At 69.4% G+C, this 49,125-nt stretch carries 33 protein-coding genes, 1 tRNA gene and 1 pseudogene (1 of these 35 cut by a window edge); 11 read left to right on the top strand and 24 right to left on the bottom strand.

All coding sequences use genetic code 11. The features are described 5' to 3' along the window. Window positions 1-394 (bottom strand): annotated as a pseudogene (locus M6444_RS12715) (hypothetical protein); the annotation flags it as partial. Window positions 395-586: 192 nt separating this feature from the next. Between M6444_RS12715 and M6444_RS12710 the strand changes: the two are divergent. Further along, on the top strand, window positions 587-3,526 hold the full coding sequence (locus tag M6444_RS12710) for a LuxR family transcriptional regulator (RefSeq protein ID WP_298327779.1): 2,940 nt from the start codon (window positions 587-589) through the stop codon (window positions 3,524-3,526). On the opposite strand, the gene uvrA is transcribed toward M6444_RS12710, so the two are convergent. Continuing rightward, window positions 3,523-6,387 (bottom strand): excinuclease ABC subunit UvrA, encoded by a 2,865-nt coding sequence (gene uvrA, locus M6444_RS12705; RefSeq protein ID WP_298327776.1) that lies wholly within the window; start codon window positions 6,385-6,387, stop codon window positions 3,523-3,525. The genes M6444_RS12710 and uvrA overlap by 4 nt on opposite strands. A 187-nt stretch (window positions 6,388-6,574) precedes the next feature. Between uvrA and M6444_RS12700 the strand changes: the two genes are divergently transcribed. The 3 genes from M6444_RS12700 to M6444_RS12690 are packed head-to-tail and all read left to right on the top strand — an operon-like array spanning window position 6,575 to window position 8,763. Next, window positions 6,575-7,303: a maleylpyruvate isomerase family mycothiol-dependent enzyme gene (locus M6444_RS12700; protein ID WP_298327773.1), complete on the top strand. Its 729-nt coding sequence runs from the start codon at window positions 6,575-6,577 to the stop codon at window positions 7,301-7,303. Window positions 7,304-7,310: 7 nt separating this feature from the next. Continuing rightward, window positions 7,311-7,970, top strand: a complete 660-nt coding sequence (locus M6444_RS12695; protein WP_298327770.1) for an MBL fold metallo-hydrolase — start codon at window positions 7,311-7,313, stop codon at window positions 7,968-7,970. Between the two features lie 4 nt (window positions 7,971-7,974). After that, window positions 7,975-8,763 (top strand): type 1 glutamine amidotransferase, encoded by a 789-nt coding sequence (locus M6444_RS12690; protein ID WP_298327765.1) that lies wholly within the window; start codon window positions 7,975-7,977, stop codon window positions 8,761-8,763. Here M6444_RS12690 and M6444_RS12685 read toward each other — a convergent pair. The 13 genes from M6444_RS12685 to M6444_RS12625 all read right to left on the bottom strand — a co-directional run bounded on the left by M6444_RS12685 (window position 8,702) and on the right by M6444_RS12625 (window position 28,468). Further along, on the bottom strand, window positions 8,702-9,721 hold the full coding sequence (locus tag M6444_RS12685) for a TerC family protein (RefSeq protein ID WP_363326348.1): 1,020 nt from the start codon (window positions 9,719-9,721) through the stop codon (window positions 8,702-8,704). The two genes, M6444_RS12690 and M6444_RS12685, sit on opposite strands and share 62 nt — an antisense overlap. 297 nt (window positions 9,722-10,018) lie before the next feature. Next, the gene (gene uvrB, locus M6444_RS12680; RefSeq protein WP_298327759.1) at window positions 10,019-12,124 is read right to left on the bottom strand and encodes an excinuclease ABC subunit UvrB; all 2,106 of its coding nucleotides are present in this window, start codon (window positions 12,122-12,124) and stop codon (window positions 10,019-10,021) included. A gap of 36 nt (window positions 12,125-12,160) precedes the next feature. Further along, the gene (coaE, locus tag M6444_RS12675; protein ID WP_298327756.1) at window positions 12,161-13,342 is read right to left on the bottom strand and encodes a dephospho-CoA kinase; all 1,182 of its coding nucleotides are present in this window, start codon (window positions 13,340-13,342) and stop codon (window positions 12,161-12,163) included. Between the two features lie 9 nt (window positions 13,343-13,351). Further along, window positions 13,352-15,418, bottom strand: a complete 2,067-nt coding sequence (locus M6444_RS12670) for an endonuclease/exonuclease/phosphatase family protein (protein WP_298327753.1) — start codon at window positions 15,416-15,418, stop codon at window positions 13,352-13,354. A 56-nt stretch (window positions 15,419-15,474) separates the two neighbouring features. Beyond that, window positions 15,475-16,158 (bottom strand): hypothetical protein, encoded by a 684-nt coding sequence (locus tag M6444_RS12665; protein ID WP_298327750.1) that lies wholly within the window; start codon window positions 16,156-16,158, stop codon window positions 15,475-15,477. Window positions 16,159-16,308: 150 nt separating this feature from the next. Next, entirely contained in the window at window positions 16,309-17,793 is a 1,485-nt protein-coding gene (gene rpsA / locus M6444_RS12660) for a 30S ribosomal protein S1 (RefSeq protein WP_298327747.1), read from the bottom strand. A 380-nt stretch (window positions 17,794-18,173) separates the two neighbouring features. After that, on the bottom strand, window positions 18,174-19,565 hold the full coding sequence (locus M6444_RS12655; RefSeq protein WP_298327744.1) for a porin PorA family protein: 1,392 nt from the start codon (window positions 19,563-19,565) through the stop codon (window positions 18,174-18,176). Between the two features lie 120 nt (window positions 19,566-19,685). Continuing rightward, window positions 19,686-20,267 carry a type 1 glutamine amidotransferase domain-containing protein gene (locus M6444_RS12650; protein WP_298327742.1) on the bottom strand — a complete coding sequence of 194 codons (582 nt, stop codon included), beginning with the start codon at window positions 20,265-20,267 and terminating at the stop codon, window positions 19,686-19,688. A 34-nt stretch (window positions 20,268-20,301) separates the two neighbouring features. Continuing rightward, on the bottom strand, window positions 20,302-24,534 hold the full coding sequence (locus tag M6444_RS12645; protein ID WP_298327739.1) for an alpha-(1->3)-arabinofuranosyltransferase: 4,233 nt from the start codon (window positions 24,532-24,534) through the stop codon (window positions 20,302-20,304). After that, entirely contained in the window at window positions 24,531-25,292 is a 762-nt protein-coding gene (locus M6444_RS12640) for a class I SAM-dependent methyltransferase (protein WP_298327735.1), read from the bottom strand. Before M6444_RS12640 ends, M6444_RS12645 begins: the two co-directional genes overlap by 4 nt. A gap of 25 nt (window positions 25,293-25,317) precedes the next feature. After that, window positions 25,318-26,526: a glycosyltransferase family 4 protein gene (locus M6444_RS12635; protein ID WP_298327732.1), complete on the bottom strand. Its 1,209-nt coding sequence runs from the start codon at window positions 26,524-26,526 to the stop codon at window positions 25,318-25,320. A 4-nt stretch (window positions 26,527-26,530) separates the two neighbouring features. Further along, entirely contained in the window at window positions 26,531-26,683 is a 153-nt protein-coding gene (locus tag M6444_RS12630) for a hypothetical protein (RefSeq protein WP_298327729.1), read from the bottom strand. A 33-nt stretch (window positions 26,684-26,716) separates the two neighbouring features. Continuing rightward, window positions 26,717-28,468 carry a hypothetical protein gene (locus M6444_RS12625; protein WP_298327726.1) on the bottom strand — a complete coding sequence of 584 codons (1,752 nt, stop codon included), beginning with the start codon at window positions 28,466-28,468 and terminating at the stop codon, window positions 26,717-26,719. Window positions 28,469-28,558: 90 nt separating this feature from the next. Here M6444_RS12625 and M6444_RS12620 point away from each other — a divergent pair, with 90 nt between their 5' ends. Continuing rightward, window positions 28,559-29,767, top strand: coding sequence for a hypothetical protein (locus M6444_RS12620; RefSeq protein ID WP_298327724.1), 1,209 nt, complete (start codon window positions 28,559-28,561; stop codon window positions 29,765-29,767). Window positions 29,768-29,866: 99 nt separating this feature from the next. On the opposite strand, the gene M6444_RS12615 is transcribed toward M6444_RS12620, so the two are convergent. Beyond that, window positions 29,867-31,159, bottom strand: a complete 1,293-nt coding sequence (locus tag M6444_RS12615; protein WP_298327721.1) for a lytic murein transglycosylase — start codon at window positions 31,157-31,159, stop codon at window positions 29,867-29,869. Window positions 31,160-31,447: 288 nt separating this feature from the next. After that, window positions 31,448-34,135 (bottom strand): DNA polymerase I, encoded by a 2,688-nt coding sequence (polA, locus tag M6444_RS12610; protein ID WP_298327719.1) that lies wholly within the window; start codon window positions 34,133-34,135, stop codon window positions 31,448-31,450. Between the two features lie 155 nt (window positions 34,136-34,290). Between polA and M6444_RS12605 the strand changes: the two genes are divergently transcribed. The 5 genes from M6444_RS12605 to M6444_RS12585 all read left to right on the top strand — a co-directional run bounded on the left by M6444_RS12605 (window position 34,291) and on the right by M6444_RS12585 (window position 39,001). After that, the gene (locus tag M6444_RS12605) at window positions 34,291-34,689 is read left to right on the top strand and encodes a hotdog fold thioesterase (RefSeq protein WP_363326347.1); all 399 of its coding nucleotides are present in this window, start codon (window positions 34,291-34,293) and stop codon (window positions 34,687-34,689) included. Between the two features lie 12 nt (window positions 34,690-34,701). Beyond that, entirely contained in the window at window positions 34,702-35,451 is a 750-nt protein-coding gene (locus tag M6444_RS12600) for a DUF554 domain-containing protein (protein WP_298327715.1), read from the top strand. Window positions 35,452-35,685: 234 nt separating this feature from the next. Then, window positions 35,686-36,657, top strand: coding sequence for an ABC transporter ATP-binding protein (locus tag M6444_RS12595; RefSeq protein WP_298327713.1), 972 nt, complete (start codon window positions 35,686-35,688; stop codon window positions 36,655-36,657). Beyond that, window positions 36,654-37,427 (top strand): ABC transporter ATP-binding protein, encoded by a 774-nt coding sequence (locus M6444_RS12590; protein WP_298327710.1) that lies wholly within the window; start codon window positions 36,654-36,656, stop codon window positions 37,425-37,427. The genes M6444_RS12595 and M6444_RS12590 overlap by 4 nt, the downstream gene beginning before the upstream one ends. A gap of 248 nt (window positions 37,428-37,675) precedes the next feature. After that, complete coding sequence (locus M6444_RS12585) at window positions 37,676-39,001, top strand: ABC transporter substrate-binding protein (protein WP_298327708.1); 1,326 nt, start codon at window positions 37,676-37,678, stop codon at window positions 38,999-39,001. A 301-nt stretch (window positions 39,002-39,302) separates the two neighbouring features. Here the strand turns inward: M6444_RS12585 and M6444_RS12580 are convergent, their stop codons facing one another. The 4 genes from M6444_RS12580 to M6444_RS12565 all read right to left on the bottom strand — a co-directional run bounded on the left by M6444_RS12580 (window position 39,303) and on the right by M6444_RS12565 (window position 43,765). Beyond that, the gene (locus tag M6444_RS12580) at window positions 39,303-40,295 is read right to left on the bottom strand and encodes a branched-chain amino acid ABC transporter permease (RefSeq protein WP_298327705.1); all 993 of its coding nucleotides are present in this window, start codon (window positions 40,293-40,295) and stop codon (window positions 39,303-39,305) included. Between the two features lie 16 nt (window positions 40,296-40,311). Beyond that, a complete protein-coding gene (locus tag M6444_RS12575) occupies window positions 40,312-41,778 on the bottom strand; it encodes a branched-chain amino acid ABC transporter permease (protein WP_298327702.1) in 1,467 nt (488 codons plus the stop codon). 181 nt (window positions 41,779-41,959) lie between these two features. After that, window positions 41,960-43,141, bottom strand: a complete 1,182-nt coding sequence (locus M6444_RS12570; RefSeq protein WP_298327699.1) for an ABC transporter substrate-binding protein — start codon at window positions 43,139-43,141, stop codon at window positions 41,960-41,962. A 3-nt stretch (window positions 43,142-43,144) separates the two neighbouring features. Then, window positions 43,145-43,765, bottom strand: a complete 621-nt coding sequence (locus tag M6444_RS12565) for a response regulator (RefSeq protein WP_298327696.1) — start codon at window positions 43,763-43,765, stop codon at window positions 43,145-43,147. 80 nt (window positions 43,766-43,845) lie between these two features. On the opposite strand from M6444_RS12565, the gene M6444_RS12560 reads away from it, so the two are divergent. Further along, window positions 43,846-43,922 (top strand) — tRNA-Leu (locus M6444_RS12560). A 140-nt stretch (window positions 43,923-44,062) separates the two neighbouring features. Here the strand turns inward: M6444_RS12560 and pyk are convergent. The 3 genes in view from pyk to gltB are tightly spaced (at most 33 nt apart) and all read right to left on the bottom strand, a layout consistent with a single transcriptional unit that may run on beyond the window. Further along, entirely contained in the window at window positions 44,063-45,502 is a 1,440-nt protein-coding gene (gene pyk / locus M6444_RS12555; RefSeq protein ID WP_298327693.1) for a pyruvate kinase, read from the bottom strand. Between the two features lie 27 nt (window positions 45,503-45,529). Beyond that, complete coding sequence (locus M6444_RS12550) at window positions 45,530-46,999, bottom strand: glutamate synthase subunit beta (protein ID WP_298327691.1); 1,470 nt, start codon at window positions 46,997-46,999, stop codon at window positions 45,530-45,532. A 33-nt stretch (window positions 47,000-47,032) separates the two neighbouring features. Beyond that, window positions 47,033-49,125, bottom strand: partial view of a glutamate synthase large subunit gene (gene gltB / locus M6444_RS12545; protein WP_298327688.1) — the 3' portion only. 2,431 nt of this gene lie beyond the right edge of the window; only the last 2,093 of its 4,524 coding nucleotides appear in the window; its start codon lies beyond the right edge, outside the window; its stop codon occupies window positions 47,033-47,035.

Here is a 49,125-nt window from a genome sequence, read left to right as displayed (position 1 = left end):
TGCTGAAGGCGCGGAACTCCCCGGCGGCCGGCTGGACCACGACCACGCTGTGCGCGTCGACGACCACGCCGCCGCCCACCGGCACCTCGGACGTCGTCGCCACGGCCTCCCCGGCCGCGCCGTCGCTCGGCTCCCCTGGCTCGCTCGGCGTTTCCGGCTCGCTCGGCTGTTCCGGCGTGTTCGGCTGGCCGCGCTCAGTCGGTTCGTCAGCCGCCGACCGCGACGCCGCACCGTTCTGCGCACCCCCGCCGGAGTCGTCGTCACCGCAGCCGGCCAGAAGCCCTGCGACCCCGAGCGCGCTGAGTCCCATCAACGCGGTACGTCGATCCACGTCGATGCCCGCGCGGACGTCGTCCTGGCCGATCGCTTTCGATGCCGAATCATGGTGGTCCATCGTGCGCCCTCCCGGTCGCCTCCGAGGCGGCCACAGTGACGACGGACCTCGCCGCCGAATGCCGCCGGCCTCGTGATGACAACTACGCGCTGCGTACCCCGAATGGATTGCGCTACCGGCCTTGAACCGACCCGTTTGACCCGTTTCTCGCCGTGCCTTGTGCCGTCGACGCTGGTTGCGAGATCATCGGCCATGCTCTCCGCCTCCGAGGCCGACGAGAATCCGCTGGTCGTCGCGGTTCCGCAGCTGGTGGGCCGCGACCGGGAGGTCGCCGCGCTCACCGATGCGCTGGCTCGTCCACCCGCGTTGGTGTTGATCGAAGGCGAAGCCGGCATCGGCAAGAGCCGGCTGTTGCACGAAGTACTGGCAGCGTCAACGTCGGCTCGCCACGCCCTGCGGGCCGTCTGCCCGCCGCTGCGTGAATCCCTGACTCTCGGGCCGGTGGTCGATGCGCTGCATGCGGCCAGACCGAGTGTTGCCAGTATCGGGCTGACCGACCTGGCCGGCGCGCTGCGACCGTTGTTCCCCGAATGGTCCGACGACCTGCCGCCGTCACCGGACCCGCTGGACGACGCCAAAGCCGCCCGCCATCGGCTTTTCCGTGCGCTCGCGGAGCTGATCGACGCGATCGCCGTGGACGTGCTCGTCATCGAGGACGCGCACTGGGCCGATGAAGTGACGCTGGAGTTCCTGCTGTTCCTGGCCTCTCGGCAACACGCCCCCGCGATGAACGTCGTGGTGACCTACCGGCCCGATGAAGTCGACGACCAGTCGCTGCTGCTTCGCTTGTCGTCGCGCCCGCCGGCCCGCGGCACCCTGGTGCGGATCGCGTTGTCCCCGCTCGATCAGGACGACACGGCGACGCTGGCGTCGAGCATGTTGGACGGCAAGCCGATGTCGCTGGAGTTCGCCGAGTTCATGCACGAACGCACCGATGGTGTGCCGCTGGCCGTGGAGGAGTCGGTCCGGCTGCTGTGCGACCGCGCTGACGTGGTGTTCCGTGGCGGGGAATGGGTGCGGTTGAGCCTCAGCGAGCTGCAGGTCCCGCCCACGATGCGAGACTCCGCGCGGGAACGGGTCGGGCGCCTGGGGCCTGCCGCCCAGCGCGTCCTGGACGCCGCGGCGACGCTGGTCGAGCCGTCCAGCGAAACCGTCCTCGGTGCGACCACGGGGCTGGGGCCGCAGGCGTTCAAGGCCGGCCTGTCCGAGGCGGCCAACGCCGGCCTGCTCGACGCCGACGAGCGTGGCCGGTGGCGGTTCCGGCACGTGCTGACCGCTACCGCGGTCTATGAGGCGATCGCACCGCCGGAGCGGCAGGCCCTGCACCGTCGCGCCGGCCGAGCACTCGCCGGCACCGAACCGCCGCCGGTCGCCCAGCTCGCCCGGCACTTCCGCGAGGCCGGTGTCACCAAGCTGTGGGCACGATTCGGCGAGCAGGCTGCACAACGTGCCGTCGCCTCCGGCGATCACACCACCGCTGTCGTCGTGCTCGACGAGTTGCTGGCCGGCGTCGAGTTACCGGCAGCCGACCGGGCCCGGATCGCCCGAACCGCTGGGCTGGCGGCGCTGGGGCGTCGTGAGCCGGTGGACGAGCTGCAGCATCGCCTGGTCGCCACACTGCGCTCGGTGCTCGACTCGCCCGGGTTGACCGACCGGCAGCAGGCGGAGATCCGCAACCCCCTCGGCCGGTTGTTGATCAATGTCGGCGAAGCCGAGGCCGCCTTGAGCGAGCTGGAGCAGGCGGTGGCCCATCTGGACCATGACCCGGTGGAAGCAGCGCGGACCATGACCTACCTCGGCTGGGCATATGCGGGACCGTGGCCGGCCTCGACCCACTTGCGCTGGCTCCAGCGCGCCGCCGAGCTGACCCCTCGGATTCACTCCGCTGCGGACCGGCTGTCGCTGGAGGGCAACCGGGCGGCGGCCCTGCTGATGCTCGGCGAGGCCGACGCCTGGAACGTCGTCGCCGGCCTTCCGACCGACGGCGCGAGCGCGGCCGAACGCCTCGACGTGGCCCGCATCAACGCCAATATCGGTACCGGCGCCCTGTTGTGGGGCCGCTACGCCGACGCGCGACGGCATCTGGCGGCCGCCCGAAAACTCGCCGAAGCCGACCGGATGGTGCGGCTGCACCGCAACATCCTGCTCGAGCAGGCCAATCTGGACTGGTTCACCGGCCAGTGGGAGGGCCTGGAGCAACGGGCCAACGAGCTCGCGCAGGCCGATCGGGACCGCCCCAGCCTGTACCTGGCCAGCATCCGCCTCGCGGCTCGGCTCGCCGCGGCAGCCGGTCGGCGGCGGGCCGCAGACGAGCAGTTCAGCGTGGTCCTCGACGAGGCCGCGCGGTTGGGCGCGCTCGACACCACCATGGAGCCCGCGGCCGCGTTGGCGCGGCGCTGGCTCGCCGACGGACAGCCTGCTCGGGCCTTGCAGGTCACCGACCAACCCATGGCGACCGTCCACACCAAGGGCATCTGGATCTGGGCGAGCGACATCGCTCCGGTTCGGGTCGAGGCGTATCTCGCAGCCGGTGAGCCCGACCGGGCGGCGCGGGTGACCGACGAATTCGCGCAGGGGTTGCAGGGCCGCCACGCACCCGCCCCGCAGGCAGCACTGCTGGTGTGCCAGGCGCTCATGGTCGCCGCCGCCGGGGACCACGCCCGCGCGTCGCACGGATTCGACCGTGCCGCGACGGCGTGGGATGCCCTGCCTCGGCCCTATGATGCCCTGCTCGCCCGGGAGCGGCAGGCCGAAGCGCTGCTGGGCGACGGACAGAACGAGGCCGGCCAGAAGCTACTGGCCCAGGTGTACGAGCAACTCTTCCGGCTCGGCGCTCGCGGCGACGCCGACCGGATCGCGCAGCGACTTCGTGATCTCGGCTCGGATGTACCGCGGCTGTGGCGCGGCGGGCGCCGCGGCTACGGCGACCGGTTGTCGCCCCGAGAACTCGAGGTGGTTCGGCTCGTCGTCGCCGGGCAGACCAACCGCGAGATCGCCCGCGTCCTGGCCAAGTCACCGGCCACTGTGGACCAGCAGTTACGTTCGGCGATGCGCAAGCTCAACGTGTCTTCGCGCACCGCGCTGGCGGTGGCCGCCGTCGAAGCCGGCGTGTTCGCCGAAGAGGCGCCCTAGCCGCCGAGGATGCGTTTGAGGAACGTTCCGGTGTGCGAGCCCTCAACCTTGGCGACGTCCTCGGGCGTGCCCGTCGCCACGACCTGCCCACCGCCGGTGCCGCCTTCGGGACCCATGTCGATGAGCCAGTCGGCGGTCTTGACGACGTCGAGGTTGTGCTCGATGACCACCACGGTGTTGCCCTTGTCGACCAGGCCCTGGAGCACGCCGATCAGTTTGCGGATGTCTTCGAAGTGCAGCCCGGTGGTCGGTTCGTCGAGGACGTAGATCGTCTTACCGGTCGAGCGCTTCTGCAACTCCGCGGCGAGCTTGACCCGTTGCGCCTCGCCGCCGGACAGCGTCGGCGCCGGCTGACCCAGCCGGACGTACCCCAGGCCCACCTCAGCCAACGTCCGCAGGTGCCGCGCGATCCGCTCCACCGGCGCGAAGAACTCGACGGCTTCCTCGATCGGCATCTCCAACACCTCGGAGATGGTCTTGCCCTTGTAGTGCACCTCGAGGGTCTCGCGGTTGTAACGCGCCCCGTGGCAGACCTCGCACGGGACGTAGACGTCGGGCAGGAAGTTCATCTCGATCTTGATGGTGCCGTCACCGCTGCACGCCTCGCACCGCCCACCCTTGACGTTGAACGAGAACCGGCCGGGCAGGTAACCGCGGATCTTCGCTTCCTGGGTGTCGGCGAAGAGCTTGCGGACGTGGTCGAAAACCCCGGTGTAGGTGGCCGGGTTGCTGCGTGGGGTGCGGCCGATGGGCGACTGATCGACATGGACGACCTTGTCGACCAAGCCTGCGCCCTCGATCCGGCGGTGGCGGCCCGGCACGGCCCGAGCGCGATAGATGTGCCTGGCCAGCGCCGTGTAGAGGATGTCGTTGACCAGGGTCGACTTACCGGACCCACTGACACCGGTGACCGCGACGAAGCACCCCAACGGGAACTCCACCGTGATGTCGCGCAGGTTGTTCGCGCGGGCGCCGACCACGGTGATGGCCCGGTCAGGCGTCGGTGGGCGGCGCACGGCCGGCACGTCGATGCGGCGCTTGCCCGCCAGGTACTGGCCGGTGATGGAGTCCGGCTCGGCGATGAGATCGTCGACGGTGCCGCTGACGACGACCTGCCCGCCGTGCTCGCCGGCGCCGGGACCGATGTCGACGACCCAGTCGGCCGTGCGCACGGTGTCTTCGTCATGTTCGACGACGATCAGCGTGTTGCCGAGGTCGCGCAGGCGCACGAGCGTGTCGATCAACCGGTGGTTGTCGCGTTGGTGCAGCCCGATCGACGGTTCGTCGAGCACGTACAACACGCCGACCAGGCCCGAACCGATCTGGGTCGCCAACCGGATGCGCTGCGCCTCTCCCCCGGCCAATGTCGCGGAGGCACGATCCAGGCTGAGGTAGTCCAACCCGACGTCGACGAGGAACTGCAGCCGTTCGTTGACTTCCTTGAGCACCCGCGCGGCGATCTGTTCTTCCCGCTCGGACAACCGGAGATCGCGCAGGAACTCCGCGCATTCGCCGATGGGCATCGCGGCGACGTCAGCGATGCTGCGCCCGCCGACGGTCACGGCGAGCACGACCGGCTTGAGCCGAGTGCCGCGGCATGCCGGACACGGCACCTCGCGCATGAAGCCTTCGTGGCGTTCCCGGCTCGTGTCGGACTCGGCCTCGGCGTAGCGGCGCCGGACCCAGGGCATGACGCCTTCGAACGTCGTGTAGTACGCCCGTTCACGCCCGTACCGATTGCGGTACCGGACGTGAATCTGCTTGTCGTAGCCGTTCAACACGGCTTGACGGGCCTTCTTGGGCAACGACTCGAACGGGACGTCGGTACGGAACCCGATGGTGTCGGCCAAGGCGGCCACGAGCCGGTTGAAGTACTCCGACGTCGCGGCGTTGCCCCACGGCGCCAGCGCACCCTCGTCGATGCTGAGCGACGGGTCCGGTACGACGAGCTCGGGGTCGACCTCCATCTGATTTCCCAGGCCCGCACATTCCGGGCAGGCGCCGAACGGCGAGTTGAACGAGAACGAGCGCGGCTCGAGCTCCTCGAAGGACAACTCGTCGAACGGGCAGTAGAGATGCTCGGAGTACACCCGTTCGCGGTTCGGATCGTCCTCGGGCAGGTCGACGAAGTCGAGAGCGACCAGCCCGCCGGAGAGCCGAAGCGCCGTCTCGACCGAGTCGGTCAGCCGGCGCTTGGCGGAGTCCTTGACCGTGAGCCGGTCGACCACGACCTCGATCGTGTGCTTCTCCTGCTTCTTCAGCGCGGGCACATCGGTGAGCTGGTACACCGTGCCGTCGACCCGGGCCCGGGAGTATCCCTGCGTCTGCAGCGTCCGGAACAGGTCGACGTATTCGCCCTTGCGCGCGCGCACCACGGGGGCCAGCACCTGGAACCGTGCGCCCTCTTCGAGCTCGAGCACCTGGTCGACGATGGACTGCGGGGTCTGCCGGCCGATCGGCCGGCCGCATTCCGGGCAGTGCGGGTGCCCAGCGCGCGCATAGAGCAGGCGCAGGTAGTCGTAGACCTCGGTGATGGTGCCCACCGTCGAGCGGGGGTTGCGCGAGGTGGACTTCTGGTCGATGGAGACCGCCGGCGACAGCCCCTCGATGAAGTCGACGTCGGGCTTGTCCATCTGTCCCAGGAACTGACGCGCGTAGGCCGACAACGACTCGACGTAGCGCCGCTGCCCCTCGGCGAAGATCGTGTCGAACGCCAAGCTGGACTTGCCCGACCCGGACAAGCCGGTGAACACGATCAGCGAGTCTCGGGGCAGGTCGAGCGAGACGTCTTTGAGGTTGTGCTCTCGAGCCCCCCGGACGACCAGTCGGTCGCCGGCTGGAATGGCGGTTCTCTCGGTCATGAGGCCCCGTGGACTCCGGTCTGATCGATGGTGTGCAGGAAAAGACGTAACCGTTGGCATGGTAGGCGCAGGCACCGACAGAGTCGCCCCGATGGTCGTGCCAGGCGCCCGATTCACGGCGACGGAGTCGCCCTGTCGCACAAAGACGACTAGTTTCGGGTTCGTGCCTTCTGACAACGCTGAACCGATGCCCGAAGATTCCGAGGGCACCCGCGCCGCGGGACCCGTGACCGCTGCTACCGACCGGCTGAAGGCGACAGCGGCCTCGTTCGACGATTCCGCACTCGGCGAGCCCAGCCTCTGCCCGGGCTGGACTCGTGCGCACGTGCTCGCCCACGTCGCGCGCAACGCCGACGCGTTGACCAGGCTGCTGACGTGGGCGCGTACAGGTCACGAGCACCACATGTACCCGAGCGCGCAGGCACGCGCCGCCGACATCGAAGCGGGCGCACGCCAGCCGGCCGCCGAGCTCGTCCAAGACGTGCACGAGTCCGCCGAACGGTTCGCCAAGGCGATCATGGAGATGCCCGACCACGGTTGGGAGCAGGTCGTCCGGCCCGGCCTGGCCGGCCAGGGCGAGCCGATCCCCAGCCGGCGGGTGCTCTGGCTGCGGCTACGGGAGCTCGAGATCCACCATGCCGATCTCCGCGCCGATTACGGCCCGGCCGATTGGCCGGACGCGTTCGTCCGCCGCGCCCTGGACGAGACGATCCGCTCGTTCAGCCGTCGCGACGACGTCCCGGCGTTCGCCGTGTCCGTCGACGGCCGGCCCGCCGAACCGCTGGCTCAGGACGCGCGGGTGACCGTGTCCGGCTCGGCACCGGCGCTTCTCGCCTGGCTGTGCGGCCGCAGCACCGGCGCCGACCTGACGGTCGATCCGGCCGGCCACCTGCCGATCCTGCCGTCGTGGCTTTGAGGCTGCCGTGCGCACGTACACCGGCCACGTCACCCCGGGAGGAACTCCCGACGTCCGCGAACTCGCCCACCTGGTGATCACGAAGGTCTCCGTCGGAGGCTCGTGGGACAACAACGCCTACGTCTTGCGCTGCCGCGACACCGGACACGAGGTCGTGATCGACGCCGCGGCCGAGCCCGCTCGCGTTCTCGCCACGTGCGGCGACGGCCCGGTGGTCCGTATCGTCACCACGCACCGGCATGCCGATCACTGGCGCGCGCTCGCCGAGGTGTCCGCCGCCACCGGCGCGATCACGGTCGCCCATGTCGACGACGCGCCGGCCATCTCCGTCCCCACGCAGGAACCGGTCACCGATGGCGACGTCGTGAGCTTCGGCCGGTGCGAGCTCGAGGTGATCCATCTGGTGGGGCACACCCCCGGCAGCATCGCCCTGCTCTACGACGACCCGACCGGGCCACCGCACCTGTGGACCGGTGACTCGCTGTTCCCGGGTGGAGTCGGCAAGACCGGCTCCCCGGCGGACTTCACGTCGCTGATCAACGACGTCGAGACCAAACTTTTCGACCGACTGCCGGACGAGACCTGGGTCTACCCGGGCCACGGTGACGACACCACCCTCGGCGCGGAACGTCCCCACCTGGGCGAATGGCGCCGCCGGGGGTGGTGACGTCGTGACAGCCGCGGCCGGGGATCACCGCCGGCACCGCCCAGCACCGCGCGTGCTGGTCGTGCAGAACACCGAAACCAACCAGGTACGCCGCCTCGGCGACTGGTGGAGGGCCGACGGGCTCACCCTCGACGTCGTGCCGGCGTACACGGGCCGTGCGCTGCCCGAGCGACTGACCCACGACGCACTCGTGATCCTCGGCGGCGGCTTCATGCCCGACGACGACCACCAGGCGCCCTGGCTGCCCCGTACCCGCGACCTCGCCCGGCAGGCGCTACAGACCGACACGCCCGTGCTCGGAGTGTGCCTGGGGGGCCAACTGCTCGCCCACGTCGGCGGCGGCACCGTCCGAGCGGACGCAGGAGCCCCCGAGCGGGGCAGCACAGCGATCCGCATCCGGCCCGAAGCCGACACCGACCCGCTGTTCCACTCGCTGCCGGCGCACGTCACAGCCATCGAGAACCACGTCGACGCGGTCGAGGAGCTTCCGCGACAGGCGGTGTGGCTCGCGTCCTCACAAGCCTGCCCGTACCAGGCCTTTCGTATCGGCGACTCGGCGTGGGGCGTTCAGTTCCACCCCGAGGTGTCCGCCGACGATCTGGCGCGCTGGGACCGCAGCCGGATGCGGGCGCGTGGGGTCGATGTCGACGCTCTGGTGCCACCGGCCAGGGCCGACGAACCGGCGGCCGCCCGCGTGTGGCGGCAGGTGGCGAGCCGATTCGCCGAACAGGTCAGGTCGACGACTCCCCGGACTCGGCTGTCGGCACCGGCGGCGGGACACGGCGACTCTTGAGCAAACTCGCCACCGTGGTGACCAGCAGTGTTCCTACGATCACGACGAGGGAGAGCCAGATCGGGACCTCTGGGATGCCGTGCAGACCCTCGCCGTCGTTGATGAACGGCAAGGTGTTCTCGTGCAGCGCGTGCAAGATCAGTTTGACGCCGATGAACGCCAAGATCACCGCCAGCCCCGCGGAGAGGTAGACCAGGCGCTGCAGCAGGCCGCCGAGCAGGAAGTACAGCTGTCGCAGGCCCATCAGAGCGAAGATGTTGGCGGTGAAGACGATGAACGCCTCCTGCGTCAGGCCGAAGATCGCCGGGATCGAGTCCACCGCGAACAACAGATCCGCCGAGGCGATGGCCAGGAAGACGATCACCATCGGGGTGAAAACCTTCTTCCCGTTCACCCGCGTACGCAGCTTGACGCCCTCGTAGGTGTCCGTCATCGGCAGGATCCGCCGAGCGCGCCGGATGAAGGCGTTCTCGTACTCCTCGCCGTCCTCTTCGTCATGGTGAACCTGCTCGCGGGCCAGCTTGACCGCGGTGTACACGAGGAACAGGCCGAAGAGATAGAAGACCCAGGCGAATTCGTTGATGGCGGCGGCACCCACCAGGATGAAGATGCCGCGCAGCACGATGGCGGTGAGGATGCCGAACATCAGCACCGACTGCTGGTACTGCCTCGGGACCTTGAACTGCGCCAGGATGATGACGAAGACGAACAGGTTGTCGACGCTCAGGCTGTATTCCGTCAGCCAGCCGGCGTAGAACTCAGCGGAGGCCTGCCCGCCGGAGACCGCCAGCATCACCAGTCCGAACAGCGCTGCGAGGCCGACGTAGAACGTCACCCACGCGGTGGCCTCCTTCATGGAGGGGACGTGCGGGCGGCGTGTCACGATCAGCAGATCTACCGCCAGGAGCAGGGTCAGGACGACGAAGGTTCCGATTTCGAACCAGACGGGTAGGTCCAACACGAACGATGACAGTCCTCTCCGGTCGCTTGCCACGCGGCGGCTACCGCGCTACCGGAGGTCTCGTCCGCCCGCGTCATGCGGACCGGCGGCACCGGGCGCTCCCCGGTGTCAGGGAGCATCCGTGATGACGATGCCACCGCGTCGGGATTACTCCCCTCCACGTTCAGGTCACAGTATCCCACAGCATGCCCATCTTGGGCAGACGTCACGGTCGCCCGTCGGCGTCGGCCGACGATCAGTGCTGGTCAGGTGGCCTCACACCGCTCGACCGGACAGCTGCCGGACTCGGCCGGTTCAGCCGACGCCCGCCTCGTGCATGCCTCGTAGCTCCTTCTTCAGCTCGGAGATCTCGTCCCGCAATCGAGCGGCCAACTCGAACTGCAGCTCCGCGGCAGCAGTGTGCATCTGCTCGGTGAGTTGCTGGATGAGCTGAGCGAGATCGGCGGCAGGCATGCCGGCGAGCTCCGCAGCATGCTTGCCGACCTCGGAGGTGCTCTTCAGACCCGGTACCGGCGATTTTCCGCGACTCGCGGTGCGACCGGAGCCGCCGATCAGGTTCTCGGTGTCGGCGTCCTCACGGGCCAGCAACTCGGTGATGTCGCTGATGCGCTTGCGCAGCGGCGTGGGGTCGATTCCGTGGGCGGTGTTGTAGGCGATCTGCTTCTGGCGGCGCCGATTCGTCTCGTCGATCGCGTTCTGCATGGACGGGGTGACGGTGTCGGCATACATGTGGACCTGCCCCGACACGTTCCGAGCGGCCCGGCCGATGGTCTGGATGAGTGACGTACCCGAGCGCAGGAAGCCTTCCTTGTCCGCGTCGAGGATGCTCACCAAAGACACCTCGGGCAGGTCGAGGCCCTCGCGGAGCAGGTTGATGCCCACCAGGACGTCGTACTCCCCCATCCGCAGCTCGCGCAGCAACTCCACGCGACGCAGCGTGTCGACTTCGCTGTGCAGGTAACGCACCCGCACACCACGTTCGAGCAGGTAGTCGGTGAGATCTTCGGCCATCTTCTTCGTCAGCGTGGTCACGAGTACCCGCTCGTCGCGTTCGGTCCGGACGTTGATCTCGTGCAGCAGGTCGTCGATCTGGCCCTTGGTGGACTTGACCACGACTTCCGGGTCGATCAAGCCGGTCGGCCGGATGATCTGCTCGACGACGCCGTCGACCTTGGCCATCTCGTACGGTCCCGGGGTGGCCGACAGGTACACCGTCTGCCCGATGCGCTCGAGGAACTCCTCCCACCGCAACGGGCGGTTGTCCATGGCGCTGGGCAGCCGGAACCCGTGGTCGACCAGAGTGCGCTTGCGGCTCATGTCGCCTTCGTACATCCCGCCGATCTGCGGCACCGTGACGTGCGACTCGTCGATGACCAGCAGGAAGTCGTCGGGAAAGTAGTCGAGCAGACAGTTCGGTGCAGAACCCGCCGGGCGCCCGTCCAGATGGCGAGAGTAGTTCTCGATACCCGAGGTGAAGCCGACTTCGCGCATCATCTCGAGGTCATAAGTGGTGCGCATGCGCAACCGCTGCGCCTCGAGCAGCTTGCCCTGTCGTTCGAACTCGGCCAGTCGTTCGTCGAGCTCGGCCTCGATGTCTTTCAGGGCACGCTCCATCCGCTCCGGCCCCGCGACGTAGTGGGTGGCCGGCGCGACGTAGGCCTCCCCCTCCTCGCGCACGACCTCACCGGTCAGCGGGTGCATCGTGATGATGCGCTCGATCTCGTCACCGAAGAACTCCACTCGCACGGCCAGCTCGTCATACATCGGGATGATCTCGAGCGTGTCGCCGCGGACGCGGAAGGTTCCACGGGTGAGGTTCTGGTCGTTTCGCGTGTACTGGACCTCGACCAGCCGGCGCAGCAGGCTCTCGCGGTTCTGCTCGGACCCCACCTCCAGATGCACCATCCGGTCGAGATATTCATCGGCCGAGCCCAGGCCGTAGATGCACGACACGGTCGCCACCACGACGACATCGCGACGGGTCAGCAGCGACCAGGTGGCCGAGTGCCGCAGCCGCTCGACCTCCTCGTTGATCGAGGAGTCCTTCTCGATGTAGGTGTCGCTCTGCGGAACGTAGGCCTCGGGTTGGTAGTAGTCGTAGTACGACACGAAATACTCGACGGCGTTGTTGGGCAGCAGGCTCCGGAACTCGTTGGCCAGCTGTGCCGCCAGCGTCTTGTTGGGGGCCAGAACAAGCGTCGGCCGCTGCAGCCGTTCGATCATCCACGCCGTGGTGGCGCTCTTACCCGTACCGGTGGCGCCAAGCAGGACGACGTCCTTCTCGCCGGCTCGAATTCGCCGTTCCAGCTGGTCGATTGCCTCCGGCTGGTCGCCGGACGGTTCCCAGTCGCTGACGACCTTGAACGGTGCCACGAATCGGGTCAGCTCACTCGCGCGCATACAACCAACCGTATGCGCTGCTGCCGACAGAGTCCGTCAGATCGGGGTCCACCCGGTCTCGGCTGCCCACCTGTCGGCCCGCTCCAAGGCTGAGTTGATCCACGGCGTCTTGGCCTCGGCATAGTGATCGATGGACTCGTGCGGCTGGGCCGCCAGTCGCCGCTTGAGCGCGGCGTATTCGTCCACCGCCGCCGGGGTCGCGCGCAGCCAGTCGCGCAGCAGCAGCGCATCGCGCCACGTCGGGGACGTCTCAGGCCGGATATGGCAATTGACGGCGCGCGCGGGGTCGGCATTGCAGGCGAGCTGCTTGTCCCACTCGGTGCCGTCGCGCCAGACGTCCCACCAGCGCCCCGCGCGGCGCACCAGGCCCGCCTCGATCAACTGGTCGGCCACGGCGCCGGTCGTCGCCAGGTCAGGCACCAGCACCTGCAGGTCGATGACGTTCTTGGCCGCCAGCCCCGGCACCGAGGTCGAGCCGGTGTGAGCGATGCTGATCGCCCGTTCACCCACCACGCGGCGGATCTTCTCGATCAGCCGAGCGGCCTGCGCCGGCCACGTCGGGTCCGGATCCTCGATGACGGGGTGCGGCGGTCGGGGCGCGCACACGCCGGAACGCAGGTTGGTCTCGAACGGCACGAGCCGGTCGGCCCACAACGCGTCGACGGCGGCCAACGTGTCCTCGGGCGCGCCGGAGTTGTCTATTCGGGCGTCGGCCACGGCCGCGCGTTCCTCGTCGCTGGCCTGGGCCCGGATGCGCGCGCGGACGTCGTCCTCGCTCATGCCCCGATGAACGACGAGGCGGCGCACCCGCTCCGTCTCAGGAGCCTCGACGACGATCACCAGCTGATAGTGGGCCGCGAGGCGGTTCTCCACCAGCAACGGGATGTCCTCGACGACGATGGCATCAGCCGCGGCGGCCTCGACCAACTCGTGGCGGCGTTGATACACGAGCGGATGGATGATGGCGTTCAACGCCTGCCGGCGTGCCTCGTCGCCGAAGACGATCTTGGCCAGCCGCGGCCGGTTCAGCGCACCGTCGGCGTCGAGCACGTCCGGACCGAACTCGGCCACGACCGCGTCGAGACCAGGGGTGCCTGGAGCCACCACCTCACGAGCGATGACGTCGGCGTCCACGAGCACCGCACCCAGCTCGTCAAGACGCCCGGCCACCAGCGACTTTCCCGCACCGACCCCGCCGGTCAATCCCACACGCAGCACGGCACGACCCTACTCGGGCGCGACCACGACTGTCGCGAACACCGGCAGGTGATCACTGGCCAGCGTCGACGGGATGTCGACCGCAGAGAACGCCAGATCTTCAGTGCCGAGGATCCAGTCGATGCGGTGGTCAGGATCCGATGCCGGTGACGTGTTCAGGTCCGGGTCGCCGGCCACGTCCTGCGCGGACACCAAGCCGGTGCCGTCGAACCACGGCTCGATGTCGGCCGAGCCCGGTCGAGAGTTGAAGTCGCCGCCGATGAGCGCCGGCACGTCACGCCCGGACGACTCCCACGCGGTCAGGACCTGGCGAGCCTGGGCCTGCCGTGTCTCGGTCGTGTGGTCCTGGTGTTGCAGATGCGTGCTCCACACGTCCAGCTCCACGCCGTCACCCAGCACGACACTCGCCGCGACGTAACCGCGCTGCATCGTGCCCTGACCCCGGTCCATCACCCCGGACCAGTGCTCGGAGATCGGATGGACCGACAGCACGGCGTTACCGAACTGGTGATCAGCCGCGCCACCGTAGACGACCTCGGCGCCGAGCCGTCGCGACAACCAGGCGGCGGTGTCCAGGCCACCGGCCAGCGGCCAGCCGCGCGCCACCTCCTGCAACATCGTCACCTCGGCACCGCCGTCGTCGAGTACCTCGGCGATGCCCGCCGGGTCGAGGTCGCCGTGCCACGACACGGCACTGTGGATGTTGTAGGTCGCGACCCGGACCTGGTGCGTGCCGTCTGGAGCCGATGTCGTGGTCGATGCCGTGGCCGACGCCGTGCCCGATGCTGTCGGCGTCGCCGCCGGCCACGTCAGCGCCGACCACATCGGCACCCCCAGCGCGATGATCGGCGCCAGAACGGCGATCGGACGGGCGAGCCGACCAGACCGCACGGGACGGTCTTCCTTGCTGGTCGGGCCGGCCTCCGGCGTCGACGGTGCGGTCGACGCTGCCGCGGCCAAGGCGACGAGGAGCACGGCCCCGAGCGCGGGGAAGACGAACTGGGGCAAGCCGAGGGGCAACTCGTAGGAGATCTGATACGGCAGCAGGACGCCGACCAGGAGCAGGCACGCGCATCCGGCGCCGGCCCAGGTCCGGATCGATCGCTCGTCCGATTCAACCGCACGAGGGCGCGCGTACGCCGTCGCCAGGAGCAATCCGGTCGCTCCCTGCCCCACCAGAACGGCCACGCACGCTGCCACCCCGGTGAGCCCGGTGGGTCCGGTCGACACGGCGGCCACGACCACCACCGCGAGCCGTGCGCTCCACAGCGGCACGCCGCGGCTCACTGCAGGCATCGCCGCCGCGACAGCGAACCCGACCAGCACGATGGAGCCGGCCATCGGCAACGTCACCCCTCCGGACGAGGCGACGACGCCGGGATTGGCCAGGACCAGCGTCTGCAGCGCGAGGACTGGGCCGGGCAGAGCCGCCGACGCGACCGAATCCGTACCGTCCAGCGGTGATCTCTGATCAGCCTCCGCTCCGGAGACGACCGCCGTCGCGATGACGGACGCGGCCAGCAGGGCCGGGCCGGCCGTCCCGACGATCATGGCCAACGGCGTCGACTGCCATGCCGCATCCCAGGTCGTCAGGGCCAGGCGGACCGCGGTGTCCGCCGTGAGGCCCAGGTAGAGCCCCAGGGCTGCCGGCGGACCGTCAACCTCGGCGCGCGCCGCGCGAAGGCCGGCCGCGAGGGCGACCAGGCCCAGCAACGTCCCGGCCACGGCAACGGCGACCGTCGGGCGGTCCTGGAATTGGAGGATCACCCGGGCCACGGCCAGGCCGAGGCCCGAGACGAGCAGCAGCGTCCGCGGGCTCAGCCAGCGCCCGAGCGGGGCGACGGCAAGGGGCGCGGCGAACATCAACGGGACGACCCACGCTGCCGTCGTGAAGCCGATGCGGCCGGCCAGGTCGTACAGCAGCGGGAACGAGACCCGCATGACCTCCGCGACGACGGCGGTGATCAGCGCGACGGTCAGGGCGGGGCGCACCGAACCGCCGGAACCGCCGCTGCCGGTCACGGCCACCGCACGCCGCCGTGCGCCGCACCACGAGGCGAGCTGTCGCCCCACCATGCGTGCACGGGTGGTGGAGTTGGGAATTGCCAGCTGAACATGATCATTCGACGAGTTCAGGCGGTGGCGGTGGCGGCGGAGGTCGACGGCGGGATGCCGAGCAGGTGATGGGCCATGTCGAGCAGCACCACACGCTCGGCGGGTTTGGCGACCACGCCGTGGGACAAGGTGATGACATAGGTTCGCACGTCGTCAGCGACCACGAACGACACGTCCTGCTTGTCCGAGAGCAAGAACCCGTCGCGCCCGGCGACCGACTGCGCCTGCACCGTCGTACCGGCCGCCTGTGCATCGTCGACGGTCGAGCTGATGCGACCGGCCGCGACGTCGCCGTCGACATAGCCGCTGACGGCCACGGTGAGCGGGACCGGTGCAGGTGTCGGCGGCGCGTTGCGGCCCTCAGGCGTGGGACGCACCCCGTACTTGCAGGTCAGCCGTCCGGTGCGGCCCGAATCCCCGAGGTAATCGTCGTTGTAGACACGCTGGGTCTCGCCGCGCATCGGCACCTTGAGGATCTTCGCCACCTCACCGGCGGTGGCCAGGTCCTCGCACAGTTCGGGAACGCCGGTCGTGGACGTGGGCGACGGCGTCGCGGCCGCGTCGCCTGCGGAGCCGTCGTCACTGGGCGAGGCTCCCTGCGTGGGCACGACCGGAACCTCGGGCTCATCGGTGTTGGAGCAGGCGGTGACCGACAGCGCAACGGCCACAGCAACGGCTGCTGAACGGCTCAGTCGGCTCATCACGCCATCACCGTAACGGTCGCGCGCGCCTGGTACCGCGCTGAGGCACGCCGGCTGGCGTCATCGTGGCCGAGCCGTTGCCGACCAGTGACACGGCGACGGGCCCCGCGTCCGCGAGGACGCGGGGCCCGTCGAGCGGCCTACGCCGGGTCAGTTGCCGGTGAGCTTCTCACGCAGCGCCTGCAGCGCTTCGTCCGAAGCGAGGGTGCCGTTCTCGGGCTCCTCAGGCGTCGGGGCGCTGGAGTACGAGGACGGCGTGTCGGCCTTCGTCTCGGACTCGGCCTCCTGCGCGCTCTCGATCTGCGACTTGTGCGCTTCCCAGCGCGCGTGGGCCTCGGCGTACTGCCGCTCCCACTCCTCGCGCTGCTTCTCGTAGCCCGGCAGCCAGTCGTTGGTCTCCGGGTCGAAGCCCTCGGGGTACTTGTAGTTGCCCTGTTCGTCGTAGTCGGCGGCCATGCCGTACAGCGTCGGGTCGAAGTGCTCGCTGACGTGCGCGGCGGTGTCGCCCTCGTTGGCCTGCTTCAGCGACAACGAGATCCGGCGACGCTCGAGGTCGATGTCGATGACCTTGACCATGACGTCCTTGCCGACCGTGACGACCTGTTCGGGAACCTCGACGTGGCGCTCGGCCAGCTCCGAGATGTGCACCAGGCCCTCGATGCCGTCCTCGACGCGGACGAAGGCACCGAACGGCACCAACTTGGTGACCTTGCCCGGCACGATCTGCCCGATCTGGTGCATGCGGGCGAACTGCTGCCACGGGTCCTCGAGAGTGGCCTTGAGCGACAGCGACACCCGCTCGCGGTCCATGTCGACGTCGAGCACCTCGACGGTGACCTCCTGGCCGACCTCGACGACCTCGGACGGGTGGTCGATGTGCTTCCAGGACAGCTCGGAGACGTGCACCAGGCCGTCGACCCCGCCGAGGTCGACGAACGCGCCGAAGTTGACGATGGAGGACACCACGCCGGAGCGGATCTGGCCCTTCTGCAACGTCTGCAGGAAGGTGGACCGGACCTCGGACTGGGTCTGCTCGAGCCAAGCGCGCCGGGACAGAACGACGTTGTTGCGGTTCTTGTCCAGCTCGATGATCTTGGCCTCGATCTCCTTGCCCACATACGGCTGCAGGTCGCGCACGCGGCGCATCTCGACGAGGGAGGCAGGCAGGAAGCCGCGCAGGCCGATGTCGAGGATGAGTCCACCCTTGACGACCTCGATGACGGTGCCGGAGACGACGCCGTCGGCCTCCTTGATCTCTTCGATCTTGCCCCAGGCGCGCTCGTACTGAGCGCGCTTCTTGGACAGGATCAGGCGGCCTTCCTTGTCCTCCTTCTGCAGGACGAGGGCCTCGACTTCGTCGCCGACGGCCACGACCTCGTTGGGATCGACGTCGTGCTTGATGGACAGCTCACGCGAGGGGATGACGCCCTCGGTCTTGTAGCCGATGTCGAGCAGGACTTCGTCCCTGTCGACCTTGACGACGGTGCCGGACACGATGTCACCGTCGTTGAAGTACTTGATCGTCTCGTCGATCGCGGCGAGGAAGGCCTCCTCGGACCCGACATCATTGACGGCGACCTGCGTCGTCGAAGGGGCCGTCGAGGGGGCCGTCGTGGCCTCAATGCTGCTCGTCATGTGGAAGGGGACTCCGGACAAAGGATGAGATGAGTTCCGCGCCAGGACCCTTGGATCGCCGTGCCACCGATTCGACCAGGACCTGTACCCTGTGCCGCCCACCGACAGTAACGAGCGCGAGCCTGCTCCGTCCGAGGTTCGCGCAGGCCCACAGCGCAAACGATAGGCTACCCGGCCGCACCGACCAGGGTCAATCGGCGGGAGGTCGCGAGTCGATCACGATGCAGATGTGAGTGGCGGATCGGCCGGTTGCGCAACCCCCGTTTCGTCCATGTGCCCGAGACTCTGCCCCAGACTTTGCCTAGATCGTCCCCGGGAAACGAACGCGTTCGCGGGCGAGTTCCTACGTGTTCACGGCTCAGCTCGGGTCGGTGTTCGGGTCAGTATCGGTACGCCGGGCCCGGTCCCTGGGCGTCCTCGTCGAACTCGTCGAACTCTTCGGCGAGATCGTGACCACCGAGATCGTGATCAGCGCCACGACCAGCCGGTTGACGTGGTCCGGACAGGTCGTGACCTGCGTCGGCGGCCGCGGGTTCCGGCTCGGTCGCCGGCGGGTCACCGGCCGCCGCAGCCGGATCGGCGCCAGGCTGCTCCGGTCGCCACGCCACGGAAGGCACAGCCGGCACGGTCGGTTCCAGCGGCACCTCCGGCTCCGGCAACACGACCGGATCCGGCTCGGCGACGAACGTCGGGTGCGCCGCCCTGGGCTCCGGCTCGCCGGCCGTGGAGACGGTGGAGGGCTCCGGTCCGCTCGCCCCTGCACCGCCCACCGAGCGTGCGCCGGGCGCGGAAGCGGACCCGCCGAGGCGACGCCGCCCCGACTCCGTCTTGCGCCCCGCCACGACGACCCCGGCGATCAGGACCACCGCCCCGGCGACGAGGCCACCCAGCGGCAGCGTGTCACGCACCAGGGCCAGCTCGTCGGCCGGGCCGGAGTATTCGGCGATGTTGGCAGCGACCTGGTCGTCGGTGTAGGCCAGCGTTCCCTGCACCACGGCCGGACCGCGCTCGCCGTCGAAGCGCAGGAACGAGTCGAGCTCGTGCCGGCCGTCGATGATGGCTCCGGTGTATGGCTCGACCCAGATCGTGCGGGTGGCGCTGTAGACGTGTTCGGCCTTCACCGCGCCTGATCGGTCGAACAACGCCCCCGGGACCTCCATCTGGGCGATCACCGTGGGTTCGATCCGCTGCTCGAAGCGATACACGTCGAGGTCACCACGCTGGTCCGCTGCGACGAAGGTCATCGGGCGAGTGGCCCGCAACTCGGCATCCCAGAAGTCGTAATCGCGCTTCTCGGTCCCGAACGGCAGCTTGAACAGATACCCGGCGTGCTCGATCGGCTCGGCGTCGGCTTCGTCACCGGTGCGGGAGATGTACTGCTCGCCACCTTCGACGGCGTAACCGCCGTGCCGGTCGAAGGCCACCCGCTCCTCCAGGTACGCCAACACGTCGGGTTCGGCGGAATCGTCGTCGCCCTGGGTGTCGACCGTGGTCACGCTGGTCTCCCAGACCGCCCGGTCATCAGTGCCTGCGGCCACGTCCGGAACGATCCGGCGCACCGACCGCACGTCGGTGCTGCGCTCCATGGGGCCTTCCTGGGTCAACACAGCCGCGCGATCGAGCACGGTCACGTCCTGACCCGTGGAGATCTGCTCAGTTGCGGCGTCTGAGACGACGGCCAGGCGCGGATAGGCGTACCACCGAAGTAGCGGCGCGGCGACGAGCATGAGCACGCCGAGACCCACGAGGGCCAAGCCGATCGAGCGCCGCATGTCCACCTTCCTCGTCCCTGTCGCTCCGCCCGGGGCGGGCGCGGGCGCCCGGTCGGCAGGCCCGCGTACAGCGCGAAACTACCCGGCCGACAGGGTGGGATGAAAGCGGATCGGCGAAGGTCACGCCCCGGCTTGGCCGGCGGCGGGCACCGAATGCTGGCCTTCGGCGATCTCCTCGATCATCTTGGCGCAGAAGGCCGGCAGGTCGTCTGGCTTGCGGCTGGTGACCATGCCGCGGTCGGTCTGGACCTCGGCATCGACCCAGGTGCCGCCCGCGTTGACGATGTCGGTACGAAGGCTCGGGTACGACGTCAGGGTGCGTCCGCGCACCACGTCGGCCTCGACCAACATCCACGGCGCGTGACAGATGGCGGCTACGGGGGTGCCGCTCTCGACGATCGCCCGGACGAAGGCGACGGCCTCCGGCGACAGCCGCAGGTTGTCCGGGTTGGCCACCCCGCCGGGCAGAACCAAGGCGTCGTAATCGCCGGGGTCGGCCTCGGCGACCGTGCGATCGACCGGGAACGTGTCGGCCTTGTCGAGGTGGTTCATCGCCTGGACCTGTCCGGCCTGGGGCGCTACCAGCTCAGGGCGCGCGCCGGCGTCCTGCAACGCCTGCCACGGCTCGGTCAGTTCGATCTGCTCGACGCCTTCGTTCGCGACGAGGACGGCCACTCTCGCACCGTCGATTCGTCCAGCCATGTCGGGTCCTCCTATCGGCACATCGCCTGAATCGTCACTCCCGTCGCCAGTACCCACGGCGCCGGTGGACATGCGAGCGTGGTGCTCGGTTCTGGGGCGTCTGCCCGGTTCCGATCACAGCGACGGCGACCGCGACCAGGACCAGTACCTGCGCCACACCGGAGTGCGCACCCGGCTGCGGGCCCGGCCACGGATCGAGCGCCACGACGACACCGGCCGCCAGCGCGACCGCCGCGGCGATCGCCGGAGCCACACGGCGCACCGCCGGCCAGCGCCACCCGGCGGCGAGGACGAGCACCCCGCCTGCCACGGCTGCCGCGCCGGCCGCTCCACCCAGGACCACCAGCGCGGCGGCCCCGGCGACCGAGGCAGCCGAGGTCCACCTGGGCCGCCGGGCTCCGTGCCGCCCGCTCCGACGGTTGGGGCGTGCCCGTGCCGGCTCACCCGGCGGGCCGGTGGGACTCGTCGCCGGTGCGCGCCCGGCGAACCACCACAAGCCGGCCACCACGACCACCCCAACGCCGCCTGCGCCCAGTGCGACCCGGTACGGCGTGTCCGGGCGGTACGTCAGCTCGATCACGCCGCCGGCGCCGGCCGGAACCACGAACCCCTGGGCCCAGCCGTCGATCCGGACCGGCTCCAGCCGGTCCCCGTCGAGGGAGGCCTGCCACCCCTCGTTCGCGTTCTCGGTCACGGTGAGGACGGTGTCGACCTCACGCTCGGCCACGGCCACCTCGCGATGCGTGGGCTCCCAGGACCGAACCTGCACCTCAGCCGGCTCTGAAGCCGGAGCCAGACCGTCGGCCGGCCGGAGGGTCAGGCTCTCCGGGCGCATGGTCGCCGCGGTCTCCAGGACGAAGTCGTGCACGCCCGGATACACCTGGACGCCGTCCTGCTGCAGGCATGCACGTACCGGCACGGCACGCCCGTGCAGCGCGTCACCCACGGTGCCGTCGAGCCTCGTCGGGATGATCGTCGAGTCGATCGCGACATCCGGTCCGCTGCCGCAGTGGGCGGGCAGCGGCGCGGCCTGGTCGGTCGGCGCGCGCAGCTCGTCGGTCCCGAGGATGCGCACCTCGGATGCGCCCGCAGGCAACACCGTTTGCAGGCCGAAGTCGACACCGGTGTCGACGACCTCGTCCAGGGCCGCGATGTGCACGTCGAGCTGTGTGGTCTCGACGGGTTCGGGCAACCGGGCACGGCCTTCGTCGTCGACCTCCACCTGCGTGGTCGCACCGCCGACGGTGATCTCGACGGTGCGCGGGCGCGACGCCGCCAGCCACGGATGGACGACCAGTTGCACGCCGTCGACGGTTCTGGGCTCCGGCCAGGACAGGGTGAGCGTGGGCGCCGGGTCGTCGGGCGCGGCGATCCATCCAGTGCCCGGGTCGAGGTCGACCGCTGCCTGCGGCCGGGCCAGTGGATCGCCGATGGCGCGTGAGCTCGCCTCGGCGCGCAGCCCGCCGGACTCGGCGTCGATCATCTCCTCCAGCGCCGTTCCCGGTCGTGGCCGGACCGTGGCCTCGATCGTGTATCGGCCACCGGTGTGCAGGTCCACCCGCCGGCGCAGGTCGCCGTTCTCCTCTCCGGTACGGGCCAACTGCCGTGCACAGCGGACGACGTCGCCGGTGTGCACACAGGCTCCCCGGCGTGCGTCAGCGGTGGCGAACATCAGCGTCTCGGTCGCTTCCGGTCCGCCGAGGTCGGCAGCGGGCACCGGTGCCGCCTTGAGCATGCGCCGGACCGTGACGCCGGGTATCCGCAGCTCACGAACACCCACGCCGGTGGGCGTGCCCGCTCCCACCTTCAACACGCGCACGCGCAGCGTGCTCGTCTCCCCTGGCGCAACCGCGAGCTGGTGCACGGCGGACTCGTCGTCCAGGTCGGTGGCGACGGCGCCGGTATCGGTGCTGACCTCCACCCGGGCCGGTGGCGCACCGATGGGGCCGTCGTTCAGCGTGACGAGCTCCACGGAGTCGAACTGGTGCGGCTCGTCGAAGGCGATCTCGATCCATTGCCCCTCGGGTTCGCCGTAGACGCCAGAGATCCAACTGGTCGCCACGTCACCGTCGAGCGCCGCCCACGGGGAGTTCTCCGGGCCGCGGGCCATCGTCGCCAGCGGGTCCGCGCCCGACGACGACGCCGTCACCGACGCCACCCCCTCGGCGACCGCGACCGTCTCGCGCTGCGGGTCGTCGACCGGGAGGAAGTCCCGCGCGGCTCGATCCAGGGGCCCGTCGTCACCGGCGGCGAGCACGTGCGTCGCGTTGTCGCGGATCGCGCCGAACCACACCGCGCGCCGCCGCAGCCCGTCGGTCACGACCGGCACCGGATCAGGATCCACGACGTCTTGGCCGTCCCCGGCGACGAACGTCGCCCGTCCGTCCAGCAGCCCGGCATCGCCCAGGGTGAGCAGCGACTCCGGGCCGCCGGACATCCGGAGGCTGCCCTCGAGCGGGTCCGAGCGCACCCGCATCTCGGCCTCCGGCGGCATCACTTGGTAGATCTCCACGGCCGGATAGCTCACATCGAGGCGCGAGTCCGCCGACACCTGCGGGTCGTCGCCGGCGCCGATCTCGGGGCCGAACGTCGCCACGCGCTCGACTCCGGGCATCTCGGCCAGGGCCTGATGCACCAGCGCCGGTCGGGGCGCTTCCACGCGCGACCGGTCCAGATCGTTGCGCACGACCAGCAGCCCGACGCCGGCGCGGCGTAGCGCAATGCTCACGCCCGCGCCGCCGCGACCGGCGCCGAGGCGGCGTTCGATCGCATCGAGCAGGCGGATGTTGCCGGCCGAGGACAGCGGCACGGAGTCACGTACCGCCCAATGCGCGTCGGTGAGCGCCTGCAGCGGCTCGTCGCGTGGCGCGCCCCACACGTACTCGGCGAACGGGCTGGCCGGCAGCAGCAGCGCTCTCCTGGAGCCGGCGTTGTCGTCCAGCCAGTCGGCGGCGTCGTGCCAGTACGCGGGGATGTCGTCGTACGAGCCCGGCTGCGGTAGCCGTCCCACCAGCGCCGGAGTCGCCACGCCGGCGAGGACGACCACGGTGAGACCGGCCGCGACGATGCGGAATCGGCGCGTCGAGCGCCCCAGTGCCGGGAGCATGGCCAGCACGTGTACGAGCCCCAGCACCAGCGGCACGCGCAGGACGACGTCGAACTTGTGCACATTGCGAAACGGCGCCAGCGGGCCGTCGAGCAGGTCGCGTACCTGTTCGGCCACCGGTGAGGCAGCCGGGCCGACGTAGGCCGCGGACACCAGGACCAGACCGGCGGCGGCGCCGGCCAGCAGCACCCGCCGAGCCGGCATGTCGCGCCTGGCCAGCCCGGCCAGCCCGAGGGCGGCCACCAGGACGGTGTCGAGGATCAGGACCGGCTCGGCGGCCAGCAACCGCCCGGCCGGCCACTGTGGCTCACCCGCGACGTCCAGATAGGACAACCAGTGGTTGCTGCCGCGCAGGACCTCGATCAGGGAGGTGTGCTGGGTCGTGTTCGCCGACGTCTCGATCCAGTCGAGAAACGGCGGACCGTGCGCGCCGAGCAGCAGCAACGGGCCCCACCACCACGCCGTCGCGATCATGGTGCAGCCCAGCCACCACGCGGCCGCACGCGCCCGGCCGGGCCAGTTCGGCGTCAGTACGAGCCAGAGCACCGACGGCAGCACAGCGGCCGCCGTCGCCGCGGCATTGACCCCGCCCATGCACGCGATCGCCCCGGCCGACCCAGCCGCATGACGCACGACCGAACCACCGCGCCACGCCCGCACCAGCGGAACCAGCACCCACGGGGCAAGCGCCGTCGGCCAGGCCTCGATCGAGATCGCGCCCAGTGAGACCAGGATTCGCGGCGTCAACGCGAAGGCGAGCCCGCCCAGCAGCCGCGTCCACGCCTGCCCGATCCCCAGCTCGCCGGCGAGGCGAACCATGCCGAGGAAGGCGACCACGAGGATCAATGACCACCACAGCCGCTGCACGACCCACTCCGGCAACCCGGCCAGCCCGCCGAGGAGGTGGAACGGGCCCATCGGGAACAGGTAGCCGTAGGCCTGGTTCTGCAGCTGGCCGAATGCCGCAGCCGGTTCCCACAGATGCATCGCCCGGCTCAAGAAGCCGGCCGGGTCGGCGGTCAGGTCGAGCTTCGTGTCGGGCACGATCAGGCCGGGACGCTGCCGGAACGCCAGGGCCGTCAACACGATGCAGCACGCGGCCAAGTGCAGCGGCCAGGCCCTCGCCCCCGGTCGCGGCGACGGGGTGGGCTCGGTGGTCATCGCCGACGCATCACCACGGCGAGGTTCCAGGTCAACGCTTCGCGTACGAGCGGTACGCGGGTGACGCCCGCAGCCCACCGTGGGTGGTAGCGCGGGAACGCCGCCACCAACTCGCCTCGTGGGCTGCTGCGCACCCATCGCATCGCCTCGGCCACGGTCACCGGGAACAGGCTCTGGCCGTACCGGTTCTTCGGCGGGCGGCCCGTCCGGCGCTCGTACCGGCGAGCGGCGCGCTCACCGCCGAAGTAGTGCCACGGTGCGGTCTCGTGCCCGCCCCACGGTGACCACCACACCGTGAACGACAGGTAGACCACTCCCCCCGGCCGCGTGACGCGCAGCATCTCGTCGGCCATCGCCCACGGCTGCCGGACGTGCTCGAGGACGTTCGACGAGTAGCACACGTCGACCACACCGTCGCCGAAGGGCAGCGCCGTCGCGCAACCCACCACGCTGCCCGGTTCGACTGCACCGCGGGCGCCCAACTCGCCGAGGTCATGGTCGACCGAGACATACCGCGCGCCGGCCTCGACGAACGCGGCACGGAAATAGCCGGGACCGGCGCCGACGTCGAGGACCACAGCTCCGTGCAATTCGGCATATTCGGACAATTGCCCGACCGAGTCGGCCGCCAGAACAGAGTAAAACCGGTCCGGGTCGCGCTGTTCGGTCAGAAATGCCCGAAAAAGCCGAACGGAACGATTCAGGGTCGCGCTACGACGACTAGGCCCGGTGAGCAGCACTCCGGCAAAATAACCCATTTGCCGCGCGACTTCGCGTCATTCTTCACGATTGCCGGAAGAACAACGAAAGCTGCGTGGCCGCCGTCGCTGCGCGCAGCGGCGGACGTGACCGCTCGGCGCAGACGCGCTCGAGGATCTGCTCCCACCCGTGCACCGTCGAGGCCCAGGAGAACTCCGCGGCGCGCCGGGCAGCGGCGCGACCGAGCCGGCCCCGGCGGGCATCGTCGGCCAGCAGCTCGCCGACCGCGCGCGTCAGCTGGTCCAGATCGTCGACGAGCACCCCGGTCTCGCCATCGACGATCGACTCGGCGATGCCGCCGGCCGACCGGTAGCCCACGGCAGGCAGTTCGTGCTGGGCACCCTCGACCACGACCAGACCCCAGCCCTCCTTCACCGACGGCGCCACCATCAGCCAGCTCCGGGCCAGCTCGTCATGCTTGGCCTGTTCGTCGACGTGCCCGTGAAACTCGGTGATGTCACCGACCCCCAGCCGCTCGGCGGCCGCGACGAGCTGCTGGGCCCACCAGCCGGAACCGACGACGCTGACACGCAGGTCGGGCCAGTCGTGGCGTAGCCGGGCCGCAGCCGCCAACGCGTGCTCGACCTGCTTGTGCGGGACCAACCGGCCGAGCACACAGATCCGCGGCGTCGCCGAACGCGCGACCGTGGTCGGCGGAGCCGGCGCGGTGCCGTTGTGCACGACGTCGATCCGCGCGCGCTCGACCCCGAGCCCGGTCAGTTCGTCGCGGGTGACCTCGGAGACGGTGACATACTGCGAACGGCGATACACCCGCGGCGCCAGCCACGACTCCAGCCACCAGCCGAACCGCGCTATCGCCCGGCGATACACCACACCCCACTGCTCGCGATGGACGTGATGCACGAGGACGACCACGGGGCAGCGAACCGCCACCCGGCTCCAGAACGGCACCCCGTTCTGGACGTCGACCACGACGTCAGGGCGCCCGAGCCGCCTGGTCGCCAGCGCGGCGAGCGCACGAGCGTAGACGGTGAGCTTGCCGCCGCGCCGCACGATCCGGTAGCCGTCGCGCCATTCGTGGCGTGCGCCGCCGGGATAGGCCGCACAGAAGACCGTGACGTCGTGGCCCGCAGCGGCCAGGCCGGCAGCGACGGTCTCGACGTAACGCTCCGAGCCGCCGCCTTCGGGGTGCAGGGTGTCGCGCCAGTTGAGCATCACGACGCGCAGCGCCGAATCATTCTCTCGACGACGCTGGAAAGTTTGGGATTCCACCGACTCAGAGCCGGTCGTAGTCGATCAGGTCGATCTCACTGACCGTGCCGGAATCGCCCGACCTGTCCGGTTCGCTGACATTCACGGCGGTGATAACCGTCAATCCGGCGAGCACCACACCCACAATCGCGGCGACAATGCCTCCGATATTGCCCATGGACTAAACGATCTCCCTGATGACGTTGCCGAATCACGACACGAGGGAGCCTATTGATCGCCGCCGCCGTAAGACGGCGTTCCGGACAAGATCCACCGAAGCGACAGCAAGAGTGGCCAAACAGACGATATTCGCGGCGACGATCGGCCCACGTGGTGGCACATCGGTCCACGGCCGGATCGGGCCGGGAACGCGAAACAGCTCGACCTCGTCGTAGTGCGCGACGCGGCGCGCGCCGGCCACGACGGCGCCCGGCACCTCCCCCGGCGTGTCGCGCAGGACGATGATCCATCCGACCCCGGCCGCAGCCAGGCCGGCCAGCGGGCGCTCGGCGGTCAAGGCCGCATCGATCCGGCGAGCCCGCGGGTCTTCACCGGGCACGACCGAACCGCCGACGGGTAGCGCATCCGGAACGACCGGCTCGACGCCGAAATAGCGCGGCGCCGGATCGAGCACCGTCCGCCCGTCAGCCCAGGGGAACGAGCGATACGGCTGAAACGGCAACACGACGACGTCGCCGGGCGCCGACGATTCGTGCAGCACCGTGCGGGTCTGCGCCCACGACTGCGGGTACTGCACCGGCGTCAGCCGACCCGCAGCACCGGCCGCCAGGTCCGGCAGCGCCGCCAGCGGCAGCAACACCGCCCCGCACGCGATCAACCGCGGTACGGCCCGGGTACCCGGTCTGCAGACCGCTTTCACGATCCGGGCTGTGCCGTGCCCAGCCGCCATGGCCAGCAGCAAGGCGAACCACGCAAGGAACTTCTGGCCGTCGCGCACCAGCCCGGCCCCTGGCACCTGCGTGACCAGCCACTCGATGACGTCTCGCCCGCCGGGGACGGCACCAGCAGCAGCCAGCACGAGCCCACCAGCGGCGAACACCGGCACGACCACCGCCTCGACCCGGTTCATGCGCCGCCTGAGTTCACGAGCTCCGGCGAGTGCGAGCGCGACGATCACGCCGGACAGCAGCGCCGACGCCATCAGGGCACGGCTGCCCGGCACGGCGCCGGCGTTCCAGATGCCACCCAGCGTCATGAGGCTGCCGATCAGGCCCGACGGCGCGTCAGCGCGAGCAGCGAAAGCCTCCACGCCCGCGGCGGCGGACACCGCGGCCTGCGGCCGCACCAACCCGGGCACGATCCACGGCGCTTGCAGCGCGACCAGCGCGAGCGCCACGCCGAGCTTGGTGCGGCGGCGCTGCCGGCCCCCTGGCGCCAGGACCAACGCAGCGAAGAACGTCGAGGTGAGGATCCCTCCGGTCGCCGTCACCGCGGCCACTGCGGCCAGCAGGACACCGCCGGCGGCGGCACCGGGCTGTCCGGCGCGGACCCGGCGCGCGATGATCAGCAGCCACGGCAGCAGCGCGTAGCCGATCAGCACCGGCCAGTGCCCGATCACCAGCCGCTCGAACACGTAGGCGTTCCAGCCGTAGACACTCGCCGCGACGAGCCGGTACGGCGTCGACGACGCCGGGAGCGCCCGCCCGGCGCCCCACGCCGCGCCCACCACCACGCCGAACAGGGCCAGCCGCTGCACGAGCGCGGCGGGCACGACATCGTCGACGATCGCGACCACCGCGTCCAGCGGAACGGCCCGCGGCAGGGCACTGCTCACCCCGACCGACGACGGCAGCAGCGCCTGATCGGGCACGACCACCATGTCGTAGGACAACACGTAGCCGGGGGCAGCCAGCGGCGCCAACATCAGGATGCCGAGGACCACAGACCACGCCCCGAGTGCCACGTCGCCGCGCCGGGCGCCCAGGTGCCGCCGGAAGGCCACGGCGCGAGCATAACCGCACCGTCCGGACGAGGTGGGCCGATTGCTGAGGATTCGGGCCCGAACCTCCCCGGGTCCTGACACGATGGAACGATGCCGCACGTCGCCCCCCGGGTCCGGACTGCCGGGCTGCAGAGCTCGGCGGGCTTGCTGGCCGCCGGCACCAGCGTGGCCAACGCGCTCGGCTACGTGCTGACCGTCGTCGGCGCGCGGCGTCTCGGGCCGGACGAGTTCGGCGCTTTCGGCGCCCTCCTGGCGTTGATCATCGTCGGCAACGTCGCCGCACTCGCCGCACAGGCCACCACCGCCCGCACCGTGGCGACCGGCCGGCCGGCCGCGCCGGCGATCCGGTCCGGGCTGGTCGTGGCCGCGGTGACGACACTCGCGCTGTGCCTGGCAAGCCCGGTGGTGAGCAGCGTGCTGCAACTGTCCTCGCCCGTGCCGGCGATCGCCGCCGCGGTCGCGATCGGCGCGTTCGCTGCCGCTGCTCCTCCGCTCGGCGTCGTCCAGGGCCGCGAACGGTTCGCGCTGCTGGCCGCCCTGGTCACCATCCAGGCCACGATGCGCGTCGGCGCCGGCCTGGTCGGCATGGCCGTGTCGCCGACGGCGACGGGCGCCATGATCGGCGTGGCTGCGGGGTTGGTCCTGGCCACAGGGGTGGCCTGGGCGGCGACCCGGCCGACGGTGGCGGGCCCGCACGGGTATGCCGTGCGGGCGACTCTGGCTTCAGCGGCGATGCTGCTGGGGTTCGTCGTGTTGACGAACGTGGACGTCATGCTGGCCCGCCATGTTCTGTCCACCGACGCCAGCGGACTCTACGCAGCCGGGTCGATCTTCACCAAGATCGCGTTCTGGCTGCCTCAGTTCGTCCCGATGCTCGCCTTTCCCGCCCTGGCCGACCCGGCCCGGCGTCGCGGCGCCGTCACCATGGGTGTCCTGACCGTCGCCGGGTGCGGGGCGGTGCTGACGGCGGGGACCTGGGCCCTGTCCGGCACCGCCGTACGCATCGTCGCCGGCGCGGACTACCTCGACCTCGCGGCGCAGGTACCCGGCTTCACCGCACTCGGCGCGCTGTACGCGCTGGCTCACCTGCTCGTGTACGCCCATCTGGCCCGCGGCGACCGATGGACCACCGCTGTTCTCTGGGCCCTCCTGGCCGGCTATGTCGTCGTGGTCGAGACGACCGCGCATGACCTGATGGGGGTCCTGGTCCCGAGCCTGGTCACCGCAGGCCTCGTCGTGTGCTGGGGCCTTGCGCGCGAACACACCACCCGACCCGGGCGAAATGATCATGTTCACTAGGCAATTGCCTGCCCCACCACCCATGCACGCCCGGTGATACTGCAGAAGCCCTCGTGGTGCGGGCACCAGTAGCCGAACGACGTAACGACCGGCGCCTGGTCAGCGACGGCGGCCGGTGACCCGGGGCGGGGTCTGCGCGGTCTGCGGCGTCTCCGGCTTCGTCGGGGTCTGTGGCGTGTCCGACGACTCCGGCGTGTCCGACGACTCCGGCGTCTCCGTCGGCGGATCGTCCGTCTCGCACTCGTCCGGTTCGCCCGGCTCATCCGGGTCGCCGTCGTCAGCGTGCGCTGCCTCCGCTCCCGCCTCGTCGCCACCGGCGTCGCCGTTGTCCTCGCCGGCGTCGCCGTCATCCTCGTCACAGTCCGGCTGCTCCGGCTCTGTCGGTGTTTCAGTCGGCGTCTCGGTGGGAGTCTCCGTCGGCGTCTCGGTCGGCGTTTCCGTGGGAGTCTGCGTGGGCGTCTTGGTCGGCGTCGGTGTCTTGGTCGGCGTGGGCGTCTTGGTCGGCGTCGGTGTCTTCGTCGGCGGCGGCGACTTCGTGGCCGTCTTCGACGGGGTGGGGTCGGGCTTCTTGGTCGGGTCCGGCTTCTTGGTCGGGTCCGGCTTCTTGGTCGGGTCCGGCTTCTTCGTCGGGTCCGGCTTCTTGGTCGGATCCGGCTTCCCCGAGGGGTCGGGACGGTCCGACGGACTCGGCCGGGGCGACGGAGCCAGCGGACCGACGCCGCCCGGGTCACCCGCAGGTGCGTTGAAGTCGATCCCGGGCCCCGCCGAGCCGATCGCGTGCCCACGTCCGGAGTCGTAGGCGGCGATCCACGCCATGACGTTCGCGACGTAGGCGGCTGAGTTGTTGTACCGGTACAGGGCCGCCCGCAGTCCCGCGTCGGTGGACATGTCGCCGCTACCGGCACACAGATACCGCGCGGCCGCCACGGTGGCGTCGAAGACGTTGTGCGGATCGACGGCGCCGTCACCGGAGCCATCGGCTCCGTACACCTTCCACGTGCCGGGGATGAACTGCATCGGTCCGACGGCGCGATCCCAGACCGGGTCGCCGTCCCAACGTCCACCGTCGCTGTCGCTGATCGATGCGAACCCGTTGCCGTCGAGCGCCGGGCCGACGATGTGCGGCCGTGCGTCGCCGTCAGCAGTGACCCGGCCACCGTTGGCGTGCCCGGACTCGATCTTGCCGATGCCGGCCAAGACCTGCCAGCGCATCGCACACGCCGGGTTCTCGGCCATGAGCCTCGACGCCGCCTGCTGGTAGGCCGAAAGCACGATGTCGGGAATTCCGAGCACGCCCCCGCTCCCGATAGCGGGGATGATCGACGTCCCGACAGCGCCGTCCGTGTCGGCGGCGTACTCGGCCGACGTCGATCGCTGCTCGACGATCGTCACCGAAGCTTGCTCGCCCTCGCGGAACTGCGGGGCGGAGTCGACGATGGAATCGCCGCGTTCGTGCTGCGCCCAGGCGTCGTCTTGCGCTGAGGACGGATTCTCAATCGGGCCGGGCAGCCCGGCAGCACCACTCAGACTGAGAACTCCTGCACATGCGACTGTTGCGCCAGCCGCTCGCAACACAGAACGCAAGGGGGCACTCCCGTTCTCACGACGACTCTACGAGCCTCGCATGAGAGCCCCGACGGCGCTACCCCACAATTCCGACATCCGGGATCAAAATCCGGATCAATGGGCCGCGTCCTGCCATGTCCGCCCGAAGCCGACCGACACGTCCAGCGGCACCCGCAGCGGGTACGCCGCGCCCATCTCGCGGCGGACCAACGCCTCGACTACGTCACGTTCGCCGGGAGCGACTTCGAGCACGAGTTCGTCGTGCACCTGGAGCACCAGCCGGGACCGGTGCCCCTCTTCGCGCAAGGCGCGGTCGACGCCGAGCATCGCGACCTTGATGATGTCGGCAGCCGAACCTTGGATCGGTGCATTCAGCGCCATCCGCTCAGCCATTTCGCGCCGCTGGCGATTGTCGCTGGTCAGATCGGGCAGGTAGCGGCGTCGGCCGAGGATGGTCTCGGTCCAGCCTTCCATTCGGGCTCGTTCGACGACTTCGCTGAGATAGTCGCGGACTCCTCCGAAGGTCTCGAAGTACTCGTCCATGAGCTTCTGCGCCTCGGCCACGTCGATGCCCAGTTGCCGGGACAACCCGAACGACGAGAGCCCGTAGGCCAGGCCGTAGTTCATCGCCTTGATCTTGGCTCGCATCGCCGGGGTGACCTCGTCAGCGTCCACGTCGAACACTCGGGACGCGGTGACGGCGTGGAAGTCCATGCCGGAGGTGAAGGCTTCGATCAGCGTCTCGTCGTCGGACAGATGCGCCATGATCCGCATCTCGATCTGGCTGTAGTCGGCGGTCAGCAGGCATTCATAGGAGTCGCCGACGACGAAGGCCTCGCGGATCCGCCGGCCTTCGTCGGTGCGGATCGGGATGTTCTGCAGGTTCGGGTCGGTGGAGGACAGCCGTCCGGTGGCGGCGATGGTCTGGTTGAACGTCGTGTGGATGCGGCCGTCGGCGGCCACCGACTTGAGCAGGCCCTCCACGGTGACGCGCAGCCGGGAGGCGTCGCGATGCCGCAGCAGCGCCTCCAGGAACGGGTGCTGCGTCTTGGCGTACAGGTCGGCCAGCGCGTCCGCGTCGGTGGTGTAACCGGTCTTGGTGCGCTTGGTCTTCGGCATCTGGAGCTCGTCGAACAGCACGCCCTGCAACTGCTTGGGCGAGCCCAGGTTCACCTCGTGCCCGATGGCCGCGTAGGCGTCTTCGGCGGCCTGGGCCACCGCACCGGCGAACGAGGCCTCCAGCTGCTCGAGGTGGTCGACGTCGACGGCGACGCCGGCCTGCTCCATCCGAGCCAGCACGTCGACCAGCGGCAACTCGACGTCGTCGAGCAAGGCCCGCCCTCCGCGCTTGGCGAGCTCGGCGTCCAGGGCCGCGGCGAGGTCGAGGACGGCACGCGCACGCACCGTCTCGTCGCGACCCAGCTGCTCCTCGTCGCCGCCGTCCAACGACAGCTGGACAGCGGCATCGGCGGCCTGCGCCCGCAGCTCACGGCCGAGGAAACGCAGCACCAGATCGGCGAGATCATAGGAGCGTTGGCCCGGCAGGGCGAGAAACGCCACCAGCGCCGTATCGGCAGCCAGGCCTTTCAGCGGCCATCCCCGCGCGGCGAGCGCATGCAGCGGCCCCTTGGCATCGTGCAGGACCTTCGGCCGCTCGGGGTCGGCCAACCAGGCCGCCACGGCCGCGTCGTCCTCGGGTGTGAGGTCAGCCGGCTCGAACCACCCACCGGCACCGTCGCTGGAGGCGATCGCGACCTCGGTGACCTCGCCGGTACCCCGTGCCCACACGCCTCGCACCGAGACCCCGACCGGGTCGGGGCCGGCGGCGTGCTCGCTCAGCCACGCGGCGACCTCACCGCCGCGAAGCCGCACCGGGTCGATCTCGAAACCTTCGTCTGCTTCCGGCTCGCCGGCGTCGAGGTACTCGTACAGCCGGTCGCGCAGGACCCGGAACTGCAGCGCGTCGAACAACTCGTGCACGGCCTCCCGGTCCCAGCTCTGGCGCGCGAGGTCGTCGATGTGGACGTCGAGCGGCACGTCGCGGACGAGCTCGGTGAGCTGGCGGTTGGTCAGCACCTGTCCGAGGTGATCGCGCAGGAGGTTACCGGCCTTGCCCTTGACCTCGTCGACGCGCGCCACCAGCTCGTCGAGGGACCCGTACTCGGCGATCCACTTCGACGCCGTCTTCTCGCCCACCCCAGGGATGTTGGGCAGGTTGTCCGACGGGTCGCCGCGCAGCGCGGCGTAATCCGGATACTGCGCCGGGCTCAACCCGTACTTCTCCTGCACCGCTTCCGGCGTCATGCGCAGCAGATCGGATACTCCACGCCGCGGGTACAAGACAGTTACGTGGTCGTTGACCAGCTGCAGGGTGTCGCGGTCGCCGGAGCAGATGGCCACCTCGAGCCCCTGGGCCTGGGCCTGCACCGCCAGCGTGGCGATGACGTCGTCGGCTTCGTAGCCTTCCTTCTCGATCCACCGGATGCGTAGCGCGTCGAGGACCTCTTTGACCAGCTCCACCTGGCCCTTGAACTCGTCGGGCGAGGACGAGCGGTTCGCCTTGTACTCGGGAAACGTCTCGCTGCGGAAGGTCTGCCGGGACACGTCGAAGGCCACGCCCACGTGGGTCGGCTGCTCGTCACGGAGCACGTTGATGAGCATCGACGTGAACCCGTAGACCCCCTCGGTGTGCTGACCGGTGGTGGTGACCAGGTTCGCGTCCTTCAACGCGTAGAACGCCCGATAGGCCAGGGAGTGACCGTCGAGCAACAGCAGGCGGGATGGATGCGCGTCTTGGACCACGCCGCAAACCCTAGTAGCCGCCTCCGACATCGTGGCGGCTGCGGCCGTATTCGTCTACGCGCCATCGCCACGCGATATCGTCGTACCTCGTGACTCAACGGCCGACGACCGGTACCGGACCGGACGAAATCGACTTCGACGACCAACCAGCCGTCCTGGCCGCCCTACCGAAGGCCCCACTGGACGACCGCCTCGGCATCGAGTACATCGAGGCGCGTCCCGAACGCGTGGTCGCCCGGATGCCGGTCGACGGCAACACCCAACCTCTCGGCCTGCTGCACGGCGGCGCCTCGTGCGTGCTCGCCGAGAGCCTCGGCTCGGTCGCAGCCGCCCTCAATGCCGGCCCGGGCCGCTTCCCCGTGGGCGTGGACATCAACGCCACCCACCACCGCGGCGTGCGCGCTGGGCACGTCACCGGTGTCGCCACCCCCGCTCATCTCGGCCGCAGTTCGGCCAGCTTCGAGATCGTCTTGAGCGACGACGACGGCTCGCGCGTCTGCACCGCCCGCCTCACGTGCGTCCTCCGGCCCGCCCCCAGCGGCCGGCGCGACTGACCCGGCCGCGTCGTGTTCCCGGGCTTTGGGACGGTCCTGAACATCGCGACCATCCTCGTCGGCTCCGGGGCCGGCGTCCTCGTCGGCCACCGGCTCCCCCAGCGCACCCGTGACGTGGTCACCGACGCGCTCGGCCTGGTGACGCTGCTCATCGCGGCCGTGTCCGCCGCGGCCGTGCTGGACACCGACTTCGCCGCCGCCGTCGGCGAGTCCGCGACCCTGCTCGTGGTCCTCGGGGCGTTGCTGATCGGCGGCATCGTCGGCTCGCTGTTGCGGGTGGAAGCCCGGATCGAACACTTCGGCGCCTTCCTGCAGCGGCGGCTGTCCCGCGACAGTGACAGCGAGGCCCGTCGCCGATACGTCGAAGGCTTTCTCACCGCGTCCCTGATCTTCTGCGTCGGGCCGCTGACCGTGCTCGGCTCGCTGTCCGACGGGATGGGCCTGGGCTACGAACAGCTTGCGCTGAAGTCCACCCTGGACGGGTTCGCATCCGTGGCGTTCGCCGCGTCTCTGGGCTGGGGTGTCATGGCCTCGGCGCTCGCGGTGGGCGTCGTGCAAGGCACGCTGACGCTGGTGGGTGTGGTCGCGGGCAACATGCTCGACGACGCCGCCGTCGCTGCGCTCACCGCCACCGGCGGGCTGCTGCTGGTGGGCGTCGCGCTGCGACTACTACGGATGAAGCCGTTGCCGGTCGGCGACCTCCTACCCGCATTGCTGGTCGCACCGCTGCTCGTCATGATCGTCGCGGCCTTACGGACATGACCTGTGCCGACGGCGGGTAATCACTGACCGGTACCAATCCGGACACATCGCGCGCCACGGATGAGCTCTCCGCCGGTGCCGGGTTAGGCTCCCGCATCACCACCCCGTTGCGGAGGAGATCGATGCCAGCCCGACGCGCCACCCGACCGGCGCCGCCGCTGACGGCCCACCCGAGGCTGCTGTGCGCGCTGCTCGCCGCACCAGCGATACTCGAGGATGGAAGGGGGCCTGCAGATGTCGACTGACGGTGATTCCAGCTCCACGACGCCAGTGCGCCCGGCGGACGTCCTCAGGGACGTCCCGCACGTCCCCGGCTCGCCGAAGCCCGATCCGATCCTGGTCGCCGACAACATCACTCGGCGCTTCGGCGGACTCGTGGCGGTCGACGTCGAGCACATCGAGGTACAGCGCGGGGCCATCACCGCGCTGATCGGCCCGAACGGCGCCGGCAAGACGACCCTGTTCAACATTCTCACCGGCTTCGACAAGCCGAACACCGGCGAGTGGACGTTCGAGGGTCAGCAGATCTCCGGCCTGCCTGCTTATCGTGTCGCGCGAACGGGAATGATCCGAACGTTCCAGCTGACCAGAGCACTGCCCCGGCTCAGCGTCCTGGACAACATGCGACTGGGCGCACGCGACCAGCGCGGTGAGAACGCATGGCGCGCCCTGGTCCGGGGCACCTGGCGCGGCCAGGAGGAAGAGGTCACCGCGCGAGCCGACGAACTGCTGCGCAGGTTCAAGCTCGACGGCCTGCGCGACGACTTCGCGGGCAGCCTGTCCGGTGGCCAGCGCAAGCTGCTCGAGCTCGCGCGCTCCCTGATGGCCGAACCGACCATGCTGATGCTCGACGAGCCGATGGCCGGGGTGAACCCCGCTCTCACTCAGTCGCTGCTCACGCATGTGCGCCAGTTGCGCGACGAAGGGCTGACCGTGCTGTTCGTCGAGCACGACATGGACATGGTCCGCGACATCTCGGACTGGGTCATCGTCATGGCCGAGGGCCGGATCGTCGCCGAAGGCCCACCTCGAGACGTGATGGCCAATCCCGCCGTCATCGACGCCTATCTGGGCAGCCATCACGACGCTCCCCTCACCGAAGCCGAAGAGCAGGAGCAGTTGGCCGCGGCTGGCGAGGAAATCGAGGCAGAGTTGTCCAAACCGGCCAAACCGGCGAGAGGCACGACCGAGAAGGGGTCACCATGACTCGACCCGATACGGAGCTCGACCGCAGCGAGCATCTGCGCGCCGCCGAGGGTGCGCTGTTGCGTGTCGACGAACTCGTCGCCGGTTACATCCCCGGCGTGAACATCCTGAACCGCTGCGACTTCTACGCTCAGGAAGGCGAACTGGTCGGCATCATCGGACCGAACGGCGCCGGTAAGTCCACGCTGCTCAAGGCGTTGTTCGGGCTGGTGAAGGTGACGTCGGGGACGGTGAAGCTGCGGGGGGAGGACATCACCGGCCGCAAGGCGAACGACCTCGTGCGACTCGGCATCGGGTTCGTTCCCCAGACCAACAACGTCTTCCCGTCGCTCACCATCAACGAGAACCTCGAGATGGGCGTGTTCCAAGCACCCGGCACCTTCGAAGAACGCTTCGAGCAGGTGGCGTCGTTGTTCCCCGCGCTCGCCGACCGCCGCCAGCAACGCGCGGGGTCGCTGTCCGGCGGTGAGCGCCAGATGGTGGCCATGGGCCGCGCACTGATGGCCCAGCCGTCGGTGCTCCTTCTCGACGAACCCTCCGCCGGGTTGTCCCCGGCGATGCAGGACGAGGTCTTCATCCGAGCCCGCCAGATCAACGGCACCGGCGTGACAGTGGTCATGGTCGAGCAGAACGCACGTCGCTGCCTGCAGATCTGCGACCGTGGCTATGTCCTCGACCAGGGCCGCAACGCCTACACCGGTACCGGCTCGGACCTGCTCAACGACCCGAAGATCATCGAGCTGTACCTCGGCACGCTGGCCCGGGCTTGACAAATTCTCCCCTCGCCGGCGCCGGACGGAAGATCAGGCATGTCTGAGCATGCCGGTAATGTCACTTGACGATCACATCTGTGCGTCACCTGCGCGACGGCGGTAGCGCAGGTCACCGTAGGGATGTACTGTCCCAGCGTGCTGGGTTTTCCAGCCGCCCGCTGGGGGATTTCTGCGCGAGGTCAGCGAGCTGCGCCGAGCGCACCGCTCGCGGTCGTTCACGGTCAGATGCGAATGAGGAGACAGCGATGCGCCGACCTTTGTTATGGCGTGGCGTCGCCCTCGCCGGTGCGGTGGCACTCACGCTCACCGCGTGCGGCGATGACGGCGATGACGGTGGAAGCACTGGCGAGCCTACGAGCGAAGAAACCGAGCAGGGCGGCGAGACGGAGGAGCCCGGCGGCGACGTCGAAGTCGACCGCCCCGGTCGCGACGAGGTGTTCGACCTCGGCTACATCCTCCCCGAGTCCGGCCCACTGGCGTTCCTCGGCGCGCCGATGATCGAGGGCGCCAAGATGGCAGTCGAGGACATCAATGCTGCCGGCGGGGTCAACGGTAACGACGTCACCCTGACCACCGCTGACGAAGCAGGCGACGCCGCACTGGCGCAGCAGGCCGCCGCGCGGCTGATCAACGGCGGTGTGGACGCCGTGCTCGGCGCCGCGGCCTCCGGCATGACCCAGGAGATCATCCAGGTCCTGTACGACAACCAGATCGTCGAGTGCTCGCCGGCCAACACGTCGCCGGACTTCTCCGACCAGGCGAACAACGGGTTCTACCGCCGGACGGTTCCGCCGGATGCCGCCGTGGCGCCGATCATCGCCGACACCGTCGTTGCCGACGGCGCTCAGAACGTCGCCGTGGTCGCCCGCGCCGACGACTACGGTGTCGCGCTGGCCGACCTCGTGGAGTCCAACGTCCAGGACCTGGGCGCGTCGGTGGCCACGCGGGTCGACTACGACCCGAACACCTCCGACTTCTCCGCCGAGGTCTCCGACATCACCGGCGCCAACCCGGACGCCGTCGTCATCGTCGGCTTCGGCGAGGCAGCCACCCTGATCCGGCAGTTGATCGAGGCCGGTCTCAGCGCCGACCAGCTCTACGGCGGCGACGGACTGTTCGGCCCCACGCTGACGTCGGACGTCAACCCCGACGACCCGAGCTTCATCGCCGGTATGAAGGTCATCGGCGCCTCGGGTGGCGAGGAGTTCAACACCAGGCTGAACGAGCAGCTGCCCGACAACGAGAAGGGCAACCTGATCTACGGTGGTCAGTCTTACGACTGCGTGATCATCATGGCTCTGGGCGCCATCGCGGCCGACTCGACCGACCCGGTCGAGTTCAACGACTTCGTCAACGAGGTCACGAAGGGCGGCACCGAGTGCACGACCTTCGCCGAGTGCAGCGAACTGCTGGCCAACGGTGAAGACATCGACTACCAGGGCGTCAGCGGTCCGCTGGACATCGAGGGCGCCGACCCGACGTTCGGCCGCTACGCCATCGCGCAGTTCCAGGACGATGGCACGCTCGAAGTCGTCGGCTCGCAAGACGTCGACCTCACCACCATCGAATAGTCGATGATTCTCTAGCCCGCCGACAGCGGTACGGCTAGAGACAGCGAAACTGCCCGGGTGCCACGTCGCGTGGCACCCGGGCAGTTTCGTTGCATCGCTCCTGCGCGCAGATCATGAGACACCACCGGCGCCATCACGCCACCACCGACCCACCATCACCAGACAGTCAGCGTCAACAACACTGCAGCCAGCGGATCATGAGGCACCACCGGCGCCATAGCGCCGCCACCGGCCCACGATCGCCAGGCGGGCGTCAGCTCGTCCCGGGTCAGCGAGACCAGGGACGAGCCCGACGCACGGGTCAGTTCGAGATGGCCGTCATTTCCCGGCGATCGCCGAATATGCCCTGTGGCCGGAAGATCATCAGCAGCATCAACGCCAGACCCACGGTCGAGAGAACGACCGCGCCGGTGGCGCCACCGCTGGACATGAAGCTGGGAAGGTATCCCGCAGATGCGGCGTCACGGAGCGCAGCGCTGACCGAACTGAACAGGAACCAGAACAGGACCGACCCGACGAGCGGTCCGAACTTGGTCGCCGCGCCGCCCAGGATGAGGATCGTATAGGCGAAGAACGTCACCTGCGGTTGGTAGGTATCGGCGTTGACGGTCTGGCCACCGATCGCGAACATCGCGCCACCCAGCGCGCCGATCACGCCGCCGATCACCAAGCTCTGCAACTTGTAGCTGAACACGCTCTTGCCGAGAGCTCGGGCGACTTCCTCGTCCTCGCGGATGGACTTGATCACCCTGCCCCAGGGGCTACGCATCAGTAAGATGATCACAAAGCTCGCGAGGAACGCGAGTCCCCACGTCACCAGGAGCGACCACAACTGGTTGGACGGATAGCTCAAGCCTCCGATCCCGTATCTGCCGTCCGGGATCGGGTTGATGGAGTGGAACTCGTCGGCGATGGACTGCAGCCCGAACGGGCCGCCGGTCACACTCTCGGCGGAACCGGAACGCACGATCAGCCGCAGCACCTCGGCCACGGCGATCGTGGTGATGGCGAAGTAGTCCGCCCGTAGGCGCAGAGTCGGAATTCCGACGAGCAGCGCGAGGAGTACGGCCCCTAGGATGCCGACCAGGATGCCCAGCCACAGCGACCCGCCGAACGTCGCCACGGTGATGCCGACTCCGTAGGCGCCGACCAGCATGAAGGCGACTTGTCCGAAGTTGAGCAGGCCGGTGAAACCGAAGTGCATGTTCAAACCGATGGCGAGCAACGCATAAGCGGCGGCCTGCGGGCCGAAGCCCGACCGCAGGCCGTTGCCGATGATCGAGGGCCAATCCACGTCGCGTTCCTTCCCCTCAGCCGATCCGCTCGCGGCGCCCGAGGATGCCTCGTGGGCGGATGAGCAGCACCACGATCAGGGCCAGCAAAGCCCACATGTACTTCAACTCGGACGGGAACCACAGCACGGAGATCTCGGTGACCAGTCCGATGACCAGACCGCCGACCATCGCTCCGTACGCTGTGCCGATGCCGCCCAGAATCACTGCGGCGAACATCAGCAGGAGCAACCGGAAGCCCATGAACCAGTCCACCGACACCGCGGATCCGAACAGCACACCCCCGCTTGCGGCGAGCCCTGCGCCCAGGGTCCAGACCACCAGGATGACCCGGTCGACGTCGATGCCTGTCGCCGAGGCCAGGGCGGGGTTGTCAGCCACGGCCCTGATGGCTTTGCCCATGCGCGTGCGCTGCAGCATGGTGGCCACGCCGATCAGGATCAGCGCCGACAGCCCCATGATGAACAGGTCGCGCGGCGTCAGCGAGATCGGGCCCCACACCAGCGCCGTCTGGCCGACGTAGTCCCGATATGTGCGCGGCGAACCGCCGAAGAACAGCAACAGCAGATGCCGGAGGAGCAAGGAGAGACCGATGGTGATGATGAGCATCTGGAACAGGCCCACCCGGCGCCGGCGTAGCGGCCGGAACAGGCCGCGTTCGAGCCCCGCGCCGAAAGCGGCCGTGAACGCGATCCCGATCGCTGCGGCACCGATCAGCTGAATCTGTGGGTCGTCGACGTTGAAATACCACGTCAACATGGCACCCATGGCGACGAGCTCACCGTGGGCGAAGTTGATCAGTCCGGTGGTGCCGAAGATCAGTGACAGCCCCACCGCCGCCATCGCGATGATCAGGCCGAACTTGACGCCGTTGGCGATCGCGCGGACGGCGGCCGCGCCCTGCCCACGCCCGGCGTCGCCCTCGCCGAGCTGGAAGATCACCGGCCGGACCCGGCCGCCGGGGACCTGAACCTCCAACGGGTTGTTGTCCGGGTTCCGCAGTTCCACGCCCTCAGGCAGGCTGCCTTCGTCCAATTCGACGGTGTAGGTACCCCCGGACGGAAGCGGCACCTCCCAGCGCCCGTCCGCGTCGGACTCGCCTTCGCCGACATCGGCGCCGCTGGCATCGGTGACCACGATGGTGACACCTTCGACCGGCTCGTCGTCGTCACCGCGCAAGGTGCCCGTGACGCCCTGTTCAGTCTCTTGGGCTTCGTCATCGCCCGGTGTCGCCTCGTCGCCGGCCGGCTCGTCGGCCTGCGCGGTGGCGTCATCGCTGGGGGACGTCTCGGTGGCGGCAGCGCCGGCGGCGAACGCCGTCGTCAGCACGAACAACACACCCAGAAGCGAGGCTGCGCCGCGGAGCACCACGGCGCGGATTCGATGGGAACCGTCCGTCTGCCGAGGAGAACGCGACTCGCGCCACGCGTCCGGCGAGAAGAGCAGGCGAATCCTGCGGCCGAACAACACCCGTTTCGCTCCCATCGCCGACTGTCGAAGTGCCTCCGCACGCTTCACGGCGTCGACCGCCGCTCGCAGACCCGGCCGCGCCACGAGCCGCCCGAGTCACTCACCCGACGGAGGAAACCTAGCTCCCACAAGGGCGGCTGTGACAGGACGCGGCTCGAACCAGGATCTGTTTGTTAGGACACTGTGACATTGGCCCTCAGGTGGCCGTCAAAGCCTCCCATCGCCCGTCGCGCAGAATCCGCAGTTCCACGACGCCGCCGACCCGGTCACCGAACCGATCGAAGGCCACCTCGCCGGTGACGCCGTCGAACTCCACGTTCGCCATCTCACCGGCGCATCCTTCACGCGCCGCCGCTGCCGAGCTCGCCGGAGGCAAGCATCGCTGGAGCACCGTTGCCACCGCGGTCGCCGCATCGTAGGCGGCCGCGCCGGACGGGCCGAGATCCGCCTCAGCGTCCGTCTCGAGCGCCTGGGCCACGGATTCCGGTTCCATCCCCGCGGTCGGTTGCAGCCTCGGGGGCAGCGCCGTGACCGCGCCTTCGCCGTGGCTACCGGCGCTGTCGGCGAAGGCGTCGCCACGCATCGCCGAGGTCCCCAGCACGTCGGTGGCCAGCGCCCCGCGGGCGGCCGCGGTCGCGACGGCTCCGGCGACCTCGGGCTCGCCGGAGACGAAGACGATGTCGGCGGAGTCCGTGCGCATCTGTTTCACCAGCTGCGCCACGCCGTTCTCGTCGTCCGCCACGCCGGTCACGACGACCTCACCGCCGTCGTCTCGGAACGCCCGGTCGAAGCGCTTGGCTTCGGCGGCGTCCCCGCCGTTGATCACCGCGGCCGTCTTGGCATCCAGGCCGATGCGGGCGTAACGCGCCAGCTCGGTCTCGGGCGCCTCGTCGGTCACCGCCGTGCGGTAGTACGACTCGTAGGGCCGCAACGGGTGCTGCGGGTCCGCCCCGCGGGTGTGTGCCGGCACGACGTCGGCGGGTGAGACGAACAGCACATCGGCATCGTCGGCCACCGGCTGGACGGCCCGCACGGCTCTCGTGGTGAGCCCGCCGATGATCGCGACACCGCCGTCCTCGACGAGCTGGGCCGCGCCCTCGGCCGCCGTCGCGGCATCGTCACCCTCGTCGATGGGCACGACGTCGACGACCCAGCCATCGATGTCGTCGGTCAGCTCGGCGATGCGCTGTTCGACGGCGGCGACGACACCGGCGCCCTCAGCTTGCTGCCACCCGGACCGCGGGACCAGGACACCGATCGTCGCCGTCTGTTCGCCGGCGTCGTCGTCGCTGAGAGTGCCCATGACGCCGCATGCGGCCAGCGACACCGCCGCAGCCAGCGCCGCGCCCGCAGCGGCGGCCCGTCGAGCTGTGCGCACGCCTCAGCCGCTCGCCTCGGCGTTTCCACTCTCGGCGAGGACGACATTGGCGACCTCTCGCATCGACGTGCGCTTGTCCATGGCGGCCTTCTGGATCCACCGGAACGCGTCGGGCTCACTCAGGCCGTAGGTGGTTTGCAGGATGCCCTTGGCGCGGTCGACCAGCTTGCGGGTCTCGAGACGCTCGTTGAGGTCGACGACCTCGGTCTCGAGCTGGGCGATCTCTTCGTGGCGCGACAACGCCATCTCGATGGCGGGCACCAGATCGGCCTTGGTGAACGGCTTGACGAGGTAGGCCATCGCTCCGGCCTCGCGGGCGCGTTCAACCAGATCGCGCTGCGAGAAAGCGGTCAGGATCAGCACCGGAGCGATGCGCTGCTCCACGATGCGCGCAGCCGCCGAGATGCCGTCGAGAACCGGCATCTTGACGTCCATGACGACGAGGTCGGGGCGGTGCTCCTCAGCCAGGCGCACGGCGCTGGCACCGTCCGCGGCTTCTCCGACGACGTCGTAGCCCTCTTCCTTCAACATCTCGATCAAGTCGAGGCGGATGAGCGACTCGTCCTCGGCAACGAGCACGCGCCGGGCAGTTGCAGTTGGCGATGGCGATGGCGAATCGGTCACCCGGGAAGCCTACTCGGAGCTTTCAACACTTGCCGGTAGGCTGGGGGCTGCGCCGCGCGGGGGCTATCCTCGAGGCGCACGGCCCGGTAGGCAAATTGGCAAAGCCGCCGCACTCAAAATGCGGTGTGTGTCGGTTCGAGTCCGACCCGGGCTACCACGGTTGACCTGTGACGATAAGTGGCGCCGAGCAGCCGTGGCGACGGTGGACACGGGCAGGCGCCGACGCCGGTGACACGTACGGCACATGTTGCCCGCAGTGTCACCGGCGTCACGACAACTCGCCGCCAGCGCCCAGCGTCAGTGATAGCCGGGCGCGACTCCACCGACCGCGTCACCGATCCGGTGCACCCGCATCGCGTTCGTGGACCCCGGGATTCCCGGCGGCGAGCCCGCCACGATGATCACGAGATCGCCGCGGCGGCACCGTGCCTGCTCGAGCAGCATCCGGTCGACTTGCTTCACCATCTCGTCGGTGTGGTCGACATGCTCGGCGGTGAACGCTTCGATGCCCCACGACAGGGCCAGCTGATGCCGCGTGGATTCGAGCGGGCTGAACGCCAGCAACGGAATCCTCGGGCGCAGCCGGGCCATGCGCCGGGCGGAGTCGCCGCTCTGCGTGAAGGCCACGAGATACTTCGCGCCGAGCAGGTTGCCCGTTTCGACCGCCGCCTTGGTGATCGCCCCACCCTTGGTTCGCGGCTGCGTACCCAGCGGCGGGATGCGCTCCAGCCCGTGTTCCTCGACGGTCTCGACGATCTTGGCCATCGTGACGACCGTCTCGATCGGATACGAGCCCACGCTGGTCTCACCGGAGAGCATGACTGCATCGGTGCCGTCCAGGACGGCGTTGGCGACGTCGGACGTCTCAGCACGAGTCGGGCGCGGATTGTTGATCATCGAGTCGAGCATCTGCGTCGCGACGATGACCGGCTTGGCCCGCCGGCGGCACAGCTCCACCGCCTGCTTCTGCACCAGCGGGACATCCCACAGGTCCAGTTCGACCCCGAGGTCACCCCGGGCGACCATCACGCCGTCGAAGGCATCGACGATCTCGGCGAGATTCACCACCGCCTGCGGCTTCTCCACCTTGGCGATCACCGGCAGCCGCACGCCTTCCTCGGCCATGATGCGGTGCACGTCGTCGACGTCGGAGGCGCTGCGCACGAACGACAACGCCACCATGTCCGCACCGATGCGCAACGCCCACCGCAGATCGTCGATGTCCTTGTCCGACAGCGCGGGAACGCTGACCGCCGTGCCGGGCAGGTTCAGGCCCTTGTGGTCGGACACCCTGCCGCCGAGTCCGACGGTCGTGACGACCTCGGAGTCACGTACTTCGGTGACCTCCAGCGACAGGCGGCCGTCGTCGACCAGCACCTGATCGCCGACCTCGACGTCGCCAGGCATGCCGGCATAGGTCGTGGACGCACGCTGCGCCGATCCTTCGACCTCGTCGGTGGTGATGGTGAAAGACTCGCCGGACTCCAGCTGAGCAGAACCGCCCGCGAACGTGCCGAGGCGGATTTTCGGCCCCTGGAGGTCAACCAGGACGCCCACGTTGCGCTCGGCCTCTGCAGCAGCCTTGCGCACTCGCAAGTACCGCTCTTCGTGTTCGGCATGGCTGCCGTGACTGAGGTTGAATCGGGCGACATCCATGCCGGCGTCGATCAACGCCCGCAATCGTTCCGGAGAATCGGTTGCCGGACCGAGGGTGCAAACTATCTTCGCTCTACGCACGTCCAGCAACACTAGACCTCCGGATGGTCAGACGGCCAATGGGCGGTCGGTTGGCGATATCGGCGCAGGCATCCGGTCCACTCCGGTCAGCCACCGATCGACCGCGGCAGCACACGATCGACCTTCGGCGATGGCCCAGACGATCAAGGACTGCCCGCGGCCGGCGTCCCCGGCGACGAAGACGCCCGGCACGCTCGTCTCGAACGACCCGTCACGACGCACGTTGCCGCGATCATCGAGGTCGACACCGAGTTGATCAAGCAATCCCGACCGCTGCGGCCCGACGAATCCCATCGCCAGCAAGACGAGGTCGGCCGGGATCTCACGTTCGGTGCCCTCGATCGGCTCGAAACCACCGGAGGAGCCACGGCGCACCTCGACCAACTCCAAGGCACGAACGCGACCGGAGTCTCCCACGAAGCGCTGCGTGGACACCGAGTAGACCCGCTGCCCGCCTTCCTCGTGCGCGCTCGAGGTCCGCAGCATCAACGGCCACATCGGCCACGGAGTCGACTCGTGACGCGTTCGTGGCGGCTCCGGCATGATCTCGAGCTGCGTCACCGACAACGCACCTTGCCGGTGTGCCGTACCCAGGCAGTCCGCACCGGTGTCGCCGCCGCCGATGATGACGACGTGCTTGCCGTCGGCCGTGATCTGGTCAGGCACGGACTCACCGGCCGCCACCCGGTTGGCCTGCGGCAGGTACTCCATGGCCTGGTGAATCCCGTCCAGCTCACGGCCCGGCACCGGAAGATCGCGCCACTGCGTCGCCCCCACTGCGAGCACGATCGCGTCGTACCGCGCCTTGAGTTCCTGGCCGGTGAGTGTCTCGCCGACGTCGACGCCCGTACGGAATATCGTCCCCTCGGCCCGCATCTGGTCCAACCGCCGGTCGACGTGGCGCTTCTCCAATTTGAACTCGGGAATGCCGTACCGCAACAGCCCACCCGGACGGTCGTCGCGCTCGTAGACCGCCACGGTGTGCCCGGCCCGGGTCAGCTGCTGCGCCACGGCCAGACCCGCCGGGCCGGAACCGATCACCGCCACCGTCCGGTCGGTCAGCCGCTCCGGTGGCGCCGGCACCACCCAGCCCTCGTCGAAAGCCCGATCGATGATCGACACCTCGACGTTCTTGATGGTCACCGCGTCGTCGGCGATGGCGACCACACAAGCCGACTCGCACGGCGCCGGGCACACCCGACCGGTGAACTCCGGGAAGTTGTTCGTCGCGTGCAACCGCTCCGCCGCCGAACGCCAGTCGTCGCGCCACACCAGATCATTCCACTCCGGGATCAGGTTCCCCAGCGGACAGCCCTGGTGACAGAACGGGATGCCGCAGTCCATGCACCGGCCAGCCTGCTCGGTGATGATCGGCAGCAACGTCGCCCCGATCCCCGGGCGCGGATAGACCTCGTCCCAATCCTGCAGCCGCTCAGCGACCGGACGAGCCCCGGCAACCGCACGCTTCGTCGTCAAGAAACCGCGTGGATCAGCCATCCGACACCTCCCGTTCGTCAGTTCGCTCACTCGTCACTTCGCTGCCTCCATGACCGCGGCCTCAACGTCCCGCCCCTCCCGCTCAGCGGCGGCCTTGGCGGCGAGTACGCGCTTGAAGTCCTTCGGCATGATCGTGGTGAACCGGGCTCGGGCGATCGCCCAGTCGGTCAGCAGCTCGTCGGCGACCACCGACTCGGTGGCGTCGCGATAACGGGTGATGATCTGGCGGATCATGTCCAGTTGCTCAGCCGATGGCTGCTCCAGGTCCACCATCTCGGTGTTGACCATGCTCGTGTCGAGGTCCAGCACGAAAGCCATCCCGCCGGACATCCCGGCAGCCAGATTGCGGCCCGTGCGGCCCAGAATGATCGCCACGCCGCCGGTCATGTACTCACACGCGTGGTCACCGACCCCTTCCACCACCGCCGTGGCCCCGGAGTTGCGCACACAGAACCGCTCCCCCACGACGCCGCGCACGAACAGCTCGCCGCCGGTCGCACCGTATGCCGCGACGTTGCCCGCGATGACGTTGTGTTCGGCGGGGAACCGTGCCGCACGGTCGGGCCGGACCACCACCCGACCCCCGGACAGCCCCTTGGCCAGGTAGTCGTTGACGTCGCCCTCGAGCCGCAAGGTCACGCCCGCCGGCAGGAAAGCACCGAACGACTGCCCGGCCGAACCCACCAACGTGAAGTCGATGGTGTCCTCGGGCAGCCCCCGCCCGTCCGTGGCCTTGGTGACCTCGTGCCCGAGCATCGTGCCGACAGTCCGGTTGACGTTGCGGACCTCCAACTTCGCCCGGACCGGCTGACCAGTGGCGATAGCATCGGCGGCCAGCGTGATCAATTGGTTGTCCAGCGCCTTCTGCAGTCCGTGGTCCTGCCCCACGACCTGGCGTCGCGAAGCGTCCTCGGCCAGCGCCGGCACGTGGAGAATCGGCGACAGATCGAGCCCGGCGGCCTTCCAGTGCTGAACCGCTGCCGTGGTGTCGAGCATCTCGGCGTGGCCGATCGCCTCGTCGAGGCTGCGGAAACCCAGCTCGGCCAGATACTCGCGGACCTCCTCGGCGATGTATTCGAAGAAGTTGACCACGAACTCCGGCTTGCCGGTGAACCGGTCCCGCAACTGCGGATTCTGGGTCGCCACGCCGACCGGGCAGGTGTCGAGATGGCAGACGCGCATCATCACACAGCCGGACACGACCAGCGGCGCGGTGGCGAAACCGTACTCTTCCGCGCCGAGCAGTGCCGCGATCATGACGTCGCGCCCGGTCTTGAGCTGACCGTCGGCCTGCACGACGATCCGGTCGCGCAACCCGTTGAGCAGCAGCGTCTGCTGAGTCTCGGCCAGCCCGAGCTCCCACGGGCCGCCGGCGTGTTTGAGGCTGGTCAGCGGCGCCGCACCGGTGCCGCCGTCATGCCCGGAGATGAGCACGACGTCGGCATGCGCCTTGGACACACCTGCGGCGACCGTGCCCACGCCGACCTCGGCGACCAGCTTGACGTGGATGCGGGCCGCCGGGTTGGCGTTCTTGAGGTCGTGGATGAGCTGGGCCAGGTCCTCGATCGAGTAGATGTCATGATGCGGCGGCGGTGAGATCAACCCGACGCCGGGCGTCGAGTTCCTGGTGCGCGCCACCCACGGGTACACCTTGCTGCCCGGCAGCTGGCCGCCTTCACCCGGCTTGGCGCCTTGGGCCATCTTGATCTGGATGTCGTCGGCGTTGCTCAGATAGTCCGACGTCACGCCGAACCGCCCGCTGGCGACCTGCTTGATCGCGCTACGCCGCTCCGGGTCGCGCAGGCGCTCGGGATCTTCGCCGCCCTCGCCCGTGTTGGACTTGCCGCCGAGGCGATTCATCGCGATAGCCAGCGTCTCGTGTGCTTCCTGGCTGATGGACCCGTACGACATCGCCCCCGTGGAGAACCGGCGCACGATCGACTCGACCGGCTCGACCTCCTCGATCGGCACCGGCCGGCGCTCCCCGGGCTTGAACGAGAACAGCCCGCGCAACGTCATCAGCCGTCGGGCCTGCTCGTCCACCCGCGAGGTGTACTGCTTGAACACGTCGTAGCGCCCGGCCCGCGTGGAATGCTGCAGCCGGAAGACGGTGTCGGGATCGAACA

Source organism: Haloactinopolyspora sp. (genome assembly GCF_027324685.1).
In the GTDB taxonomy this organism is placed as follows: Bacteria; Actinomycetota; Actinomycetes; order Jiangellales; family Jiangellaceae; genus Haloactinopolyspora.
The sequence above is the reverse complement of the archived record's forward strand: the minus strand, read 5'-3'. Positions and strand labels throughout refer to the sequence as shown.

What these genes read in the sequence shown, in the direction of transcription:
- M6444_RS12575 (WP_298327702.1), bottom strand. Translation starts at nt 41,778, where the DNA reads ATGGGAGCGAAACGGGTGTTGTTCGGCCGCAGGATTCGCCTGCTCTTC.
- M6444_RS12550 (WP_298327691.1), bottom strand. Translation starts at nt 46,999, where the DNA reads ATGGCTGATCCACGCGGTTTCTTGACGACGAAGCGTGCGGTTGCCGGG.
- rpsA (WP_298327747.1), bottom strand. Translation starts at nt 17,793, where the DNA reads ATGACGAGCAGCATTGAGGCCACGACGGCCCCCTCGACGGCCCCTTCG.
- uvrA (WP_298327776.1), bottom strand. Translation starts at nt 6,387, where the DNA reads ATGACCGAGAGAACCGCCATTCCAGCCGGCGACCGACTGGTCGTCCGG.
- M6444_RS12650 (WP_298327742.1), bottom strand. Translation starts at nt 20,267, where the DNA reads ATGGCTGGACGAATCGACGGTGCGAGAGTGGCCGTCCTCGTCGCGAAC.
- M6444_RS12620 (WP_298327724.1), top strand. Translation starts at nt 28,559, where the DNA reads ATGCCGCACGTCGCCCCCCGGGTCCGGACTGCCGGGCTGCAGAGCTCG.
- M6444_RS12630 (WP_298327729.1), bottom strand. Translation starts at nt 26,683, where the DNA reads ATGGGCAATATCGGAGGCATTGTCGCCGCGATTGTGGGTGTGGTGCTC.
- M6444_RS12645 (WP_298327739.1), bottom strand. Translation starts at nt 24,534, where the DNA reads ATGACCACCGAGCCCACCCCGTCGCCGCGACCGGGGGCGAGGGCCTGG.
- M6444_RS12590 (WP_298327710.1), top strand. Translation starts at nt 36,654, where the DNA reads ATGACTCGACCCGATACGGAGCTCGACCGCAGCGAGCATCTGCGCGCC.
- uvrB (WP_298327759.1), bottom strand. Translation starts at nt 12,124, where the DNA reads ATGCGCGCGAGTGAGCTGACCCGATTCGTGGCACCGTTCAAGGTCGTC.
- M6444_RS12665 (WP_298327750.1), bottom strand. Translation starts at nt 16,158, where the DNA reads ATGAGCCGACTGAGCCGTTCAGCAGCCGTTGCTGTGGCCGTTGCGCTG.
- M6444_RS12655 (WP_298327744.1), bottom strand. Translation starts at nt 19,565, where the DNA reads ATGCGGCGCTCGATCGGCTTGGCCCTCGTGGGTCTCGGCGTGCTCATG.
- M6444_RS12700 (WP_298327773.1), top strand. Translation starts at nt 6,575, where the DNA reads ATGCCCGAAGATTCCGAGGGCACCCGCGCCGCGGGACCCGTGACCGCT.
- M6444_RS12595 (WP_298327713.1), top strand. Translation starts at nt 35,686, where the DNA reads ATGTCGACTGACGGTGATTCCAGCTCCACGACGCCAGTGCGCCCGGCG.
- M6444_RS12670 (WP_298327753.1), bottom strand. Translation starts at nt 15,418, where the DNA reads ATGGTGGGGCGACAGCTCGCCTCGTGGTGCGGCGCACGGCGGCGTGCG.
- M6444_RS12710 (WP_298327779.1), top strand. Translation starts at nt 587, where the DNA reads ATGCTCTCCGCCTCCGAGGCCGACGAGAATCCGCTGGTCGTCGCGGTT.
- M6444_RS12640 (WP_298327735.1), bottom strand. Translation starts at nt 25,292, where the DNA reads ATGGGTTATTTTGCCGGAGTGCTGCTCACCGGGCCTAGTCGTCGTAGC.
- M6444_RS12585 (WP_298327708.1), top strand. Translation starts at nt 37,676, where the DNA reads ATGCGCCGACCTTTGTTATGGCGTGGCGTCGCCCTCGCCGGTGCGGTG.